Origin of the sequence: Calothrix sp. FACHB-168 (assembly GCF_963889195.1) — a bacterium.
GTDB lineage: Bacteria > Cyanobacteriota > Cyanobacteriia > Cyanobacteriales > Nostocaceae > Aulosira > Aulosira anomala_A.
Genome location: NZ_CAWPNJ010000027.1, coordinates 57,672 through 115,342, shown reverse-complemented (window position 1 = coordinate 115,342; position 57,671 = coordinate 57,672). Strand labels below are relative to the sequence as shown.

The following is a 57,671-nucleotide window of genomic DNA, read 5'->3' as shown; positions in this document are numbered from 1 at the left end:
TCAATAAAGGTAGTATACCTTTTGGACTTCAAACGGTAAACAAGTTAACGGTAATATTTCTAATTTCCTTTAATTAACGTGTAACCGTAGACTGACTTTTCATGAAAATTTTTGAAAATGTTGGTATTACAAGGTGTAAGAGTATAAAAACTTAAAACCTAATCTTTTTTTCACCTTGTGAAAAGTAAAAAACGTAGAAGGAAGGTAGTTAATTTTAGTTTTACCAGATTGTTACGTATTGATTTATCACAGGTTCATTTTGATTTACTGACGTTAATAATTAAGTGAGGAGTAAACATGAAGAAAATGCTAGTTTACGTTACTATATCTACTCTAGCTGCTGCACTTTTAATTCCTGCCAACTATGCAAGTGCCAATGAAGAAGATGGTAATGTTCCTCATGTTGATGGTAACTATCAATTTCCTAAGACTCGCTGGTCGCGTGTTAGACATACTTTGCGAGTACACGTTCCCAAAAATAGCAAGAGTGTTTCGCAGTTAAAAATTGAAGTTCCAAATACTATCAGGTGGAGTGATAATACTAATGATGTTGTTATAAACGAAGATAATGGCAGAAAAATTAACACTAATGTTTCTGTAAATGGCAAAACTATACTACTAGCTTTTGCTGAACCAATTGTTCCTAATACTAAGCTAAAGATTGATATCAAGAATGTCAAACAACCATTTCTTGGTAATGGCCCTGTCTACCGTTTATCTGCTAATCTTGTTGGCATTAATGCAGAAATACCTATAGGTGTAGCTAGATTTCGTGTAAATTTTTAAACTTAGCGCTATTCAATAAAAAAAGCCTCTGATATTTAACTTACACATAAGTTAAACGTCAGAAGCTTTTTTGATTTTTTAAATCCAATTGTCAAATATTATTAATCATCAATAATTTTCAATCATTGCATTTAATAACCATATTTTAAATTTTACTTAATATAACAAGATTTCATCTCTATTTCATCAATACCTTTCACAATTATAGATATAGAGGTAATTAATCGATTAACAAAACAAGGAGAATATTGATGAAAAAGCTGATTTACACCATTGCCTTTACCTTAGTTATTGCATCTTCAGTTCCTACTGCTTGGGCGAAAAATCCAAATGATGCTAAATTTTCCCATTTAGGAAATAGTACTGCTGTTCCTAATAATGCCCGTACCTTAGATGCTACTCATAAGTTTGATGTTCATGTCCAAGGTAAAGCACTTTCAGAATTGGCGATTGATTTACCAGAGGGGGTAAGTATTGATAAAGGAATTGAAGTCGAAAATAAATTAGGTCAAAAAATTCCGACAACGGTTTCCATTAACAACAGAAAAGCTACAGTAGCTTTTTCGGAACCAGTAGCCCCTGGTACAAGCATATCAATTCGTATGAAAGGAGTTAATACTCAAACATATGAACCAGGCTATGGTGCAACTTGGCAGTACCAAGTCTATGCCAAGAAAGTTGGATTCACGCAAGAAATCCCACTTGGTCTAGCCCGGATTCAGACTTACGGTGGCTAGGCTGAGTAACTGCTGTTAATTTTAGCTGTGGCTGTTAACTAAATTAATCGATAGCTGTAGGGTGGGATGGTGGATCTTGCTTACCCTACATCATCTTGCCGGAGTTAGTTATGAAAAAGTCAATTTATGCGGGTGCAGCATTTTTTCTAATAGTAACTTCTTCATTTTCATCTGCTTGGGGAAGCGAAAACAAGGGCAATTTCAAAGTCTCTTATATTGGTAATGGCGTAGCATTTCCTAGCACTGTTGGGTTTCCGGGTGCAACGCATGAGTTTCAGGTTCATGTTCAGGGACAATCTCTATCAGAACTGGCTATTGATTCACCCGATGGTGTAAGCATTAACAAGGGAATTGAGATTCAAAATCAATCTGGCAAGAAAATTGATGCTCAAGTTTCTGTAAATAACCAAACAGTTACAGTGATTTTCTCCCAACCTGTGGAACCGCAGACAACGCTCTTAGTTAAGCTGCAAGGTGTTAATACATCATTTCGTAACCACGTCTGGCTGTACCGAGTGTACGGCAAAATGCCTAATCTAACTGCACAAATTCCTCTTGGTACAGCTCGAATTCAAACTTACGGTCGTTAATTACTGAAATTTGGCTTACCAAGGTTATTTCATTCAATTAGTAGCATAAATTGCTTATTGTTTGAGGATTTTAGCTATGAAGATACTTGTCATCCGAACTGCATCTATTTTGGCAATTCCCTTGGGAATAGCTTTACTTCACCTATCGTTTTCTGCTGCTTATGCAAATACAGATACTTCAAAAACAGGAGCTTGTGAAAACATTCCCCCAGCAAGACCCACTGGCGGAGCTAGTTTAGCAAGACTACAAGCTTTACAAGAATGCTATAAAGGGCTTCCGCAAGGCACAGTACAACAATCCAGTAAAACAGAAGCCTGTGCAAATATCTCACCAGCACAACCTACTGGCGGAGCAACTTCAGCAAGACTCCAAGCCTTGCAACGATGCTATAAGGAAATTTCGCCGCAAACCACCACTCTATCTAAATAGATAGTATGTGAGCCTGTAAATTTATTGTCTCGGCATGTCTTGCTAGAAGACATACTATCAGCAGGCTCCTAGTTTGGGTCTGTTTTTCTTTAATAGCGGTAAATGAACAATAGCCCTACTCCAGCGTTCGCCGCCGTTCATGCGCTGGCATTCGCTTCAATACACAATTAGCTTTACAGCTCAATCCTTTATTTAATTCCTATGTACTTGCTGCTACCTCTCTAACCACAGTTTTAAAGCTAATACCGATCTATGTTGCTCTAATACGCAATTATTTTGATACCCACTAGCTGAGTCCACTAGAGTTAGCCATTTCTCTATAATTTAGTGTTTTGATGTTTGTTTGGATTGAATTGGGAAACTTGTTTATCAAGTGGTTTTTATTCGTTGAATTTATTTTATTAAGTAACTTGTAATTTCATCCTAATTTCATCATACTATGCTTTTATTATCCTTGATAATTGAGTTGACAAGTATCTAATATAATGCTCAATCTACTTACTAATTTTTTTATTCAAATATTTTAAATTTCATCTTAATTTCATCCTCCTCTGAGAATCTAGTTATAGGGGTATACCCTATAAATACTTATTACTTTGGTGTGAAGAGCAAACAGTCATGTCTAAGTTATTTTGGAAATGCCTACTAATTAGTCCTGGAGTTTTATTAGCCAACTTAGCTTTTTCAGGAGCAACAATAGCGGCTGAAATTCCTGTTTCAACTGAAATTAAACAAGAAGCAAACTCTCTTCCAAAAGATTCTTCTTTAAGCCAAATTCAACAGTACAGTGGTGAGACTGGCCAAGTCACATCCGTTTCGCAGTTTTCTGATGTACAACCAACAGACTGGGCATTCCAAGCTTTACAATCACTAGTTGAACGTTACGGTTGTATTGCTGGTTATCCCAATGCGACTTACCGAGGTAATCGTGCTTTAACTCGTTATGAATTTGCTGCTGGTTTGAATGCTTGTTTAGATAGAGTTAATGAACTGATTGCTACAGCAACTGCTGACTTAGTAACAAAAGAGGATTTGGCTACCCTACAGCGTCTGCAAGAAGAATTTTCTGCGGAACTAGCTACCCTGCGTGGTCGCGTAGATGCTTTAGAAGTACGCACTGCTGAGTTGGAAGCCAATCAGTTCTCGACTACCACCAAGTTAATTGGGGAAGCAATTTTTAACGTATCTAATGTTTTTGGTAGCGATCAAAGGGCAGTTCCTTCTGGTGTAGATTCAAGTACTGCTCCCGACCTAGATTCTAATACTATTCTAACTGACCGGGTTCGTCTGAGATTGGAATCAAGTTTTGTTGGTACAGACCTATTGCAAATCCGCTTGCAATCCCGGAACGTCACTCCCTATGACACAAATGTGACGGGTACTAACATGACCCGCTTCGGTTTTGACGGAAATCAGAACAATGAGACTGTCATCGATAAAATTAACTATGCTTTCAACCTGAGTAATGCAGTGCGGGTAAAAATTGATGCAGCAGGCGGTAACATCTACGACAACATCAACAACTTCAACCCTGATCTTGCCAGTGATGGTAGGGGCGCTTTGTCTCGCTATGGTCGATTTAGCCCTATCTATCGCACTGGTTTCGGTGGTGCAGGTGCAACCATAACTTTCAATCCTACAGGAGCTTTCACTGCATCTGCGGCTTACATAGCTCGCACAGCTAGCAATCCTGGTTCAAATGGAGGTCTGACAAATGGTGCCTATACAGCCCTTGGTCAGGTAGCTTTCAGGCCTAGTGATGCATTTAATATTGGTCTTACCTACGCTCACAGCTATCAAAATAGTTTATCCAGTGTAAACATGTTTGAGGGTACAGGTAGTGTATACGCAGGTAATCCCTTCAATGGAGTTGCTACTACTGCCAACCATTACGGTATAGAAGCTACCTTCAAACCCAGTTCCAAGTTAACTATTGGTGGTTGGTATGGTTACAGCAACGCTGAAGCCAGGGCAAGTGGTACGGGTGTGAATCAAGGTGATGAAGCATCAATGAATTACTGGGCTGCAACCGTAGCCTTCAAAGACTTTGGCAAAGAAGGCAACTTGCTTGGTCTGATTTTTGGTCAACCACCTAAAGTAAGTGATAATGATGCATTCACTTCCGCCGCAAGAACTACTAGGCGTGAAGATAACGACACCTCTTACCACCTAGAAGCTCTGTACCGCCTACAGATCAACGATAATATTTCCGTCACTCCTGGTTTATTGGTCATCTTCAATCCAGAGCATAATAATAACAACGACACAATTTACGTTGGTACACTGCGTACCACTTTTGCTTTCTAAAACAGTTAACAGATAATGGTTAAAATTTATTAGCTATTCTCGGAAGAATCTTAGCTCGCCTGCGGGCGGGCTTTTATTTGGAAACATGAGCAATGTATTGAGATTTATAATTGATGTGAATAAGGGTTGTTGTGTCTATGGTGATATATCAAAACTAATGTTTATTTTTTAGTACCTGAACAAGTCAAAACCCTAGCTTTTGATTGATGTATTGTAGTTGGGTTTAAGTGCAATTAGAGATTTTATGAGCTGACTTAATATTTCATCTTGATTTCATCATTACCTGTCAGAATAAAAAATAACTCAGTAGACGTATTGCAATTAGTTAGATTTGTTAACTTCTCTAACTGAGTATCACTCACACCAATTGAGCAATCATATCTACTGAGTTTTTCTACTGCCAAAGCCGTAGCATCTCTTTATGATCTTAGATAGCTTGCTTGTATATATTATTTAATAACTCAGAATTTCATCCTAATTTCATAAACTTCTGTCAATCTGTTTGTAAGGGATAACCCTGTTATTAACTATGCTGATTTCACAAAACTGCCACGAACCTCTAACTTTTCAATTTGATATGCGTGTGTTGCTGGTCGAAGATGAGTCAGATTTGGGTGCTGCTATTAAGCGAACGCTGAAGCAGCAAAAGTATTTAGTTGACTGGGTAATGGATGGTAATGAAGCATGGGCATATTTAGAAAATAGTTCGGCACAATATACAGTGGCGATTTTAGATTGGATGCTCCCAGGATTTACTGGTTTAGAATTGTGTAAAAAGCTGCGTTTAAAAGGAAATTCTTTGCCTGTCTTGATGCTCACAGCTAGAGATAGCATGGAAGATAAAGTTGCTGGCTTAGATGCGGGTGCTGATGATTACTTGGTGAAGCCTTTTGGAATGGCAGAATTACTGGCAAGGTTACGGGCATTGCAGCGGCGTCATCCCCACTTACAACCTCAACAACTAACCGTTGGTAACTTTACTTTAGATTACAGCAATAGTACAGTTGTCGGTCAAAACACGACGGGCGAAAAACAGGAAATTTCTTTAACTAATAAAGAATTCCAACTGGTGGAATATTTTATGAAGCACCCCAATCAAATTGTTACCACGGAACAGATTCGCAATCAGCTTTGGGAAGTGAGTGCAGAACCTGCTAGCAATGTGGTGGCGGCGCAAGTACGTTTGTTGCGTCGCAAACTAGCCTGCTTCGACTGCGCCAACCCGATTGAAACTTTGCACGGTATGGGATATCGTCTGAATCTGACTAATGAATCAAAATAAACTGTTTCGAGGAACTCGTGTTCGTTTAGCTCTGTGGTATGCCCTCGTCATGGGTTCAATTTTAAGCGTTTGTGCTTTCGGTGTCTACAGAGCTGTTTTCCATGCCCATGTGGTAGCCTTAGACAGTGAAATTGAGTCTGTAGCCGGAACACTCCATGACAGTATTGAATTTAAGCTCAGGCAACCTGGGAGTTTGGAACCTGTTGTACAGCAGCTATTCCCAAATATAAATATATGTAGAGTTGGAGCTGGCTGTACTCAACAGCAGTCAGATACTAAACGCCATTTTCTTGGTGTAGTTAATAAAGATCACTACTATGTGCGTTTTTTTGATATTTCAGGACGCTTGATTGCTACTACTGGCAATTATCCAGAAGGACTGTCTACTGTCTTCAGGAATGAAAAATGGTTATTTCTCAAAGACAGCAAAGGCAATGATTATCACCAAAATTCTTTAATGCTACACACCCAAGATCATCGGGATTGGGGCTATATGCAAGTGGGGCGAAGTCTTGAAGAATTTAATCGTTATCTGGATAGTGTGAAATTAAGTTTAGGTTTGGGATTGCCGATCGCAATGGGTATGGTTGCAGTTGCTAGTTGGTGGCTATCAGGATTAGCCATGCAGCCAATTTATCAATCTTATCGACAAATTCAACAGTTTACAGCAGATGCAGCACACGAATTGCGAACGCCTTTAGCTGCAACAGGCGCAACGGTGGAATCAGCGCTTTTAATGTCGCAACTGGATGAAGAAGAAACGCGGGACATTCTGCGAACTATTCACCGTCAGAATCAGCGACTTATTACTTTGGTTGTAGATTTATTATTATTGGCTCGTTTAGATAGGCAACATCTGCCAGTACAACTAGAACAATGTTGTCTAAATGATATTGTCAGCGATTTAGTCGAGGAATTTGAAGCGATGGCAATCGCGGCAGGTGTAATGCTGCAATCTAGCATCAAGGTAAATAAGCCAGTAAATATTGTCGGTGATAGTGACCAGCTTTATCGTTTGGTTTCTAATTTAATTGTCAATGCAATTCAGTATACACCCAAAGGAGGGGAGGTTACTGTTTGCCTGGGTTGTAGTGACCATCATGCTGTGATTCGGGTTCATGATACGGGTATTGGTATCCCAGAGAAGGAACTGACTCGAATTTACGATCGCTTTTATCGGGTGAATAGCGATCGCTCTCGTAGCACTGGCGGTTCTGGATTAGGATTGGCGATCGCTTCTGCAATTGTTCTGGCACACCACGGTAGTTTGAATGTGCAAAGCGAATTAGGTAAAGGTAGTACTTTTACCATCGAACTACCGTTTAATGTTATCCACCTAAACAGCGATCGCTCTTTTTCGCCATTTAAATGGCTGTTTCGCCGCTTACGCCAATCTAAATAGAAGATTTCGTATTTAACCTATAGGTTTTCTATCTTTTGTTACTACCCCTGCTTTTAGAGTGTAGTCATTTTTTGCTGTGTGGTGTGAATTACAGGAGTTTAAATAATATATGTCAAAGTATCGTTATCTAGTAATTGCGGGTATTAGTTGTGTATTTACCTTAAGTGATTTTGCTGTTAGTTCAGCTCAACCTGTACGTGCTTTGACTCAGCCTCAGAGTAGTCAAACAGAAAAAGTTCCTTCTCAAGCTGACTCATCACCAACTGCTCAGTCTGCATCTCTTACTCCGACTTTACTCGATAACCTCAACCCTAATCCAAATTCTCTCCAGTTTCCTACCAAACCAGAAGATGTCAAAATTCAGGAAACTCAGCCGATTACTCTGCAACAAGCTTTGGAACTGGCACAGCGGAATAATCGGGAGCTACAAGTATCAATACTGACTTCAGAACGAAGTCGTGCAGCTCTGCGTGAAGCACAAGCTACTTTGTATCCCAATGTTAGTTTAAATACTGACATTTCTCGTCAACAATCTGCTAGCGGTCAGCTTTCTGCTGGACTGCGTTCTAGAAGTGGGATACCTTCTACAGAACAAGCTCCAAGTACAAACTTTTCTGGAGCAGCACAACTGAGTTATAACATTTACACCTCTGGCTCCAGGTCGGCTCGCATCAGAGCAGCTGAGGAACAATTACGTTTTGATGAGTTGGATGTAGAGCGTTTGTCACAGGAAATTCGGCTGAATGTTGCTACTGAATATTACAATTTACAACAAACAGACGAACAAGTACGGATTAATCGTGCTGCTGTAGAAAATGCCCAACGAAGTTTAAAGGATGCTCAAGCATTAGAAAGGGCTGGAGCTGGTACGAGATTTGATGTTCTTCGTTCTCAGGTAAACTTAGCAAATGCTCAACAAGAGCTAGTTAATGCTATTAGTCAACAGCAAATTGCTGCAAGGCGGTTGGCGACACGGTTGAGCTTACCAGAATCTGTGAATATCAGTGCAGCAGACTCCGTAATATTGGCGGGCTTGTGGAATCAGACACAGGAAGAAAGTATTGTGCTTGCTTTTCAAAATCGTGCAGAACTTCAACAACAGTTAGTACAACGCAATATTAGTGAACAACAGCGACGTTTGGCGCTTTCTGAGGTTCGTCCCCAAGTTAGTTTGGTTGCTAGTTACAACTTGTTGGACGCTTTTAATGATAGTATTGGCATTACAGATGGCTATTCATTAGGAGTTAGAGCCAACTGGAATTTATTTGATGGTGGAGCAGCTAAGGCTAGGGCTGCTCAACAGAAAGTCAACATTGCTATTGCCGAAACTCGTTTTGCAGAGCAACGCAATCAGATTCGCTTTCAGGTGGAACAGGCTTATACTAATTTGCAATCTAATTTAAGTAATGTTCAGACTGCTACCGTTGCTCTAGAACAGGCTCAAGAGGCTTTACGTTTAGCAAGGCTGAGGTTTCAAGCTGGTGTAGGTACTCAAACAGATGTTATTGTTTCTGAAACTGAGCTTACAAGGGCTGAGGGTAATCGCGTTACGGCTATTTTGGATTACAATCGTGCTCTAGCTAATTTGCAACGTGCTGTTAGTGCTAATTTCTCTACAGCTACATCACAACCGTAAGGTCTTACGTAGACAACAGACAGTTAATTTAACTCTTTCCAACTATTGCCTTGATTCTGCGATTGAAAGACAGTATTGTTCTCATTCACTGCATAAAGCATTTGCGGATTGTTGGGAGCATCGGTGGGTGGCCGCCGAGATACGTGCAAAATGGGACACGTTGTAAAGTTTTGTAAAGAAATCAGGTTGAAACCATTGATTTTAGGTTCAGTCGAGCCAGAAATTTTGGAAGCGATCGCTCGATAGCTCTGTGTAGCGAATAGTGTGTTGAATATTTTTGTGTCCCAGATAAGCCTGAATAGCTCTAGTGTCGTGACCATGAGAAGCCAGATAAAACCCGCAGGCATGACGTAACATATGCGGATGTACCGATAAAGCTAAACCAGCAAGCGTGCCAGCACGACTAATAATATTAAAAGCTGTGGCAGCAGCCATCGGAGTACCACGCTCAGAAACAAACAAGTAAGGGGAGTCAGGATATTCTCGTTGTAGTTGTCGTAGCCACCTCAACTCTTTTGCACGTAAAGGATGGGTTGAACTGATACCATGCTTGAGTCGATTAATATGAATTGTGCCACTAGAAAAATCTACTTGTGACCATCGCAGGGCTACCAATTCTGATACACGTAGACCGTGACGATAAGCCAGTAAAATTAAAGTCGAATCTCTGTGACCATGCCGCCCTGTTGATGAGGCTGCTTTAATCATGGCTTCAACTTCATTGGGTAGCAGATATTCTCGTGTGCGTTTCTCTAGGTTTGTGACTTTTTTGGGTGGAGCAGTATGAGTCATAAAAATCAACTTGCCCATAAAAGGTAATTGGGTACTTTAACATTGGGTACGACACAATCAACTCCCCACACATTCCATGTTAAAAACTTGCCCATAAACAGTTCTTTTTGGTAATGTTTCTCTACATAAAATCCAACGCTTGTGGCTGATTGGTGATATATACCTTTTGAAGTGTTAAATCGCACAAACACATACTGATGGTGACATCGATAGAACGTACCGCTTACCCTCGATTTAAGCGTCAATTAACTGCCAAAGAACTCACCGAGATTTACACACCCAACAAGAGTGAAATTGCTTTTGCTTACGCAACAACTAAAGGTGAAAGTAATATTCTTAACTTAGTATGCCTATTAAAATCATTTCAGCGACTAGGTTACTTTCCTTCTCTAGTAGATATTCCTCTGAAAATAGTTAATCATATTCGCAGCAATTTAAAATTGACAGGTGATACTGTTTTGGGCTATGAAAATCGCAAAACCATGTATCGACACCGGACTGCTATCCGCGAATATCTCCAGGTAAATCAATTCAATCAAACTGGGCTACATATAGCTATAAAAGCAGTGAATGAATCGGCAAAAGTCATGGATAACCCTGCTGATTTAATGAATGTAGCCATTGCTGAATTAGTTAAAAATAGATATGAATTACCAGGATTCAACACATTAAATAGATTAGTCCGTCGAGTGAGAAATATCGTAAACCAAGGATTATTTTCCCTGGTACTGAGTCGCATCTCGTCAGATTACCAAGAACGCTTGCTGGACTTGTTAGAGCGTCATCCACTTGAGTATCAAACCTCCTTTAATAGCCTGAAGCAATTACCTAAAAGCCCTACACGTAACAACATCAATGACTTTATTGTACATTTAATCTGGCTGGATTCTTTGGGTGATGTTAAGCCAATCCTCAAGGATATTACCACGGCGAAAATTCACCATTTTGCTGCCGAAGCACGGGTGTTAGATGCCCATGAAATCAAAGATTTCAGTTTAGCCAAACGGATTACTTTGATTTTATGTTTAATTTATGCGGCGCAAGTGACAGCACGAGATAGTTTGGTTGAGATGTTTTTAAAACAAATGCGCTCAATCAATAACGATGCTACTAAAGAACTAGAACTCATCAAAAAGAGGATTCAAGAAACACAAGAGAAATTAGTTGGTGTGTTGACTAATGTCATTCATGTGTTTATGGAGGAAAATCAATCTCTTCATGAACCAGTATCCTCTCACCCAGAAATTGAAGCATCCGATAGTTATTCATCTAATTCCCCTCTTCAGATACAGGAATTAAATCTCTCTACTGAGTTAACAACAAATCAGGAAATATCCCTGTTTCATAAATTAAATAAGGTATTCACTCAAGATGGAGGAGCAGAGCAACTGCTTTCGGAATGTGAGGCGATGAATGCTTATAGGGGTAATAATCATCTTCCTCTAATTTGGAAATTTTATAAAAATCACCGGCGGACATTTTTCCGCTTAGTAAAAGCGTTAGAGTTTAAATCAACTACTAACGAACAAAGTGTTATCAAAGCATTACAATTTGTCCTAGATAATTCTCATCGTCGAGGAGAATTTCTTAAAGCAAGTATTGAACTAGATTTTATTTCAGAACAGTGGCGAAAATTAGTTGTATTCAAGCAAGGAGAGAAAACCAAATTCGTTCGGCGGCACTTCGAGGCTTGTATTTTTTACTACCTAGCAGCCGAATTAAGGTCAGGAGATATCTGTGTTGTTGGTAGTGAAGATTACGCCGACTACCGCGAACAATTACTGCCTTGGTCAGAGTGTTTGCCGTTAGTTGACCAATACTGTGAGAATTTAGGCTTTCCTAATAACGCTTTTGAGTTTACTAAGACATTGAAATTCTGGTTGACGGACACGGCGGCGGCTGTGGATGCAGGTTATCCCAATAACCACCAATTTATTATTAATGATGAAGGCGAACCCATTCTCAAAAAGTATCAGCGTAACGAGTTGAGTGTTGCTGCCAAAGCTTTAATAGAAAAAATAGAAGAACAATTTCCAGAAAGAAATTTAATCGATATCCTCAGAAATGTTGACTACTGGACAAATTTTACCCGTCACTTTGGGCCGCTGTCAGGTTCAGATCCTAAAATTGAACGTGCGACGGAACGTTATCTTTTAACGACGTTTACTTACGGTTGCAATTTGGGGCCTACTCAAGCGGCGAGACATATGCGAGGTATCGTCACCGCGAAGGAACTGGCATTTGTCAACCGTCGCCATGTGACTGTGGATAAGCTCAATGCAGCATTGGTGGATATTATTAACCGCTATAATGCTTTAAATCTGCCGTCAGTTTGGGGCGATGGTAAAAGTGCGGCGGCAGATGGAACGAAGTATGAACTCTACGAAGAGAATTTACTGTCTGAGTATCATATTCGCTATGGGGGCTACGGAGGAATAGCTTACCACCACGTCTCTGATACCTATGTGGCTTTATTTAGCCAGTTTATTTCTTGTGGGACTTGGGAAGCTGTTCATATCATCGAGGGGTTGTTAAAAAACTCTTCCGATATTCAACCCGATACAATTCATGCTGATACCCACGGTCAATCAACACCTGTGTTTGCATTAGCACATATGCTGGGAATTAAGTTAATGCCTCGGATTCGTAATTGGAAAGATTTAAATTTTTATCGTCCTGATAAAGAGACTGTTTATCAGCATATTGATTCTTTGTTCTCTCTTACTGTTGATTGGAAACGGATAGAAACCCATTGGCAAGATATTTTACAGGTGGTTTTATCAATCCAAACAGGTAAGGTATCGAGTGCAATCTTATTGCGTAAATTGGGAAATTATAGCCGTAAGAACAGATTATATCAGGCTTTTCAGGAATTAGGGCAAGTAGTGAGAACTGTTTTCTTGCTGCAATACATATCGGATATGCAGCTGAGAAAAGAAATTACTGCTGTGACAAATATTGTGGAGGCTTATCATAAATTCTCGAAGTGGTTTTTCTTTGGCGGCTTTGGGGTTGTGATGAAGAATGACCCAATTGAACAGGAGAAGGTGATTAAGTATAAGGATTTGGTAGCAAATGCTGTTTTGTTCCAAAATGTTGTAGATTTAACTGATATATTGCGTGATTTACAGAAACAGGGTTATTTGATTAGTCGTGAGGATGTGGCGGTTGTAAGTCCTTATATTACGGCTCATGTTAAGCGGTTTGGTGATTACCTAATTGATATGGAGACTGTGCCACCCTCACTGGATGAGGTTGAAAGTTTAGTGCTTGCTTAAGCGGCTGGAATCTTTGTAAATCCCAGGTTTTTTGTTGAATTCTTAACAAAACTTTACAACGTGTCCCATTTTGCACGTATCTCGGCGGCCACCCTCGGTAGTTTCACGACTACTCCATTAGTTTCAGTCCAAAGTTTCTCCCACGTTTTACCACCATCGTTGCTACGATAAACACTCAGTGCTGACTTGGGGTAGAGCTGGCGAGGCTGTCATGAAGTGAAAACTAAACTTTCACCCTTGATTTGGTTGCATATCAATCCTTACGGTACTTTCAAGCTGAATATGAATGAGCGTTTGCTGATTGAAGAATCGGCATAATTTACAAACTATTATCAGCGATAATAGTTTGTAAATTATGTTCAATAGCGTATTTAAAGGAAAATTATTAATTAATGAGCTTATCTACTTTACCTATAGAATTTGAATTAGCATCTGCCAAAATCTTATCTGCTCATTATCCACACTCTCGCTTTAAATTAACAGCAGAAATTGAAAAAGGTTTTTTGAAAATTGATTTTCAAGGCTACTTTACCGAAAGTTATAATTCTAAAAATCGTCCTAATTCTAATCCTATTAGTGAAGTTTATCGAAATAATAAGGTTGATTTTCGGCTATTTTGGTCTGGTGAACATTTAGCGTTATCGGGCTGGTGGAGAACTGCAATTCTATCACTTGAGTACACTCCCATGCGGCAAGAGTGGTTGAATGAAGATGGGGAGGAAATTTCTCGTCCCTATCCAGATGGTGATGAGTTTGAGACAATTGCTGCTTTTTTATATCCAATTTTACAACAGTATTTTCCTATTTGAAGATTACGTTTACAAATAAGAGCAGAGTTAAAATGATAGTTACTAAAATAAATCAGCTAATAATTACTTCCACAATCGAAACTTACTTCTCTGTTAAAGAGTTAATTTACTTAATAGAAGCGCGAATAGTGGAATTAGATAAAAATCTCGGATTAACCACTGAGGATATTTTTGATACTGTCTGTCTGGAATATCACTTAAATGCTGATTTTCTAGAAAAAGAGCTAAGTTGTAAATGTCCATTTGCATTAACTGGCTTTTTAAGTGAGTTAGAACAGACAGAAATTTCTGATTATGTAACACTTGATTAATTAATCTACTCAGACTTGATAAATTGGCTGTAATAGGATTAAATAGCGGATATTTATGTTTTCAAAATACTGTTAATACAGAATACATTCCATTGCAGGAAACTGTTTTCAATTCCATGTACCCATATAGGCATCCAAATTACCCCTACTTATGAAATTCAGCCATTACGTCTCACTTTGTTGAAACGCTAACTCCAACGAAAACGGTAGGCAGCCAGGATTGGCAGCTGCCCACTCGTTAGCTTCTGCAATTAGAGTTTTGTTACTTGAATCGAGATAAAATTGCATTTTTGCAGTCTGCTCCAGTCTTTCACGTTCCTTGCCCCCAATTAAGCATCGCGCAATTAGGCAGTATTCTCTAGTTACACGCTTGGCGTGGGATGCTGCTTGGAGTCGCAACTTAGTCAGTTGCTTCAGTTCTAACAAAGCGAGAGTTGTTACTGAGTCGTCTGAAGCTGTACTTTGCTCACTAACTTCAGCTTCATGTGAGGTTTCAGGCGGCACAATTGCAGGTGTAGGTGCAATACTAACAGAATTAATTGATAAGTTTTTGTTATTATAATTTTCAACCGCGCTGAGGTTAGAAAGGTATTTAAAATCCTTATCTGAATTACTTTGATTAACGTTTTTAGCTAATTGTATAACATTTGAAGAAACTGATGAATTATCGTAATTATTAACAGATGAAGTTAACGACAAATCTTCTGGTTGTAATAAATTCAATTCTTCAGAATTAATATTAATTTCCTCAGATTCATCTTGTACCTGTAGTACAAAAAATTCTCCTTCAGACTCAGCAACTTCTTCAAAACTTGCGGCTGCCAACTGCCCTGTAGGGGCATCGGCAGCCGGAGGTAAACAGTTACAAAAAACCTTCATATAGTGAAAATGACCGTCATTTTGCTTTTGGTAAGGGTTTTCAGCACTCTGTTTTCTGGATGAGTTTTCAAAGCTATCAAATTGCCCGTCATTGCTTGATTGATAAGGGTTTGAGCTATTTTCTGCCCACGGATCTAAGATGTAGCGCGTAGGATGCCACAAATGCAAATGCTTTTGTAGTGTCTCTTGTGAGATAGTTTTGTGAAAGCGGCGCTTGTATTCAGCACGTATTGCTTTACCCCGTTCAGTAGCCCCTGCTGGCAACCCACTATCCCACTCTATTGCCCTTACTACTATCTGGATGCGTTGTTGGGCTTGTTGGCTGCGTTCCCAGTTCTGTTGCTTACGACGGTCAAATGGGATTACGTTGTCTTTGGGTTTATCAATGCTCTTAATGCCTGCTATGGCTTCTGCAAAGGTGTTGGCGAATGTACCCAACAACCTTTCGGGATAACTAATGTAGGCGCTGTACCATTTGTTGCGAATTGTGGATTCTACCCAATGCCGCACTCTAGCTTCGATTTCGTGTTGGTGTCGGCAATATTGGCTGTAGCCGGGGGCGTTAATTGCGGTGGAGAGGCAAAATTCGACTAATTTATCACTCTCTAAGTCTAAAAAGACGATTCCGTACCCTACAAAGATTTGTAGGAGGGTGTTTGTTTGTCCTTTTCCCGTCCAGCCTGTGGTGATGATTTCTTCCCAGTTGGCACGCCACTGTACAACGTCAGCAGACTCTTGCTTGCGATATCTCTCCCGTGAAATTTGTTTTTTGGCTTTGTTCGCTACCCGTTTTAGTTTAGTTAAATCTTGCCGACTGGCCGCGCGATCGCAATGATCGAGGAAGATAGAAACTGAGTCGCTAATTGGTTGTAGGTCATCATCAAGTAAAAATGACCCGCTACCTGGTTGCATGGGGCAACGGATGGCTTTGTAGTTGGTTATTTGTTTGGCACTATATGGTTTGGTGTTGGGGAAGATTTCTAAATGTCCTTGGCGTAGGATAAAGCCTGCATTTCTCAAGGTAATTTCTAGGGCGCAGGCTAGGGCAAAGGTGGGCAGGGGGGATGCAAAGGTTAGGATCAGGTGATAGCCACCACTAAAGCTGGACTGGAGGATGATGATATCGACTATGCCGATGTCCTCTAGTGCCGCTTTGATGCGATTTATGGATTCAATGTTATGGTAGTCACCAAAAAAGTCTAAATCGATTGTGGCGTAACGAGTTGTGTCGTTAAAGCGCAGACCTACTAGTTTCGACTTGTCTTGGTGCAGGTTCCACAGTTGGGAGGGTTGGAGGTAATAGTCGATGGTACGCCATGCTGGTTTTGTACCTTCTACTAAAGAAGGGGCAACTATCGCCCCAAATGGATGCCAAAAGCGCTCTACGTAGCGTTTGCCCAAGGATTCTGCGGGCAGGTGGGGTTTGATTTTCTTTTTTGAAGGCTGTGAAAGGCTTAATTGGGGCTTGTTATCAACATCAGCCCCGAAATTTTCTTGGAACATGAGTGACTGTCCTGATGATTTTTGTGCGTCAGGTAGTCTCGCTGTTGGTCAAAATGTGTTAGCCTAAATTTGAAATTTTTTATTTTGAAGCGGTTGGTTATCCGCTTGTTGGAGGCGACTAGTAATCGTCTCATGGTTGAAAGCAAACAAAGGTTTATACTTGTTTAGGCTTAGACATACGTAGGCTTAGGCTAAGATTTAGTCCAACACGCTTCACCAACAACAATGCGACTACCCAACTTTTTTTTGGTAATTATTTAAATGAGGCAGTTCGAGCGAAGTTGTCACTAAATCGACATTCTTAGTTTTGGGATAACAATGCAAAGCTAGTAACACCCACAAGTGTCACCCCACATTGGCTCTTGTTAGTACAACTGGTGAAGATGAAATTACTCATACTCCACCACCGAGTTAAAAAACAAAAAACAGTCAAATATCTTGATACGAGTTCAGCACTCAAAAAAGTTAACTCGTACTGCAATCAGTATTGAGATGCTAATCTATTAGGTAACGTTGAATTGTCGGATAAATTCCCTGCTAGATTAACTGCTGATAGCTACCTATGCAGCACGAATATTATCGTTTTTTCTATTTGTAGATACTTCCATTGCTTTCATTTGGGTCTTATAATCTTCCCACGTTTTTTCAAATACGTCAGACTCATACATCCGCAATAAAACCTCTTCTTTATCAGTTAAATTTGGGAGTTTTAACAACTCCGCCAAAGACACTTGAACTGGGAAAACATCACTAAACTTTTGCATTAAGTGAAATATTCTCTTCCTCTGTGATGCAGATGGTTCATCCTGCAATTCTGCATCAATTTGTCGCGGACGGAGATTCACAATTTCTAGGCTCATATTCACTAAATTCCTCAATCCAAACACAACAAACTCATTAGTTATACCAATAACCCGTCCCACAATTTCCAACTCGGGCCGCAGTCTCTTTTTGAATTGATATACTTGGTCAAGCTGGAAACGCCGAAACGGATTGCGATCGCCATTTCGCATCCAAGCAATACCATCGCCTATACTACCTATCTCATCTGCTTCCAGAAGGTCTATTACCTGGTAACAGATATCTTGATTGCAAACAAACTTGTACGCTGCATCAATACTCCGGTTAAATTCCATCTCCAGTGCAACAACTGCCTTAAATTTTTCCATTTCTCGTAATTGAGAAATCAACTCAAAAACTTTTTTACCCTTGTGATAACTGCCAACACTTATATTTAGATTCTCAGAAACCTCCTGAATCACTCGCTTGCCTTTCCCTAATTGAGAGTTACTCTCAGTTAACGAATGATTCAAATTTGAATCATTCGATTGATTCAAACGACGGGCGCTTTGGCGCTGTCTTTCTTTCGCTTGGGGACGAAGTACGCTCTCCCAGTACTGCCCCTCGTGAAATTTTTGGTAATGAGTCTTTCCGCCTTCGCGGTGGAGATTAAAGTCAAGCACTAGTTTTAAATCTTCTTCAGGCGAACCAGACTCGACAAATTCCACTTTCACAGCAGAAATTCCTAACTGGCGGGCTATCTGCAAGCGACACTTGCCTGCCAATACAAGATTTGCACCAGTGCGTGTAGATACCTTTAAAGATTCAAGAATCCCTTTTTCCGAGATACTTTTTTCCAAAGCAGGACGATCCTCATTCTCACCATATATTTCTATCAGCTTCGGATGAACAATCAACTCCGCAGGAGAAATATATACAATTGCCCGATTATGCACAAGAGACATATTTATACTCCGGGTCACAAATTGTCTAAAAAGATAAGTTCAATCTTGAAAAACCTAAGCAGAAACCGGAAAAATCTTAACCAGCAAAACTTGTAGCACTTTCATCCCTTGGAAAAAGTGACAATTTTAAAAAATAATTAAATCTTGTAAATAGCAAAGGATTAACTACCAGAAAAACTCAAGGAAGAGAATTTTCTCGCGCAGTAAACTATTATTCCCAACCCATTGAAAACCAATACGACTGAAGAGATATTTAACGCACTGGCATTTGGAAAAAAGCATCTATCTAAAGATAGATTTGTAAAACTGGGTAAATTCATGATATGATGGCTCTAGATAACTTAATTGACAAAACAAAGTTCCGTCCTGTTTTAGTAACAGGTGGGCTTGTTTTTTCCTCAAAGCCCTGTTGGTAGCAGGGCTTTGAGTGAATCTTTAGGAGAAATGAACGCTACAAAAAGAGTATATCAGGCTTCATTCAATTTGGCAAAATTGTAGGTTTAAGCGGGGTAAATACTAAAATGCCTCATATTCAAATATTAAATCCTATTGAAAAGCAAGTATTAGAGGATATAGCAGTCACCGGCAGCTATGAAATGATCAAGAGAGCAAATATTCTGCTAGAGCTTAATCGTGGGGAAAATCATAAAAATATAGTAAAAAAACTTGGTATAGCGAAGCAAACAGTAACAAACTGGAAGAAAAAGTGGACATCTTGTACCATAACATCGGAAACCTTGGAAGATGCGATCGCAAAGGTAAATGATGTATTAGGTGTAAACGCAGGCAGACCTAAGAAGTGCAAGAGCGCAGAGGCGAGCAAAATTGTCGAAATCAGCGAATGGAGCAAGAACCGAAAACCCAGTCGTTCAAAGCACCATTACCATATGCAAGTTGCTGAAGAAGCAAAGAGCAGGGGGTTGCCAGCACTATCGCCAAGAAGTATAGGTCGGATCTTGGAAGCGCAACCCTAATAGCATCAAGCTCAAATCAAGCTAACGGGCAATCCTATCTTTTCATTATGCCAGAATAACAACCAAGTCGCCGAAACTGTCAAGTTAAAAGGTTTGCCCGAATTGTCGCCAACAACAATTGGTCGCCTCCTATAAGCAAAAGGAGCAGTAAGAAAAATTGATAATTCCCTTAAACCATTCCAACCACTGGGATGGTTTAATTTTTGCATCTCTCATAATTCAGCCAAAATACATAACGTAGTACAGTCAAGTGTTGGGTAACAAGCGAATAGCACAATTACAGCAGTATATTTAGCAACATTGCGAATGTGTTGGTTTAATGGAAGATTTATCGTGCCAAAGTGAGTGTAGTCGGGCAAATCGAGAGAGAATAGATTTGATATCGAAAACGCCCATTTTCGCGCCCAATGCTATGTCTGATACTCCATATTCCCCCAGACGGGCATCCCCAAAAGCAAGCGATGACACTCCTATTGATGATGCGGTAGAGTCATTAAAAAAATCTCTAAGAGCCCCAATTGAGCGGTATTTTGCGGCAACGGAGGAGGAACGGGATGTCATTGCTTTGATGCTCGCCAATATTCGCGCACCTAGTACGCGGCGCGAATACCAGAAAGATTTGCGGAAATTTTTTGTGGCGATGACTGGTATTGAGCCGAATGTTGATAGCGTGTTGGAGTTTTTGCACCTGACCGAGAAACGGGCGGTGGCGGTGGTGTTGAAATATAAGGCCAAGCTACTGGCTATTGGGTTGAAGGAAGCAACGGTTAACCGTCGCCTCAGCAGCATTAAATCGTTGGTGAAGTTTGCCCGCAAGTTGGGTGTATGCAGCTACACGCTAGAAGATGTAGAGTTGGAAAAGGTAAAGACATATCGAGATACTAGGGGGGTGGATGCCCAAAGCATCAACAGTGCAATTCAGTTAATTGAGCGCTCAACTGTTCACGGTCAAAGAGATTATGCGCTGTTGCGGCTGTTGTGGGAAAATTTACTGCGACGCAATGAGGTGAGTCAATTAAATATTCAAGACTTCGACCCACCAAATAGCAGGTTGCGGATTTTGGGAAAAGGGCAAGGTACAAATGATGAATGGGTAAAGCTGTCAGTAGCAACAGTTAATGCTATCTGTGATTGGTTGCAAGTCAGGGGTAATTTTACCCCTCAATCACCCTTATTTATCGCCCTTGATAACCGCAGCAAAGGGCATCGTCTGACTGGGGATGGCATCCGCAAAATTGTTGTCAATTATTTTGATGCAGCTGGTGTAAAAAAGTTAATGTCACCCCACCGCATCCGCCACAGTGGGATTACAACTCTTTTAGAAGCAACATGCGGGGATGTGCGAAAGACGCAAAAAGTCAGCCGTCATGCCAAGCTGGATGTATTAATCCAGTATGACGATAACCGCAAACAAGGTCAGTCAGAGATGACAAATTTGTTGGCAGATATGATTGACTAGGTGGATGCCTAAGCCAGGAAGTTACCTCCCTGACTCGGCTACAAAAGCGATAACATTCAACAATGGCTGGCATACTCAGATAACGGGACGAGTGCGATGGCGATCGCATTCATGCGCTCCAAAATGATAGTGTCAAGGTAATTATCAAGATGGATGACGCGCTCACTCGGTCGCGGAGAGTCCCGGTTTACCTAGACATTACCTAGACATGAGCCAAACAGGGAAAAACAAGAAACTGGCATCTTTTAACTGTGACCAAAAGATGTGGGAGCAGTTTATCGCCCGTTGCCGGGAGAAAGGCACGACGGCAACAGCCACGCTGATCCAATTTATCGAACTCTACCTAGATGATATAGATAACCTTGATGCAATTGGTGGCGATAATTTAGATAAACGCTTGGACTCTAAGATTAAGGCAAGTGTTGAGGAGTACTTGGTTGCTAGTAACAATAGTCACCCCAACCCGACCAATGAAACGATATTAGCTATTTGCTCACGACTTGATAAGCTGGAGTCACAGTTTTCAAGTGAATCTAATAGCAACGAAACCACAGCAATCCATAATCTCGCCGATTTAGAAGAAAAAATTGAGGGGATAACAGCCCGAATGACACAGTTTACTGAGGCGATTATTAAAATTCAAAATCATCTCAACAACCAACCGAGGCGGGGCAATAAATCGTACAACAACAATTCATCCTTCAAAGGGCATACTCCCCGAGTCCAACCGTTGACGGAAGAAGGTTTAGCTTCAAGACTTGGTGTAAGCGTAGAAACTATACGCGAGCAGCGAAATAAGCTGCACCCACCGCTTTTTGTGGCATGGTGCAAGGGGAAGGATAAATCGGGTATGGGATGGGAATTTAACGAAAATACGGGTTCATATCATTCGGTAAGTTAGTATTTTTATTAATTTTAAATACGCCTACACACTTGTTGATTTTTGGCATAACACCAGCTTAATTTCTCTCACGAGTGCTAGAATTTTTTTTGTTCAAAATAGCAGCTTTAAATATTAATATTATTGAAAGCGTAATAAATATTCTTTTTTACTTAGGAGATAGTTAGGCGATCGCTTTCTGCCTCACCACTTCTCAATCACATTTAGTCCTGATTATATTGTTGGTATAAAAGCTGTCTGTACTATACTCGTCAAAGTTCTAAACAGGTTTCTGTGCCACAAATACTACCTTAAGAGTACTTAATCGATTAGAATTACCTCATGTTGTTGCTCTCTCAAGTATTTTCATGAGTACCAGCCGCTATCCCCAGAATTGGAAAGAAATCGCCACCTCTATCAAAGAATCTTTTGATTGGCGCTGTACTAGATGCAATCGCGTTTGCCTGCGTCCTGGACAAAAGCCACCAGGTCAGTTTTAGGACTGCGATAGCCCAAAGGGCTGACTCCCTCCGGGAGTATCGCATGGTCGTTGATGAGAGTGGGAGCGGCAAGACAGATGAGCGCGATGGCGTACCCGCCCGCGTTTTTGCGATCGCAAAAACGCCTTTGCCACTGTTGTTGGTAATCTTCAGCCTATTTTAGCCCAAGTCCCTACCTTTCTTGAACGGGCTGTTATGAGTGCTGACCCAGAAGAAGAGGATGTTTTAACTTAGTACTTTTACTATTTTCAAATCTTCTCAAAAGGAACCGTTCAAAGCTTCATTTTCCCGTGGCATATTGACGTCTTGAGCCTTAAAAATGATTTTAAAAGCAATATCTCTCGCTGACTGCTTCAACACTTGCAGATAAGCAACAGCATCATCACGTCGGCGGAATCTTTTTACAACAATATTTTCTTGATTGGGAATACCACGGACAATACACCACGGTTTTAATTGCTCAGAATAAGTCATATTCTACCCCTTAAAAATGCTGTAAAATAACCATGCTATGTGCTTTAAAATCGCCAAATTTTACCTTAAACGAGGAGGTATACTCAAAGACAGGTCAAATTGATATTGACAATTAAAATTATGTGTGTATTAGATTGATTAGAGAGATATATAGCATTACGACTAGAATGAAAGTGTAGTGAGTCTGAAAACCTTGCAGGGCAAAGCTTTTGTTTTAAAAACCTTTCAGTAATCAAACCGGATTGCTATATGTAGAATAGAAATGTTATTGATATCAAGGCGAATGAGTCAGACATAGCAATTGCCAAATTTGTTCGGGAACTTCTTCAAAATGTTCCAGCAAAAAGTCCATGAATGCCAAATGTCGTAAATCATTAGGCTGAGGATAGCGTCTAAATTTACCTTGCTTAAACCAACCTCGGACTGTAGAATCAGAACGACAGCATATTAAGGCAATTTGTTCATAACTCACATCCCATTTGGCATAAAATTCTTCTGGTTTCATACCAAATTCCCAATGACTGTAGAGTGAAATTAGATGAATTTCTCTTGCCCCTAAAATCCGGGGATTAGACATTAATACACCTCAAATAGTTAAAAGCTTGAACTCATTTATTACATCAAGTATTTGTCAGCCACAGGGTTTATAGACACACAAACAAAACCCGATTCAGTGGATTTTCAAGTCTTGATTCACTCTAAATCTGCGTAAGCAGATATAGTTAAAATAGTTCCGTTATTTATAATCGCTAGAATACCGATTCAGGAATAGCCAGAAGTGGTGGATAGGGTAGGGATGGTGCTTCTCTTCAAAAACGAAACGCCCTCTAACCACATTTTTGCACGAGCTATACGGGAGGAGGGCAGTTTAGTTTTTGACAAATATTTTCAAAATAGCTTTACTGCGAATTCAACTTCAGCTATGCTGCTTTTGGAGGGAAGATTCCCCCCAAAACGTACCGCCCGTACTCGGCAAGTTGGGATAGTTCACCAGCTATTTGATGTTTTAATATCTATAACAACTGGAATAGGGCTGAGAAACTTTTGGGCAGCAGCAACCATACAATTGTGTAATATGTGGCTAACTTGGTCAACTTCAGTCTCTGGACATTCCAGTACAATTTCATCATGTCTTACACAGATGAGTTTTGTTCTAAATTTAGCTAATGGATTTGAAAGTTTTACCATAGCTAATTTGTTGATGTCGGCATTTAAACCTTGTACTGGATGGTTAAATAGCTCTGATAGTCGGGGCTTGTTTACCCATCTCCGTCGTCTGTTTGCTAGTGTACGACTTTCCTTAATGCCTTGGATGTATTTACGTTTGATGTCCTCATGCCACCTAGCTATTCCAGGATAAGCTTCAAAGAATTTTTTCCTGAAAGCTTTTGCTTGTTCTAATGTCATTGCTACTCCATATTTGACTTGGGCGTAAATTTGGAGTTTGGCAGCGCCCATACCGAAAATCAATCCAAAGTTTATTGCTTTTGCTAGTCTGCGGTCTTCCTCAGTCACTTCATTGATATGTTTTCCAGTTACTAGAGATGCTGTTAATCGATGTAAGTCAGCCCCCTGGCGATAGACTTGGCACATCTTTGTATCACCACTAAGCCGAGCCATAATTCGTAGTTCTATTTGGGAGTAATCGGCTTTGATAATTTTATAGCCAGGGGCAGCAATGAAACAGCTACGAGCTGCTTCATCACGGGGAATATTTTGTAGAGGTGGTTTGCGGCAAGAAAATCTACCGGATTTTGCCCCTAATTGATAATAGTTGGGATGAATTCTCCCAGTTTTGGGGTGGATATGCTGGGGTAGTTTCTCGGTAAAAGTGCCGATAATTTTGGATAGACGGCGGTAATCTAGCAATGCTTGAATTATGGGATACTGTGCAGCTAAAGAAACTAATTTACTTTGATTAGTTGAGTTGATTTTAATACCAATAGCTTGTAGAGCAGCCAAAACTTGCTGAGGTGAATTTGGGTTTACTGCATCTGTCAGTTCTGGCAGCAATGACATCTGAGAGCTAGCAATACGGAGTTGCTTGAGTTGGTTTAAAGCATCTGTTTTTTCAGCTTCTAGTTTTGCACCCAGTATCTGCCATCGAGACAAGTCAAATAGCATCCCGTTAAGTTCCATTTGAGCTACAACAGGCATACACTGAAATTCCAATCGGGCAATTTTGAGTAACTTTGCCTGCTTTAACTTCTTGAGGAGAATTGGGTAAAGGTCAAGCAATATGGCAGCATCTACGGCAGCATAGTGCAATTGAATTTTAGTAAGAGGTTTACACCAATCGCTAATTTGTTGAGTTTTATCTAGTTGAAGGTGTAGTAGCTTTTTAACTATATTTTGTAAGGATGAGCTTGTTTTTAATCCTGCGGTTATAACTTTATAAGCAAGTTGGGTATCAAAGAATTGACTCTTTGGTTGAAGTCCTGCGAGTGTGAGAAATTGCCAGTCGAACTTGGCATTATGAGCAATTTTGACAGCAGAGTTACTAAGGAGTTGTTTTAAAAGTGAGCGATCGCTTTTGGGAATAGCTGGTAAATCAATTAGCAGTACTTGATGGTTTGGTGCAGCTATTTGAATCAGTCTAATAGAATCAGCTAGAGGGTCAAGTCCTGTTGTTTCACAATCTATGGCTAAAACTTCTGCCTGAAACAGAGGTTGGAGAGCAGAATTAAGAGTTGAAACATTGGAAACAAGAGTATATTGTGGGGTATAAATACTAATATTATTTGTATTTATTAAGTCTGTAGCCATAATAAATGAAATTTGAATTTATCACCTAGAAGCGATAGCTTGTATATCTAGCAACTTCAAATTAGTTTTATACAAAGATTTGAAAACCTATTAAAGAGAGGTAATACTATCGATATTCCTCTCTTTCTATGATTAACTGACTTTACACTTACCTGTTTTTGCAATGCTAGAATGCTGAATATTCTCTCGAACAGATGTCAAAGCAGTAGGAGCCAATTCTCTAATAATGGGTGTGACAATTTCTGGTGCCAGTTCTAAACGATGCTTAATCTGTGCTTGCAACCAAGCTAAAGGAACACATTTATTGTTGACTTTTTGTTTGATAATTAAGTCAGGATTGGATTTTGAAGCTTTTTTTATGGCAGTAGCAATTTTTCTGGCTGTCCGTAAATCAATTTTATCTACATCAATGCTAACAAAGTTATCTGGTTGAGGTTCTGGTTTTGATGTAATAGGGTTAGTTGATTGATTGTGATTTTCCAAGTTGAGATATTTCTTAATATCACTAGATTCAAGGTGTGATTGTTCAGATGTTGTGTTGTTAGTATGGTATTCAATGTTGAGTGTAAATTTCTGCCATAGATTGACTATTCCCACAACGAAATCAACGAGTATCACAATGGTATATAAGGCTGTAATTCCAATGATGAGATGATTTAAAATTTCTTGAATTTCTTGAGTATTCATGATGACTAGCTTGAAAATTTATGTTCATAATTAAAGAAGCGAACGCTTCCATTTAAGGCACATAATCAGAACAAGCTAATTTGCACAGTTGAATTTGATGAAGGTTTAGGAGTTGGAGTGCTTTGGATTGAGTCTAAGTTAGATTTGGCATTGACATTACGCTTACCCCATCCCTCTTGTGCTGCGTGTTTAACTATGCTGCGTCGAATTGACCTGCTAAGATAGTTGAATTCATTTTTTACCTGATTAAAATGAATGACGCGATTATTGCTGGCATTGCTCGTATCACCATCACCTATAAATTCATAAAAACTCTTGCAACCTTTTGGTAATTTATCGTATTTGGTTAAAACTTCATTACCTACCCAAAGATAAAGGTCAGCGTAATCCCTATGTAAAGGTGCTTCGTAAGTTGCAGGCATCATGTAGGTAAGAACTTCTGTGGCTGTGCTGGAAACACCAACCTGATCCTGTTCGTATTCAGTGAAGATAAGTTCCAATCGATCCTGAATACAAGCAAACTTGAGCCATTGGGGAATCGTATCACTCCAAGGACTGCGATGAATTACCAATGGCCCTGCAAGGTAGCGAACATGGTGTAGGGAAAATTCAGCTATTTCTAAAAGACTTGCTAATAATTCTTTTGGTGTATTTAAACTTGCCAGAATTTGCAGCATTTTTCGGGTGTTGTCTGGCAGTTTGGTAGTATTAGCATTACTAATTTCTGCCATTATTTCTGGTGAAATTAAATTCATTTGCTCCATTTTTCATCTCGATATAAGCGCATCACCAAAAATAGCCAATCGGCTAAAAAATTAATGTCCAATAGGTGAAGGCTGATATTAGATAAATCTTTTTATGCTGGCATTGATACAGCTTTTTTAGGTAATATCAATGGAGAACGAACCCACAATTAACCAAAATCTTGATACTGATGACATTAGTAATTATCAGTCTGGCAGTGGCTATCAATCTGAAGGTTACGGTGTTGAGCAATTAAGTTCTGGAGATAGTAGTAATCCCTTGCAAGCAGACCAATTTAGGGATGGTTATCAAGAGAATATTTTTGAAATCAATCTTGGGGATACACCTTACACTGAATCGGCTGCTAATCCCAATCCTCAATTACCAGGATATGGCTCTGGCTCCGGTTACAAGTCTAAGAAAAGTCAACAGTCAGCATCCCCAGAGCTAGAGTTATAAGTCATATTTTCACTCTCTTCCTACACCCCATAAGCAACAAGTAATTGGGTTTTTATTCAATAAATCACTTTGCTTATTGGGGTGTAGCTGCTGTCATTTTTAAACCTGGAATTATGAAGATACCAAAAGCATGGATATCTCTTCTGGTTGTCATAACTTGTATTATTTATAGCATCGCCGCACAAGCTACAATTAACACAATTGGTGATGGCAATTTACCGACTCGAATTGTAGAAGTTGCAAATCCTCAGTCTCGACTACCTGCTACTAAAGTTTTGCTCCCAGACTGGAGCCGCATTTCTCTGGCCCAGCTACCAGGTATCAGTCAATCCGGTGCAATTGATGGCAGTCCCTACAGTCAAACACTAGGTTATGACCTGAGTCGCACTTGGAATGTGGGTATGACTCCTGACCAATATTTGAAGTTAGGAGATATCAGTGAAGCATTGCAGGCAGAGGAGTTTTCTTTGCAGGCGATCGCTCTCCGCACAGTACCAGAGGCAAACACAGACATTAACAGTATAGATTCAAACAAAATTGCCTTGAGTGAATTTCCCCTGATTGGGGAACAGACATTGAGCCATTTGGCTCAGGTTGTTCCAGAATTAGCTAAGACACAAGTAAACAATATTACACCTGTTGCAACCTTACTAAAATCTCACTTAATTGCTGCATCTAATTTAACACTAGCTCAGGTACTAACACAGTATGAAGTTGGGCAAATGAAGCTCTTAGAAATCGACTTGTCAGAGTTTTCTATTTCTTCAATTCCTAACTTAGATGCAGTACAGCTACAACAATTTACAGGTTGGATGAATAGCAATGTTTCGGATATTCCTGGTTTGGGACAAGTACCTTTAGGATTAATGCCTAATCCCATCAGTGAAATTGGTAGCTTGGTAATGCGGATTGATGTAGTTCATGGGCCAGCAGAAAACCGCCGTAACAATACGATTTCTGGTTCCGATGTGCAAGGGTTTTCTGTGCCTTGTAGTGAAAAAGACTGCGCTTACTTAGAATTGGATGATTTGGAAAATGCAGGTCGTAGCGATCGCAGTAAGTTAGAAGGAAAGCAGTGGATTTCCGGTAAATACCAAGAAGTCGAGGGCGGGCGGGGTATCCTCAAAGCAGTGAACAATGGTCGGGAACCAACAGGAAGGCTACCGTTTGGTAAAGCTTTTAAGGTAGTGGTAATGGAGCCGGATGAAACTACTGATACGGTAGATACGGCTTTGTTCTTTCGGTTCTGTGCTTGGCGAATGGGTTGTACACCTTATTTTATCGGGCCTGTTCCTTTTTTCAGCTACAAGGTTAACTCCTTGATGTTTGTAGGCAATTTGAGTGAACAGAGGACAAATACTGCGTCTCTACCAACTGGAGCGACAAGAGAGCCTAAAGCTAAGACTACCAACCGTACTGGAGTAAGAGAGAAGATTAATCCATGCACGTTTAGTAATGGTAGTCAGTCGATAACAGGTCAATCATTCTCCGGTATTGATTTGCGATCGCTGGGAAATGCGATCGCGGAAATTGAGAGCGCTGGTAGTGGGGATTACAAAGCCATTGGCATACATACTTGTGCGGATGGGGGTTTAAATTGTGGTCGCGCTCTCGGTCGCTACCAGTTCATGAGTTATAACCCCTACGCAGTGCAATTAATTGCTGCCAAGCCTGGAGGTCAAGAGTTTCTCAGTCAATTGGAGCAAGGGCATCAACCAACAGAGGCTGAACTATTTGAGTTTTTTCCTCCAGCTGACCAAGATAGGGCGTTTATGGCTGATATGGCTAACAAAATTCAAGTAACACAAGAGCAAATCGATCCGGCTACAGGACAGCCATTTATGAGCGATCGCCTAATTGAACGAGTGGCTCAAAAGCATTTTGGTGGTGATTACAGCAAAGTTGATGGAAATGGCTCAGATGCCCTCGGTCGTCTCAGTCTCAAAGATTACGGCAAAACCGCTTTAGCTAGTTATCGCAACAGTAATAGCGATAATGGAACGCTGACCTGTTCTCCCAATGTAAATTCTAGCTACATCAGCACTGCTAAAAATACTGAAAATGGGAGGTAGAGTATGACAGATTTATCTAAAACTTCTATTACCTCACCCCATGAGATAAAAGAAATACTTGATACTGATACCAATTCAAAAATACACTTTGGGCAAACAGGGGAAGGAAAAGGAGTTTATTCTGACTCCGCCTCCCCTACTCAGTCTCAACCACTGAAGACAACTGCATATCAATTACCAGCACCTTCTATGAGGGTACGCTACTGGATTCATTGGTTTCGCATTGGTTTGGGCATCTTTTTGTTGCTGTCGATTCTCATGAGCTTAGGGGGCTGTAGCTTAAATGCAGCAACCGTTACTTGGAACAAAGCTGCTAATGTTGTGCCTGCTTCGGTAATTGAACAGGTGATTGTAGAAAATACAGAGTTGAATGCCAAAGTATCTGCTAAAAATATACTGGCTTGGAGTGTGCAAGGAAAAGACGGCAGGTTCGCAGTTTTCAACTTGAATACGCCTGATGTCTGTGGTGCTTTGGGATGTCTGTATACTGGTTACTGGCTCAGAAAGGACAAACCAATTACTCAGGTATTCTTGAGTTACTTGAATCCCAATCTGCCACCAGGTAAGCATTTGTTGTCAGTGGGAGAGAACCGAGGTCAGGCATTACCATGCATTAAGGTACTGCAAACCGAGCAAGAGCAGCTACGTCAATTGAATTTTTGTTTCAATGGCACTGGCTATCAACTTGCTGATAGTCAGCTTTTCACTAATAGTAAAAATTCTCGAAGTTGATAACTCGAAAACAGGGAAAAAACTCTGCCATAGTCTTCTTTGCTACGGCAGGGTATTTTCATGTGACATACTCTCATTGACGCTATAGTTGCATTGGACTATTCCTCATCATCCAGTTCATCGTCTTCCTCCTCAAAATCATCATCGTCTAACTCAGCTTCCAAATCGTCGGTTTCATCGAGGAAGTCGTCATCGTCAATAAGTTGAATTTTGCGAGGTGGCTTGGTCGCTGGTTTGGATTTACGAACGCTTTGAGTTTTGTTCCTATTCTTAGAGGGTGGTAATACTTCCACGTCTACAGATACCGATTCTCCTGGCAAAGCAGGTAGGGATTGAGGTTCATTAAAACCAGCGATCGCATCATGTTGTTGCCAAATTAGGGCTTTAGCTGTGGGCTGACCCAAATAAAATTGAGACAGATTTTCAACGGTGGGTTTGGTGTAATCTACAGTCTTACAACAGTCGTGTTTATTCTTACCTTCGCCCTCTTTGACAGCTTTGAACTCGACTGACAGCACACCTAAGCTACGCCACCTATCGCTTTTACCGCTAAATGGCACTTGGAAATAATCAGCAAAGGTTTTCTCCAAAGAACGGTAAAACTCCTCACGCACTGACTTAAAACTCCAGAGAGCTACATTCTTAAAGCGGACAACGACAGGAGTAGTATGCAGGGGTTGATTATCCTCATCCAGAAACACCAGTGCATGTTCTGAACACACATCCATTGTTCTCTTGTCAAGGTTATGCTTGTATTCATCATAAAGCCCAACGAAAGAACCACCCAAGTCTTCAACATCTGATTTATAACGGATATACTCTGGTACAAAAGCTAAAACTAGTAACCGTGCTTGAGTAATTAAGAGTCCAGTAACATCTTCAGTTAGGGTGACAATGGTTAGTTCGTCCTCCTGTGGCATATCAAGCCAGCCAGCCTTTTCTAGCTGGTCTTCTGGAATTAGAAGTCCGGCGGGTTTGTCATTAACGACAATGCCGTAAGGCAGTAACGGTCGTCTAACTTGGTTATAACTGTCGCTGAGAAGTTCTGGGTCAATATCGTCAATATCAAGGTCTGACAATTGAGTGTTAGGAGCTTTCTTATTGGCTGCTTGAGCTTTGGTATTAGCTTTGGGATTAGAAGCAGCAGTTTTGGCAGTAGATTGATTGGAGCGATTAGAGTTGTTTGAAACCCTAGATTTAACCATTGGACTACATAAATATGATTGCCCAACGCATGAGGCGTTAGCCTCAAAACTTATTTACCAATCGTTGTTTATGAGGCAATTACTCTCCACCACAGATTTAAACTACGCCATCAAATAAAGTATCTTGAATGCTAATTTACAAACTAGCGAAAATATATATGAGGATGAAAGGAGGTTAATCATGAAATTATCACCACTATATATACAGTGGGAGCAAGAGGCTCAAAAGTAAAGGTAACGTATAGTTGTAGAAAATTTATTAACAGTTCGATTTGGTACGCTGGATGAACAATTAGCCACAATTATTCAGCCTATTCTAGAGCTACCTTCACAAGAGTATGCTTCTTTACTGTTGCAGTTATCGAATCTCTCCCGTGAGGATTTATTGGCCAGGTTTAACCCTCTTCTGTCACTCTCCGAAAACATTTGCCTTTTGTAAAATCTAGAGCTTTTGTATAGCAAGCGATTGCGCGATTATTTTCTAATAACAAATACAAGACCTATTTTTTTCTAATAGTATAGCTTGTATTGATTGCCTCATGAGGCTTCTAGCGATCGCCCTCCCGGAAAGTGACAGAAGAGGGTTAACAGCAACCACTCATAAAGCTGTTATGTATCTGACACTCCTCTAGAAATAGAGTTTCTAACACCTCTAAAAAAATGTCCAAAAGGTCAATACTTTAGCTTTCACTTGGTAGCTAAAATTTCTGCTAAATGCCTACTTAACTGCTATGAACATTTACCAGAAAAATCTACCAGACAACCAGATCACTGCTAACTCAACATTAATTGAAGTCTCATCCTTTCAAGCACAAGAGGCTAGCATTGACTTTGGCAAGTTGTTTCAACAGTATAACAATCCCCAAGGTTGGATGATGTTAGGTGGAATGCTCTTCGTTTTACTGTTGTTGCAAATCAGTGGTACTGGTAAGGGAAAAATCACCACTGGTAAAGTCTCCGGTATCAGTGAGAAACTAGCAGCAACTAACCTAGCACTCAAGCAAATCAAGGAGCATAAACACAATAAAGTTACCCTGTGGTCTGGTACTCCTCGCTATTGGGTAAAAGGTAAATGGCGGGGGTTGCTGGCTAACATACAAACTATGCTTGGTGCTGCACCTACAGTTTGGTTTCCCAATGCCGAAAGGGGAACACTGGTAATAGGTGCGCCTGGGTCTGGTAAAACCTACTCAACCATAGACCGGATGCTGGAAAGTGCGATGCAGCAAGGTTTCCCGATTTTACTCTACGACAAGAAGGGCGACCAACTAAGACTTCATGCACCCTTAGCAGCCCGTTATGGCTATAAAGTACGAGTATTTGCCCCCGGTGAACCCTTTAGCGGTGTTATTAATCCTTTGGATTATATGCGTGATGCACGCGATGGGGTAATGGCAGGGGAAATTGGACAAGTGATTAACCGCAATGCTTCCAGTGGTGGTAAAAGTGATGAGTTCTTTGCTAAAGCCGGTGACTTGTTAGCTAAGGCACTTTTACAGTTAGTAAAGGGTTCACCTTACCCAGATATGGCGATGCTGTATGCTGTGTTGCGGTTGCCAAAACTGGTACAGCGTCTTGACCATGCAGTACAGTCAAAAAGGTTGGATGAATGGGTGGCGACTTCGTTTGTGCAATTTTTGAGTGCCAAGGATGCAGAAAAGACTATTTCGGGGATTTTGACCACAGCAGCAGGTACTTTCTCATCTTTCATCCAAGCTGATTTGCTGCGGGCATTTATTGGGAAATCGGACATTCCTACTAAGCTTGAAGGTAGAGAGATGGTGGTGTTCAAGCTAGATGATGAACGCCGCAGTGTGGTTGGGCCTCTGCTGGCGGCTGCAATGCACTTGATGATTGTCGGTAATTTAAGCCGTCCCCGTAAAGACCCGTTGATTATTTCTTTGGATGAATTGCCATCTATAAAACTAGACCGCTTACCGCAGTGGATTAATGAATATCGTTCCAATGGTGCTTGCTTTATTCTAGGTATCCAAAGTTTAGAGCAACTTTACGATATTTATGGGGATAAGATGGGAAGTGCGATCGCTTCTGCTTGTAGTACCCATGTTTTGTTCAATCCTGGTAACTACAAAACGGCTGAGGATTACTCAAAGCGTTACGGTGAGAAGGAAGTGCTGATTAAAAATCGTACCACAGGGCGATCGCTTGGCGGACAAATGAGCCGTTCAATTAGCTGGAGTGAGAATTTGCAAAAAATGCCCGTAATCAGTGCTGACGAAATTTTGAAATTTCCTCAAGGTAAGTGCGTAATTACCAGTCCTGGTTATAGTTCCGAGGGACAAGCTTCTATTCCTTATCCTTTAATTATTCCGGTGTCCAAAGCCGATGAAAAACGGGCGCATGATAGTGAGGCTCTTTGGGACACACAAGTTAAACCTGCTTTAGAAAGTCAGGTGACAATTCCTGATATTAAAACGCTAACACAAGCATTACATGAACGGATTGAGTCAGCAGCGCGGATGTTGCCATTACCAGAAGAAGATGTAGCACCTGCACAGGAGTCTAGTAGTAGCGAACCTGATGTTTTGGACAATTTTACTAGGCGAGTTTATCAAACACCAGGATTGCATTAAATTTTGACACAATATTGTTAGCAAAGCTCCTCGCGGAGCGAGGCACTCCTGTAATTCCCCTGTAATATCATGTTCGGTGAAAGACTTATCATTAAGACCGCAGAGGGAGGCTCTTAAAGCAGGGGGAAGTGCTTTCTTTCATGCTTAACGAGCGCCTGCTACGTACCCGGCTTGATATAAGTCCTGAATTACTTTAGGTAAATATGATTTTGCCAAACTTCTGTCATAAACTTTTTAAATTCTTCCATAATTAGCGGTAAATCACTATCAATTTCTTGGGTTTGTTGCCCATTTGTAATTGAACGAAAGAGACGACGACCTCTACTATCAAAACCAATTTTATCTGCAACTGCCATAAAGATTGAGTAATCTTCTGGTATTGGTAAATCCCCACCTTTGCGCTGAAGAATCAAAAAGCTGGTGATAATTCCTAATCCACATTCTACCTGAAAGTTTTCTGTAGGTAACTGAATGGAAGCAATTAGCAAAGCCATGTCTTCTAATAGCCATCGGCGAAAGTGTGCTTGGTTAGATGAAGACAGAATTCCATTAGATACCAAGATACAGACTATTTCACCAGGTTGCAATTGATTTAAACACTGTTCTACAAATAAGCACTCTTGTTCTACTTGGGTTTTCAACTTGGATGTAATCACGTAGTTTCCATCTCCGTGTTTTATCCATTTATAAGCCATCTCAAATCGGGCTAGTTCTGAATCGGAAGTGAGATTAATTTTGCAATAGGGAGGATTGGCAATGGCTACAGTAGGCAAGGAAATTGGCAGAGGAGGATTACTGACACAATTTTGAAATAGTTGTTGCCATTCAGTAATTTGAATTTCCATCAAAATAAACTTCCTTGCAACATATTTTCTGATTTAGTATTGTCGTATTTGATACCATTAATTAGCAACCTCTTATTTAGCTTCGTTTGACGTGTTGATGCGGGAGTTTCATACTTTAAATTTGGTCGGATAAAAGAAATACCCCTGCCAGTCAGCGTATCTCCGATGACTAAATCTCCACCCAAACTAGGAATAGGCAATGCCAAGTAGGGAGCATAAAGCATGAAGTTTAAACTTGCTATTTTTATTAGTAGTGAATCCCACTCCCAGCCTGTTAAACTGATGGCATAATTGGACATTTCCAATGCTAATCTTCCTGTACCAAGTGCTGGTTCATATATATGAAACGGTGCTATTGCAGCAGAACTGTCAACTGCTGCAATAGCCATTGTCCTGGCTGTCCAAGTAGGAGTAGGATAGAATTTAGCTCTTGATTGCCCGTAACGATTAGCAGCCAACAAATGACCCAAGTAATCGAAGGGACAAGAAATCAAAAGCTTCAGTTCCAATTCTTGAATAAGACGATTACTCGCACCGTTACATCCCTCTGGCTCATGAGGCAATTTAGCAATGCTGGGATGCCCTAGAGCATAAAGTAACCAATCAGTGAAATAGGGAATAAATCTGGAAGGACTGCCATACCCACCTTTAGGAATAGATTGCAGACAGCTTGAGAGCATCTGTAAAACTTGGGGATGTCCTAAGTCTAAAAACTCAGTTTGTGGTATTTCTTTAGGTAGTTCTCCAGTTTCCATTGTCCATCGCCATTGCTCCCACCTACCTTGATATTCATCATCTAATTTCAGTAGTTTTGATAATAGCCATCCATGTTCAAAAGTTGATTTGAGTACCATTGGTGTTATCTGTAATAAGCATTTGCCAATGGCAGAGGCATTAGCCTCTTAAATCTTGACTTCTGGAATAGCTTCTAAATTGACCATTGACGATAACTCAGGAATGACTATGTTTGATTGTGATTTGTTATCTGGAGATTGAGTTAGTAGTTTAATTAACCATTTTTCAGTCTGCATCTGATCCTTTTTATTCCAGCGTACATTTAATCTTTGGGCTGGTTTAACAGGATGTAATGCTAAAACTACGAGTTGTATTTGGTTAGGAGTAACTGAGTATTGTCTAGCCGTAGTCCACAACTTTACCCGGTCTTGCCAGCTTAAGTATGGATGGCGTATAGCCCATTCATAAAGCCTGGGAATACCTTGTTTAAATGCTATATTTGTTAATACTTGAATAAAGTGCTTGTCGTCATTAATTGCAAGAGGTGCAATAACTGGATTATCCACTAATAACTTTTTCCGAGATTTAAAAATTTCCGGTGCAAGTTCCTGTATTTGATCAACCCACTGAGCAATTTGAGGATAGGCATTTAATAAAGGTTCTACAGTCAGTCCTAAAAATAGTTGTTTCATCACCAAAGATAAATTATCTGCAACTATAGAGTCAAAGGCAGAGCGATTTGGATGATATTTTTGACTGGGTAATAGGAGTTGTTGCTGTGTTTTAGTAATTTGTTGAATATCGGCAAGATTAATTACTGGCATGGTGGAGAGAATATAACATCTCTCCAATGCAGCGGTAAGCTGCAAATTAATTACTTCGATTAATCATGCTTCAATACAGATATACAGCGTATTGTGGGTTGCTGGAAGTAGAAAATTTAGTTACAAAGCTATGCAACAATCTGGTATTACTGTTGATAGCTGAAAGTTAATGTAATTAGGCAAGATAGCCAGGGCAACCGTATGTTTAATAGGAGTAAGTTTTTTGATTGAGATTATTAGAGTTAGTGCTACACCAGAGCAAATTGAACAGATGCTACAAGAGTTAAAGTTTTATATTAAGGTAGCGGTAGATATTGAGCGTCGGATTCTGGCTGGGGGAGGTGAAATGCACTTTTACTGTGAACAGGCATTGCTAGAAGATGGTAGTAAGCAGAGCGATATTTGGGCCGCTAGTTTCAGACCTGATACACAACAGATAATCTATGAGTCTATGGTTAATCTCCGTCCCCGACAGAATCGTTCAATGGAAATTATCGACGTTAAAATTAGAGAACAGGTTGCCGCAATTATTATGGAGTTTCTGGTATGAATAGTGGCTTAACTTATGAGCAAGAAACCTTTATGCAAGATAGTATTCCTGTTAGATTGGAAAAATTGGCAACTAATTTAGCACGGATAAGTCAACTATTCAGTGATTATACGCATGAGAATGTGGTCAAAAGCCTGATTAGAGAGACTATGTATTTTCTTGAGTGGATAGCCCCAGATATAGATATTGACAATGCTTTTGAGTTAGCAAACTTAGGAAGGTTTCTCACACGCTGGCTATTTAACTGGGAACAAGCCTGGAATGAGACAGATGCTAAAAACCAGATTATTCAAGAACTTGGTATTTGGTCAGACAGTGTTTTGCAAATGTCAAAATTAACTGCTGTACAACAATCCTAACTGATAATGACTCAATCCCAACCTCCATTACCACAACCCAAACTAGAATCTGCTGGTATTACCTCTGACCAGTATTTTGAATTTACTCCAGAAAAACTAGAACTGAGCAACGGATATTTGGGTTATGGTGGACAAGACCAACTTGGGTTTCATTTGTCTGTTCTCACCAATATGGGATTATTGACAGCAGCTCGACATACAAATTTGTCGCTGTGGCTAGAAGCACTAAAAGGTGTGGTAAGGGAAAAACTACCGACTGTCAACACCCAACCAGAAGTAGCAGAAGCAATGCTCAATCGATTTAATCGAGCGTAGGCGTAGCCCGCCGCAGGCATCGCAGACTTGGAGGCAGTGATTGAGTATTTGGAACAATAAAATCTGGAATTTGAGCGATGTTTACGACGATGCTTGTGTCAAACATCAGGTGCAGCGATAGGCTATGTTTTGTCGGAGGCGATCGCATTTAACAACAGTAATCCCATCTGCTTCAATAAACCAGTATTACCATCAGGGCAACCATGTTGAATTAGACACTTGGCACAGCCAGTATCACAATTACAATCTCGTGCGATCGCTCTCGCAGCACCAGCAAGTTTTGGCAGATGCTTAAACACAGCTTCAGCCGCACCATTACCACCATCACTGGTATCATAGAAATAGCCTGTGTAATTGTTATTTTCCCCCCCTAACTCCTTCACTACCGTAAAATTCACCTGTTTTGGGTCAACTCTAGCCACCAGCTGTAACGCTCTCATAATTTGATGCCCAAAGGTGTGGATAGCAATCAAGGTACTGGAATATTCCCACAACTGTTGATAGCCCGGTGGAATTGGTTCTCCACTGCGGGTTAAATTGGTTCTAGTTTCCAAGGCATTGTGCTGGAGGTATTGCCGCGCATTTGAGCTAATTGCTACTTTGACCATTGGTGCTGAAAATTGAGTACGGAAAGGCTGCTCAAATTTTTCTTCTGATAGGGTTTTCACAATTACAGCTTTGCGTGTGAGTTTGCTACAAAGCGGACAACGACGTTCTTTAGGTAGCGGCTCTTTGTAGTTAAGACACCGCTTGTTCAAACAAGTCTGCTCATACATTTGGGTCATTAAACTGTAACCACTGGTAATGTGCTTAACTTCACCAAAACTAAGTTCCAGGGTTAAGTATTCCTGACAGTCATCAACATCACTGACTTGAGAAAACAGCAATGGTAACTTCACCGGATCTGTTAGCACTGTTAGGCTACTGGTTTCTGATTCTGTAACTGCAACTGTAAACAGTGAGCTATCTGCTGTCTGTTTTAATATTGCTTGCTTGCTGTTCAAGTCAAGGGAGATGCACTGATAAGTCAGCATTCGTCCATTGGTATCTTGTCGTTTGTAGATGGCTTGGGGATGGACTTCCCGGTGAGCAATATCTTCTGAGATTTCCTCTAGTTCTTCCCCAGATTCTGCATCTACTAGTTTGATGGTAGTTTGGGATAAGCCACCCCGAAAGTTAACATCTTTATGGGGATAGCCTTTTGCCCACAGTCCATTACGACCTTTATTTAGATGCCCTTGGGCTAACAGGAGTTTTGCTACCTCGTAAGCTGCTGTGCCAAAGTAGTGCTTGATTTTATTAGTAGGAATACCAGTTTCTGCGGCTGCACACATCAAATGTTTAGCAGCAAAGATGGGATATTCGTCATTAAAGAACACTTCCTCAGCTTCTGGCGATACCAGCATTTCTGGATGTTCTGCTACATAGCAGTCTATGGGATTGAGAGCATTGGGAAGCAGCACTGTTAGTCCAGGTTGTGAACGTCCGGCGCGGCCACTGCGTTGCTGGTATGCCATTTTGGAACCAGGCCAGCCACGCAAAATGCAACATTCTAATTCTGGTAGGTCAATTCCAGCTTCTAATGCTTCTGTGGCAATAATCCACTTGATCGTGCCAGACTGGAGTTGGTCAACTACTTCTGCCCGACGCTCGGAAGTGATACCACTGTAGAATGCGGCTACTTGGTTTGATTTGAGTAATTCTGTTAGTTCCCGCACGCTGCGACGGGAGTTACAAAAGGCGATACCTGATTTACCTTGATTGAGCAAAAATTGAATTATCCGAGCGGTATCACCAGTCAGATTGTAACTGGGCTGAGTGACAATTATTTGTCTAGATGGTGAAGCTGCTCCACTTTTGCGAATCCAAATCAGGGGTTTGGGGTTGAGTTTAGTTGGTTTTAAGCCGGAGATTTTCAGAGCCAGTTGTTTAGGATTACCACAAGTGGCACTCAGGAAGATAAATTGCAGTTTCTTGGAGTCACCACCGTAATGATCTACTGCTAGTTTAATGCGACGAATCAGCCAGGACATATTTGCGCCATAGCTACCGGAGAGGGTGTGAGCTTCGTCAATCAGTATGTAGCGTAATCGCTGATAAAAGTTTGCCCAATGCGCGGATTTCCAGGCTTGCTTGAGTTGAAAGTGGATTAATTCTGGTGTGACACCTAAAATATGCGGTTCACTCTTGAGGATTTGTTCTCGTTTTTCTGATTTGACATCTCCAGTGATCATTGCCAGTATAGGTCTGGATTGTGTTGGTATGGTAGAGAGTAGTTCAGAGATTTTGTGAAACTGGTCTAGTGCTAATGCTCGTAGTCCATAAAATGCTAATGCTCGATGTTCTTGATTTATACAACCTTCCAGAATGGCGGGGTATGTGCTGAGAGTTTTGCCACTGGCTGTGGGAGAGGTGAGGATTAAACTTTTACCTTGTCTAATTGCTTGTAAGGCTTGAAGTTGGTGAGAGTAAAGTTGGGTGATTCCTAATGAGTGAAGTGCTTTAATTAGTTTATTTGGTAGGTCATTAGGGATATTTTTCAGATTAGCTTCTTTGGCAGGGATAGTCTGTTGCCAGAGTAAATCTTCACCAATAAATTCAGTAATATCTGTTGGTTCAGTAAGATGGTTATTTGAGTTGGAATTTTCTGTAAGGGGTGTACGAGGTGGTGTCCAAAAGCTTTGTAGCAGGGCATTATAGTTGGGCGTGGTCATGGCAGTGTTTTTCGCTCATTGCCCTAAAAAATCCCCCATTGGGGGAGTGATACCGAGGTAGGGTAAGTCTTTATTGTCATTTTTACAACTCTGGGTTGTTTTAACCTGGGCATAAGAATATTCAGTACACAGTGTAATATACAAAACTTATCTCACGGTTGATGGTTAACAAATAAATTAGTCTGAACTCCGATTGACATTTTGTCTTACCAAGCGTAAGATTATCTTACCAAACGTAATATAGTGTGCTGCACTATGACCCCAGAAAATGTAAAGGTCAAGCTGATAGAAGTGTTTCAAGAAATGCAGACTGATTGCGGGTATCAAGGGCAACCAATTACGGGAACAACCTGTCCTTTCAATGATTTAGGGTGGTTTGACAGTTATCTATGTCTTGCTGCTATTACTATGCTGTCTACTGAACTGAATGTAGACATTCCAAACGATGTAAACATTTTTCTTTCAGAGGATGGCACGCAGCGACTCACTATCAACGAATCAGTTGATGTAGTTTGTGAAATCGTCAGTAAAGGGAATCAAAAGAGATGACTGAACTAAAAGACAAAAAAGCAATTATCGCTTCTCGCATTCGGGAAGCGCGTAAAATGGCTGGTCTCTCTCAGGCACAAGTAGCTAAAATTCTTGGACTGCATCGACCCTCTGTTTCGGAAATAGAGGCCGGGAACAGAAATGCTTCTGCTGAAGAGATAGCAAAACTTGCAGAAATTTTTGATGTAAGTGTGTCATGGCTATTTGCTGAGGGTGTGGATAAAGTCGATATTCATGACAATAAACTTCAGCTTGCTGCTCGGGAACTCCAAAAGCTGAAACCAGAAGATTTAGACCGACTGTTAATATTACTTGCTTCAATGCGAACAGGGAGAGACAACCTGTGATTAGTAATATTAGTTACTTTGATACCAAGTGTAGGAAAAAATCTGTGGCTAATCAGAAGCAAGAATTGGCTAAACAGGCCATGCGTAAATCAATCGAAATTCGGACAAAAGCTGGTTTAGACCTCAAAAGTCCAATTTGTATCTATAACTTATGCGACAAACTTAACGTTAAAGTTCGATTTGTTGACATCAGTATGGAAGGTATGTATCTAAAAGAAAATGAACCACAAATATTACTTTCCGCGTTACGTCCTTTTACTAGGCGTAACTTTACCTGCGGTCATGAACTCGGACATCACGTTTTTGGACACAGTTCAACCATTGATGAACTGATAAAGGATTCGGAAAAATCTAAACCTTTTTATCCTGACGAGTTTCTGGTTGACTCCTTTGCAGGTTTCTTACTCATGCCGACTTTGGGCGTAAGAAAAGCATTTACTTCTCGTGGCTGGGATATTTCTTCAGCAACACCAGTTCAGATTTTCACAATTGCCTGTAGTTTTGGTGTTGGGTACGAGACTCTGATCAATCACATGACTTATGCGCTAGAAATTATTAATCGCACCAAAGCTGAGTTACTTCTCAAATTTACACCCAAATCTATCCGCCAAGAAGTTATTGGTTTTTCATCAACAGAGCCGTTAATTATTGCTGATAAAGATTGGTCAATGACTACACTTGATGCTGAGGTTGGAAGTTATCTTCTTCTACCAAGCACAGCAGAAGCAACGAATGAAACTATTAATTTCCAAGAAAATCACCCACAAGGTCGTCTCTTTCGAGCTAACCGTCCTGGGATTGTGCGTGTCTACTGTCCTGATGCTGATTGGGCAGTTCTTGTGCGGATTTCTCGTTATCAGTTTGTTGGATTAAGTCAATATCGCCACCTTGAGGAGCAGGAAGATGAGTAATAGTAGGCCTCTCCTTATTGATGAAACAAACCTTTCTTATGCTTGGTGTCGTGCATTCCTGCACATTATCGATCATCCTGGCAATGAAATTTCACCACTAATAATAAGCTTAACAGGCTTTAATAAAGGTATTCCCAACGAAGATCAATCTATTCGAGATGCACTAGATAACTGCCTTAAAAATAACAGCGAACAAAGTATCCACACAGTTGCAAATACAATTTTCCCGGGTTCTTTATGGAGGCATTCTAAATATGACCGGAAAAAATTCTTTGAAACTTACATTGATACTTTACCAAGAATTAAGGCTCTTGCTAAGTCTAAAAATAGACGTGGACTTTATTTTGAAAGGTTAATTGCTTTTGGTTCAGAATCACATCATTTCAACCAACTAGAACACATTATTTCTGAGTACACATCGCGCTCAAATGTTAGAAAAAGTATGCTTCAAGCTTCAATTTTTGATCCTGCACAAGATCATGTTTGTGATCCATACCTTCCTTTTCCTTGTTTGCAACACGTCAGTTTTGTACCTAACAATGAAGACAAAACTCTTGTTATCAATGCTTTCTATGCCACTCAACAGCTTATTAATAAAGCCTACGGTAACTACTTGGGGCTATGCAGATTGGGACATTTTATGGCTCATGAAATGGGATTGATACTTGACCGGATGAACTGCTTTGTAGGTGTAGAAAAATTACAGAAAATTGGTACAAAAACAATTGGTAAGAAATCGCCAATTCTCACTCCAGTTATAGATGCTGCTAGAAATACAACTAGCAAGTGGCAAACATAAAAATAGATAAAATATATCTTTTGTTTGCGTAGATAAGCTTAACAAAAGCTTTTTACGGACAAGAGTCATTCACTAATTTAGGGAAACAGAGATGTTTCTTAAGAGAAATAAAATGGTAACAAAACGTCAGAAACAGTCCAGCGAAAATACTGGACAGGACAAACAATTAAGTCTTGATATTGGCAACAGTGGCGAAAAAGCAATCTCATCACCAGTCATTATTTCACATATTTCACCCATAAAGCCTACAGTTGTATTCAATACTTATTGGCAGTTCGCTGCGGAACGACAAAAGATTTTTTTCAAAAAACTAGAAAATGCACCAATGCCTTGGACTGATGATCCAATTCTTTCTACATACAAGTTTACAAACGCTTATCGTGCAAGTGATCGTACAAGCCAGTATTTAATACGCAATGTTATCTATCGGGATGATCTACCATCTTCAATCAATGAAGTATTCTTTAGAATTATCCTCTTCAAGATTTTTAACAAAATTGAAACTTGGGAGCTTCTAGAAAATAATATTGGTCACATTACTTATGCTGACTATTCATTTGAACGCTACGATAAAATTCTCACAGAAACCATGCAGTCAGGTCAGACCATCTATTCTGCGGCCTATATCATGCCATCGGGTGGTAAAACATTTGGATATACTACAAAACATCGCAATAATCTTAAGTTGATTGAGAAGATGATGGCGGATAATCTGCCACAGAAACTCGCAGAGTCACGAAATATGCACCAGGGTTTCGATTTACTACATAGTTATCCAACTATTGGCGATTTTTTAGCATATCAGTTTATAACTGATGTTAACTATAGCGAGATTACTAACTATAGCGAGATGGCATTTGTCGTTCCTGGTCCTGGTGCGCTTGATGGTATCCGCAAATGTTTTCTTGATTTAGGAGGCTTAAACGAACCAGAAATTATTAAATTTATGGCAGAGCGACAAGAATTAGAATTTGAGAGGTTAGGACTCAATTATCAGTCACTTTGGGGACGTAAACTGCAATTAATTGACTGCCAAAATCTATTTTGTGAGGTAGATAAATATTCTCGGATGAAACACCCTGAAATATCAGGAATATCAGGAAGAACTCGTATAAAGCAAAAGTATTCAGTTAACGTACAACCAATTAGTTATTGGTATCCACCAAAATGGAAAATTAACCAAACTATAGAAGAATATACAAAAATTCAAGCTTCTGGACGATCTAAATCTAATTACAATCTCAGGGTAAGGAGTGAATGATGGATTTTTATGCATATCAACAACAAGCACTGAAAACAGATCAAGTTCCTGCTAAAAATGGAGATGGAATAGTAGTTCCTCTGCTGGGTTTAGTAGGCGAGGCTGGCTCACTCCTGACTGAATATAAAAAACATCTTCGAGATAAAGATGCCCATAAACTTTTCAAAGATTGTGTTGCGGAAGAGTTAGGAGATTTACTTTGGTATGTTGCTAACGTAGCAAGTAAGTTTGATCTGGATTTAACAGAAATTGCACAAAGTAATTTGAATAAATGTCGTGACCGTTGGGGAAGAAGAGATTTAGCACAAACAGATGGTGAAAATACAGCATACCTATTTGATAATGACTTTCCAGAATACGAGCGTTTTCCACGAAAAATTGAAATAAATATTACTGAAGAAACCGAAGATAACTCAGTAAAAGTGAGAGCATTTATCAATGGTAAACAAATTGGAAATTACCTCACTGATAACTCATATTCCAGTGATGGCTACCGCTTTCATGATGTTTTTCATTTGTCGTATGTTGCCGTTTTAGGTTGGTCGCCAGTTATTCGGAGTAGCCTAAAACTTAAGCGAAAAAGCAATCCCCGCACCGACGAAGTTGAAGATGGCGGTCGGGCAGTAGCTATTGAAGAAGGCATATCAGCACTCGCGTTTAGCTATGCCAAAGATCACGGGTTTTTGGAAGGAATTTCAGAGATAGATGAACAACTATTGAAGATCATTAAAAATATGACTCTCGATTTAGAAGTTTCTATGTGTTCACTTGGTGATTGGGAGAAGGCAATTTGTATGGGCTATGAAGTCTGGCGACAAATAGAGAAAAATCGAGGGGGTATAGTCGTTATTGATATGGATGCAAGTTTTATAGGTTATCAAGCAAAATAAATCTAGAAACAGAGTGATAGGAAAAATATCATGTAAGAGGCTGAGGCTTTGGATTTAGAGATTAAAATAGAGTTAGTAAAGGTAGAGTTTACTTGATTAGGAGGTTCTATGATGACTTTACAAGAAATTATTAATTCTATTGAAAGTTTGCGTACAGAAGAACTGGACTATTTGTTTGAGTTTCTCCGTAAAAAAAAGGAGGAATCTAGAGGGGATAATTTTTGGGAGGGATTACAAAAATTTAGAAGCGTAATCCAAAGCGAGGGGATTATCTTTACTGATGATGATTTCGCTGATTTACGAGAGCGCAGTGTGGTCAGAGAAATTGAACTATGAGCTTGAAATACTTACTTGATACCAATATTCTCAAGAGAGCCAGCACGTCCTATTCCTAAAATGAGAAACGTAACTTATGAAAATTATGTTAGATACTAATATCATTATTAGTGAATTTGGATTTTAGATTTAAATCAAATATACAATCCAAAATCCAAAACTCTCAGTCAACTTTATGTTGATTAAGTTAACTTAAATAACCTGCTAACACTAAGAATTATTAGCAGTAAATCCTTACTTTCAGCACCTCTCTTGATAGACATCTCCAAATCCAGCATCATAGTTACTGCCTTAGCTAAAGCATTGATGCTTGTATTTGCTACCTCCTGACGCAAATAGTAAATGCGATTAGGATTGCTGATACTGCAAAGTTGAGCTAATTCACTATCTTTCTTAATCCCAGAAACGATCGCAGATTTAACCCACAGCCAAGTTCTAAACTGCGTTAGGAGAGTAGCAACAATTACCATTAATGGTTCCGATCGTGACAGTAAATCATCCAGCAGGTGCAAAACTTGATTGCTTTCTCCTTGGCGAATAGCAGATGCCAGTTGTAGGCTATTCTGAGTCTGACATGGCACTAACTCTTTTACTTCTGCAAGCTCAAGTTGTCTGCCCTTACCATAAATATACAGTTTGCGTAACTCTGTGGCTGCACGGGTCATGTCGTTACCAATTGCTTCTGCTAGATATTCCACTGCACCCTTTGACAGCACCAACTTGATTTTTTTAGCCTGAGTACTGATCGCCTGTTCAATTAAATCATTACGCCAAGCTGGTATCAATGGAAACTCAAACAACTTGGCATACTTGACAATATGTTTGTAAACCTTCAGCCGCTTATCTACAGTGGTGGCGACAAACACCAGAATTGTGAATTCAGGCACTTGAACAAGCTGCTGCAAAGTTTCCAGCTCAGTATCACCCCACTGCTTGAGGTGGCAATTTTCCACAATCACCAGTTTTTTACCATCAGTCAAGGAACGAGTGCGAGCTACACTGATAGCTTGGTCAAGGCGATCGGCTGGAAATCGGTGATAGCAAAGTGTGAGCCATTGAGCATCAATCTCTGCTTTGTATTGGTTTAGCTGTTCCTGAATAGCGTGTTGGTCGTCACCTGTCAGCAAGACAATCATGCTTTTACCCTCCCATTACTGCTCTTATTGGCAGTTTTAATTAACACAGTCATTGGTTGTTGACTTTGGGTAGCTCGTTGCAGCATTTTAGCGATCGCCTCTTTACTACTTTCAAACTTATTCAAGTAAGCTGGTGTAACCTCTAAAATTGCCTTTTCATCTTGCAATTTAACGAGATTTGCATGAGCCAACAGCTTTTGATTGCTGGGTTTAGCCGTATCCATCACCTGCTGCCAAATTTGAGCCAGGTTGGCGGTATTGGCTGCAACTGCTGGTAACAATTTGCCATCATGCCCTTTGTCATCTACAGGTTTAGCAGTTAGCGTCTTGGTTGCACTGACAGGCAATAAACTGGGTATCAGGTTCAGTAAGCAAACTTCTAGCCACACAGCAGCATTTACTGTGTACCGCAGATAGTTTTCTGCTTTTTGTAACTCTGCTAAGGACAAATTCAGCGTCTCGAAATTCCAGTGATTTGCTAAAACCTTGAGTTGAGCATAGCTAACACAACTAGTCAGCAGGGATTGCTCTTTGGGTGCAGATTTGATAATCAGTAAATCTCGATATGTTTGCAGTAAGTTGGAGAGAATCAATTTGGGCGTTTTACCAGAGTCCACTAGAAGTCTTGCTACTTGCAGCAAGTTAAAGGTGTTGTTGGTGGATATTGCCTGTAAAATTGACATTAATTCTGTTTCTGTCACACCACCAGCGATTTCCATGACATGATTGGCAGTGATATCTTCATCTAAAAGACTCACCTGACCCAGTAATTGCAGTGCATCCCGCAATCCACCATCGCTGAGTTTTGCGATCGCTGTCAGTGCCTCCTCATCAATAGAGATAGATTCTGCATCTGCTACAATACGGAGGTGCTGCACAATTGCCTGAACAGACAAAGTGCGGAAATTAAACACCTGACAACGGCTGACAATGGTAGGTAACACCTTGTGCAATTCTGTTGTGCAGAGGATGAAAACAACATGAGGTGGTGGTTCTTCAATAGACTTAAGTAAAGCATTGAAGGCGTTACCAGTTAGACAATGGCACTCATCGAGAATAAAAATCCGGTAACGTCCTGCAACAGGTGCTAAGGTACTGCGCTCAATTAAAGCACGGGCATCATCTACACCATTATTAGAAGCAGCATCAATTTCACTAACATCTAGGCTATTACTGGTTTCAATTGAACGGCAGGATTGACAAACACCACAAGGTTGGTCAGTTGGTTTTTTAGTGTTGAGGCAATTGAGGGATTTAGCAAATATTCGAGCAGTTGAGGTTTTACCTGTGCCTCTAGAACCTGTGAATAAATAAGCGGGTGCAATTTGCAGGTATTTGACAGCATTAGTCAGAGCAGTTTTGATGTAGGGCTGTCCAACTAATTCGGCTATTGTCTGGGGTCGATATTTTTGATGTAGGGCGACTGTAGACATAGGATTCATTAACCTTAATTTGTCGCCCTTACCCCTGTTAAGGGGGTGTAATTTTGAATCCAAAGTAGGCTGATTTGCTCAACCGTTTCCAGTAAGATTTACCAATACCAAAAGTTGAGTACACCTAATTATTTAAACGTTGAAACAGGTGGATAAATTTATTGAATTTATAACCGAGCTATAGCACTTTTAGAATTCATATCCTTGGCTCATAAAACGCTAATTTTATCTTTTTTAGCTGCCTCCTTAAGCAGTAGCGAATTCTGTTAAACCTCGTTTACTGGGATGATGGAAACCCAAAACAATATCGGCTTGGGGTATTCCGGCTGATAGCAAATCATCAACAACGCATAAATTAGTTGCATCTTCTTCCACCCAAACTTTGCCGTTTTTAATGCAGAGATAGATGATAATATACTGGATCTGCTTTTTGTCATCCCAGCCAAAACGAAACCAAAGATATTGATCTCTTGTTTCATCAAAAGCCAAGCGATCGCTTACTTCAACTCCCGCATCTTTTACAACTTGAGTCTTAGTAGTTTCGTAATACTCAGTCAATATTTTCTTGATAGCATTGCGATATTGGTCTAGCTTATCCATTGCCGAATTTCCTCCTTTTCTGTATTTACAACTATTAACAGCAGGTGATTTTCATTAATAACTGCTTGTTTGGTATTTTGGCGGCAAATAGTTGGATATTTACCGCCAAAATGCACAGTTTCTATTTGTCAAAATCGAGGATTTTCGTTTATATTGTCCAGTTTTGTCCAGAGTTGCTCAAATCCCCGTCTAAAATAAACACTACTCGTATCCAAAACAACCTACAAAACTTCAAGATTGCGGTTAACATTTATTAAGTATTTAGAGTGTACAGTGGCAATAAGAATTGACGCATTTCCATTTGCAGTTCTGGATTTAATCTATCTCCATAAGGAACCAACATGGCAGGATGATCTGATTGTTGCAAGTGCATTTTGATAGCGGAACTAGGAATTGCTTTGGCTGCTTCTACTAAATACTTGAGGTTAAACTGGATATTCAATGACATTTCTGATGGTAGATGAGCAGCAATAACCTGATCGCCTTTGCCAAACTCCCGTTCAATTGATAATCGTAACTGCTGCAAACTTCCATCAAACTGTAAATAAATACCTTTCTCTTTTTTATCTGTTAACACAGATAAGCGTTCCAGTGCTTTGACTAAGAATGCTTTTTCTAGGATTACTTCTCGGTCAAAGCTAAATCTTGCCAATAGCTGTTCGCAGTCAGGGTAAGTTCCTTCCAGACATTGACATCTGAGGATAATATCTTGCCAAGCAAAACCCAAGCGATTACTTTGGGCATCATACAACAGATTAATGAATTCGACAGAATCATCCAAGTTACGCACTAGTTCCTTGAGGACTTGACCAGGAAGAGTAAATTGGATTATTTCTTCAGATTCTACTTGTTTGCGGGGTTTTCTACCTATTCCTTGAGTTGAAAGTTCAGTGGTTGCGACTCGATGCCCATCAGTACCAATAAACTTTAACTTCTCCTGTGCAAGTTGGATATGAACTCCGGTCAAAATATATTTATTTTCATCAGTGCTGACAGCATAAATTACACCTTTCAAACCATCTTTGAAAACTGTTTTTGGCAGAGGAATAGGAGTAGCATCAATTGTAGAACTAGGTGGAAACTCTTCAGCACTAATGCCTCTAATTTCATATTTTCCATCAGCATCAGATAAACTGAGAGAGCAGATTTTTGTTTGCTTCTCCTCATCAATAAGCTGTATAATCTGAGTCTGACTACTGAGGCTAATATTACCATTAGGGCAATGCTTAACTATCTCAAATAGCATTTCCACTGGCGCAGTAATTTCACCTTTGAGTAAAACTTGGGCTTCAAAACTTGCCTGAATTGTTAATGCTAAATCAGTAACAGTTAAATGTATCTGTTGTGTTTCGATATCAGCAATGATTAGAGCATTAGCAAGAATCGGATGGGTAGGTTTAGCTGGGGTAGCACAACTAACTAAAGAGAGTGCATCGTGAAATTTAGTTTGTGAGCAGATTACCTCCATTCCTGATTCTATAAGTGGTTGAGAGTTTAACTCTGATTTGGCAGAACGTTTATTAGTACGCTTATTTAAGATAGGCTCAGTTGAAGTATCAGCATCAGGAGATGTAAATTTTTTCTTTTTACCTGTAGATATTTCTGGGATATTTGCTGATACCTCATTTTCGCCTTTAGGAGTAGCTACACTTGTTTTTTTGGTCTGATTGGCAGGCTTTACCCTTTGTTTCGATGCTGTTTGAGTCATGATAATTTATTTCTGGTTGCGTCATTGTTAGAAAGGTGACTGCGATAGCAGAAAATAAAGGATGTGAAGTTTTGAATCAGATACTTTTACTCTGTGATACATACGAAAGTTTACTGATATATCCCATTTAACCGCTCTCAGGTAAGCCTTTATTCTAATCGTAGCTTTCGGAGTATCAGGCTCCGCTCCTGAATTATTAAGTTCTACAAATGCCTCCAAAAGTTCTTTCCAATGCTTTTTAAACTGATAACTTTGCTTGTATTGCCAGATTCTTCTGTAGTGTTATCAACCAGCACAGAATCAGTTTCCAACAAAGAGTTTAGCAGTGATAGTTGATGTTCAACATCTGCCACATCGCGGTATATTCGAGACGGGTCTATTTTCATTCCTAAAGGTGTAGGAACGATTTTTAAATATTGGTTTAATGCCTCTAGATAATTTCTATTGGCAAATTGTCTTTGTGCTACATAAGGGCGCAAAATCTCCAGTAATTGGATAGCTCTTTTGATTTCTAGAGAATCAGAAGTACTATCAATTTGAGGTTGGCTTTCTCGGTAGCCTTTCATTTTCTTCTCAGCCACGAGATTGTGGAATTTAGAAACTGCTTGTTGAGCATTACCGAAAGAGTGAACTTTTTGCTGAGATTTGTAGCCTACCCTACCCCACTCAACAGTTAGATTGCTTTGCTCAACTTTTGCACTCCAGAATTTGTTACTGTTCTGAGCCGCATCTACAAATATTAAGTAAACTTCCATATTTTTGACCTGATTCAGAGTAGACTATTGCCATGTCAAATGAACATCTCAACAACAGATATTCATTTGATAAAAGCTTCAAATTATGACTAATTGGGCAATACCTAATTAGTAAAAATTCAATGTGGAGTAGTTTCTTTCATTTTGGCGTTCCTGCTTCTCCTGTCGGAGACGCTACGCGAACGGGTGGCCGTAGACATCGCTTCTCTTCTTAGGCTGTGCCAACGAGACGCTGTTCGCGATGGGCTACGCCCCGCTGGAAGCGATCACTCACCGCAGAGATCGCTTCTTGGTCTTACAAGAAGCGCATTTATCTAATTAGTACGGAATCTAGAAGTACGAAGACCTTTCTTAGACACCTGCACAGGACTGGAAGCTGGTCGCGCAATCTTTGACCAAGATTGCATCCGCTCAACAGCAGCAGCATCTTGAACAGCTAAAGGGGTGATATTTTGCTGGCAATTTTCTAAATCAGCCAGTGTGACCTGCTGAGGTCTTCCCTCATCGAAAGCCAGTAGAGCTGCTTCTGATGCCAGGGTTTCTAACTCAGCACCACTAAACTTGTCGGTGCTAGCAGCGATCGCCTCTAGATATTCCTGCGGAACTTCTATACCAAACCGTTCTAAGTGAATTTTGAGAATCTGGCAACGTTCCAACTCAGTAGGCAGGTCAACGAAGAAATTCTCATCAAACCGCCCTTTCCTCTTGAACTCAATAGGCAGCGCTGTTGGGTCATTACAGGTTGCCACCACAAACACCCCCGCCGTACACTCAGACATGAAAGTGAGTATATTCCCCAGAATCCTTTGTGAGACTCCAGAGGTGTCGCCGTTAGCTGAAAGTGCTTTCTCAACCTCATCGATCCACAAGATACAAGGTGCGATCGCTTCAGCAGTCTTGAGTGCGCGGCGGACATTGCCCTCAGATTCTCCCACCAGACTACCAAGCATTGAGGCAATGTCTAATTGCAGCAGTGGAAGATTGAGTATGGTTGCAATGTTTTTCGCCACTATCGATTTACCTGTCCCTGGTGGCCCTGCTAGTAGCACTCCTTTAGGTTGGGGTAGATTTAGCGATCGCGCTTCTTGAGAAAATAATCGGCGGCGGCGTTGCAACCAATCCCGCAATAAATCCAAACCACCAAAGGGTATAGTCGCCGGTTTACCTAATTCGATACTCATTTGAGCCAGTAGGCGGGTTTTGTATTCGACAACCAAGGGAATAATTGTAGTATCGATTACTATACCTTTAGAAGTTAATCGCTCCTTAACAGTGAGCCGGAGAAAGTCGCTGATTTCCTCTAGTGTCAAGCCTAATGCTGCTCTTGCCAAAGTTTCTTTATCTTCAGTGGTGAGAGATATGGTAAAAGTTACCTCTTGCTCACTGGCAGATTCTTGCAAGTACAGTAAATATGATTCTAAGTGGTCTTGAATTTGCTCAATGCTGGGCAAAGGAACTTCACAGCAAGGAATTAGTCTCAGCAGGGATTCGTGCAGTTGAATGTTTTGACCTAAAAGCACAATTCGCTTTTCAGTCGGTTTGAGGCGATGGTACAAATTTTTTACTCTAGTGAGGACTTCCCAACTCAATTGCAGGGAGTTTTTACCCACAAAAGGGTGAACATCTCCCAGGATAAAAACCCCATTACCGCCGAAATTGTTGATGTACTCGAACACATATATTAAAGGGTCTATGTGAGGCGGCTTTTTATACGTTTCGACTGATTTGAACACCAGTCCACCGTCGTCAGCAATCAGACATTGCTCTAAGGCGGAAACTCCCAAATTCCAGAAGTATACAGGACTGTTAAGTTTGTCCATCACTTCAGTAGTTAACCACTGAATGATAGTGGCTTCTTCGGGGGACAGAACATCTATTGCCACGATGGGTATTTGAGAATCAATGGTGGTAATCAAGTTTGATAGTTTCATTGTTGCGAATTTTGGTCGGGTACAGGAGAAAGTTTTTCGTGAGTGGTAACAAGATGCACGACTACTTCGTAAACTTCGGCATCGCCGTTAAACACTTCAGCAACTCCAGAAGAATTTGGATGAGCAATGGCAGAAATTAGGGCATTGACTAAAGCGCACAATCCCTCTGCATTTCCTTTGATAATTACTGGTTCCCGCGCTCTTTTTGAGGGGTAAATATGGAGCATCGGATAATCTTCAGGTAATTCGCTCATAGAAAAATTGTGCGGGGGGATTTTCCTCGTCCCCCCATCGAATGTTTATTGGTGGAATGACACAAAGACAAGGAAGAATTATTAAAGTCCCCTATCTTCTTTGTCTTTCCACTTTCCCTTGTCATCATTTATTGGCGTTGCATAAATGCGGGATGATTTATCTCACGCTCCAGACGCAGAGAGAATAAGGAGTTTTAAATTTCAATACGTAAAATTTCATCCCATAATTCAGCAATGCCCATTTATTGGTACAACTGTTGTTGATGAGTAATCGAACTACGAAGCTGTTGCTGAAATTCTGGTTTGTAAGTGCGATCGCCTTGCACTATACCTAAAGCTTCCTCAAAGGGTTGGGTTGCTTCTAGGCACGACAATCCCTCAAATCCCTCGGCTTCTATTTTCACTTCACCTGTAGCAGTGTCAAAATGTATCAATATTTCCCGTTCCATAAATTATCTCCGAACTTGTTGAGTTTGCTGGTGTGCTGAAAATGCAAGGCGCAGAGTATGTACCTGACCGTTGGTTTCTTCTGTGATGGTGCATTCTCCTAGATGTTCTTGTAACTGGGCTGCTTTAGCGCGAACCATCTTCTTGCCATAGGCTTGTATTAGGGTGTGAGAAAAGAAGTTTTCTCCTAGTCGGGGTACAGTTTCATAGGCATCATGGATGAGTTGATACACCCCTGCCTCTTGATCCCACCTAAACCCGATATCTGCGCGGACACTTAAACTACGGCCAGGGACAACAATCTCAGCACTTTTCCCCTGGGAGTCGTCGTAATAACCTCTCAGCGATTGTGGTTTTTCATAAACTTGGACAGTAAGCTGCAAATCTTGTAGAGCTTGTACTAAACATTCACGGTTAGTTAGTTTTGTGGTGACAGTTGAAAAGTGCGACATTTCCTACCTCTAAATACTGTGGACTGGTAAATTAATGGGAACAGTGGTGATAGACAAGGAAGCAAAAAGTTCCTACCTATCACTTCCCCTTTTAAGTGCGTAGCAAGCTTGGGAAGTGTGGGCGTATTGTCTTCCTCTTCAACGCCACTTGACGCCAGTCGCCTCAAGTCGGGAAACCCGCCCACCGCAGTGGCTCCCCCACACCTCGGTTTCAATCAACGACGATACAGACACGTTCTCGATTGTTTTTTCTAGCGAAGTTTGAGAGACATCGCTGTAGCTTTGGTTAAGCCCATACCCTCATCACTTGCTAATCGTTGGAGATGGCGTTGTTCATCCAAAAGCTTGGAGCAAATTTCATCCATTCTTTCCTGCAACTGAGAACGCCCTTGTGAATCCAGCTTTTTGGCATCCACAGAAGCGTTTTCGAGAACATTTTCTAGATGAGTCATCATTTGTCCAAGGCTGCTACCTGCTTCAAAACTGGCGTTAGCCAAAAGCACTTGGACTTTTTTGAAATGGCGTTCCATCTTCTTCTTGAAGTTGACTGGCTTGCGTCCTGGTTCCCAATTGCTCAAATCTTCGAGCAACTGGGCTGCTAGTTGTTCACCGAGAGCGATCGCTGATTCCCTCAGTGTTTGTTCTAAATTTCTGTCATACTGTTCGATAAACCGAGTTATTTGCCCTAAGCATTCAGCTTGTTTCTCGGACAATTGTTCACTGATGGCGGGAATAATGACAGGACGACCAATTACTACTTGTAAATAGTCCTCTAGTTCCTCTAAACAGGGAAAAGCTTTGGCTAAGTTCTGCTTAACTTCTTGTTGTTGTTCTACAGATAACTGCCAAGCATTGAGTGAGAGAAATTTGTCAATACGTTCTTGATAATCTGTGTACCCCTTTTCATACTCTTCTTTTAGTTGAGTGCGTAAAACAGGTGCAATCTTATCTCGAATTTCGATTAGTTGATTCCAGACCAAGGGCGCTAAGTCTATAGGACAAATCCAATCACCATTGTCATAATTCATCCATTCTTGAACTGAAGTAATTTCTTGCCTTAATTGGTTTGCTGCTTCGTCCAAAGCTTTGAAAACTTTGATGCCCTTTAAACCAACTTCTGAGCTTGTGACCTTTACTAAGTCAGATTCTTGTTCATCTTGAGAATATTTGAGAACATCTGTCCATTTTGGAGCATTACTCTTAGTTGTCTTCTTTAACTGAATCTTGAAACGGATGCGAGTTTTATTCAGCTTAGAGAAGTTATATCTTTCAACAACAGCGTCTTTCAGAAAGGTTTCGCTTGAATTAGTAATCACTGAGTTTACCACATTCACTAGGAACAATAAGATTTATTCACTTCAGTAAAATAAAGCGTAAGCTTTACCTTTTCACCACTCATTTGGGCTATAATTTTATTCATACAAATCATTTAAATGCTTACTAAATATAGATAACTTTGTAGTAAGGGCTTAAGCCCTGCTTTCATGCAACTTAAATGCTCATTAGCTTATTTAATTTGTGATTTTCACAAGGCACAGAACCCCGATTTATTAGATAAATAGGGGTTCTCATTGTTGACGAATGATTAATCTGAATTTGGCATTGAGCCGAGATTCACGCTAAAACGGAAATAGAAGCTGAAAAAGCTTATCCTATATAAATTTCAGCTTTTTAACTCTCCCATTTTACCCAAACATAAGAAGGCTACAAGCAGACATAGGTTAGTACAGAGTTAGTAATTAGTCCAGTCAGAACTTAAATACCAACTTATGACCCTAAGCTGGTAAAACAAAAAACAGAGCCTCAAAAACAGCCGACCGTGCTAGTTCCAACTCATTCAATAGTTTTTGATACAATGCTGCATCCTATATAATCACCGATGCCTTGCCATTGACGGGGAGAACAATCAGTTTATGGCTTTCCTGTAAGTGTTCAATGAAGTGGTTGGCATTGCGCTGAAAGTTTCAAAGGGGCTAAATCTCCCTTGCATCAAGCATAACTGTTACCTCCACATGAAATATTCATGGAATTTCCTGCTATTACTTCAGACTAAGAAATCCAATAATTTTTTAGGTTGAATTTAGCTTGCTATGATAAATATGAAAAGATAGTTCAATAAAACTTGATGGATTCTCTTGCCACCCTCACGAACGCTACTATCGCTGCTGGCTTCCATGCTCTTTCTGAACCATTGCGGCTTCAAGTCTTGGAACTGCTGCGAGAGCAAGAACTGTGTGTGTGTGACTTATGCGAGACTTTAGAGGTTACTCAGTCAAAACTGTCTTTCCATTTGAAAACTCTCAAAGAAGCTGGGTTAGTCCGTTCGCGTCAAGAGGGACGCTGGATTTACTACAGCCTTAATTTGGTTCAATTTGTAGTATTAGAGCAATATTTATCTGATTATCGCCGCCTAGCTCAAATATTGCCTGCCCGCTCCTGCCAAAATACTTAGTAATATATCAATTTTTTTTGATGAATATTTATATCTAGCAGTTGACACTACCCTAATATATCAAGTTTATTTGAAATGAGAGAGATAAACTTAGTTACAGCACAGGGGGGAGGTCAATGAAAGAAAAAGTTAAGAAATTGGCTCTCGCGCTCTTAACGCTGGCTCTAGCAAGTAGTTGTGGGGAGCAATGCGATTTTGTTAGATCGGACTTTAATTCTCAGTTAAAGAGCTAGATTCTCAATAAAAACAGTTTTAGGGGTGCGATCGCACCCCTAAATAGGTGATTTAGCACCTAAATTTTAAGCACCTCACAAAATCGCATTGCTCCCGTAGTTGTGCAGCTTCTTCAACTTCTAGCACTCAAAGTCAACAGTCCCCAAACGCTATTGAAGTTAGTAACACTTCAAAGGCTAGGACGACAATTAAAATTGATGGTTCTAGTACCGTATATCCAATTACCCAAGCGATCGCCAAAGAGTATCAAGCTGACCCAAAGAATAAGGTGCAGTTTGCAGTTAACATTTCCGGTACTACTGGCGGGTTTGAAAAATTTTGTGCCGGAGAAACCGACATTAGTAACGCTTCACGACCGATTTTGAAGGTCGAGATGGAAGTTTGCAAAAAAAATGGTGTGGTGTATATGGAGTTTCCCATTGCTTTTGATGCACTTACCGTTGCCGTTAATCCGCAAAACAACTGGGCAAAAGACATCACAGTAGCAGAATTGAAAAAGATTTGGTCACCGGAGGCCCAAGGGAAAATTACCCGATGGAACCAAGTACGTGCATCTTGGCCAGATCGTCCAATGAATTTGTATGGTGCTGGTCAAAAGTCTGGTACTTTTGACTACTTTACAGAAGCGACTGTAGGTAAAACTAGAGCAAGTCGTGATGACTACACAGCAAGTGAAGATGATGAGGTATTGGTCAATGACATAATCAAAGACCCAAATGCTCTAGGTTATTTTGGTTATTCCTATTACGAAAAATACCAAAATAAGTTAAAAGCGTTGGCAATTGACAACGGCAAAGGTGC

Annotated in this window: 52 protein-coding genes and 2 pseudogenes (1 of these 54 only partly in view); 31 read left to right on the top strand and 23 right to left on the bottom strand. The window is 40.3% G+C overall.

From position 1 onward, the window contains the following. Positions 1 to 297: 297 nt before the first annotated feature. The 8 genes and pseudogenes from AACW45_RS17280 to AACW45_RS17245 all read left to right on the top strand — a co-directional run. A complete protein-coding gene (locus AACW45_RS17280; RefSeq protein WP_190633743.1) occupies positions 298 to 786 on the top strand; it encodes a DUF2808 domain-containing protein in 489 nt (162 codons plus the stop codon). 251 nt (positions 787 to 1,037) lie between these two features. After that, complete coding sequence (locus AACW45_RS17275; RefSeq protein WP_190633742.1) at positions 1,038 to 1,523, top strand: DUF2808 domain-containing protein; 486 nt, start codon at positions 1,038 to 1,040, stop codon at positions 1,521 to 1,523. Between the two features lie 110 nt (positions 1,524 to 1,633). After that, on the top strand, positions 1,634 to 2,113 hold the full coding sequence (locus AACW45_RS17270; protein ID WP_190633741.1) for a DUF2808 domain-containing protein: 480 nt from the start codon (positions 1,634 to 1,636) through the stop codon (positions 2,111 to 2,113). Between the two features lie 76 nt (positions 2,114 to 2,189). Then, complete coding sequence (locus AACW45_RS17265) at positions 2,190 to 2,543, top strand: hypothetical protein (protein WP_190633740.1); 354 nt, start codon at positions 2,190 to 2,192, stop codon at positions 2,541 to 2,543. A gap of 618 nt (positions 2,544 to 3,161) precedes the next feature. Further along, the gene (locus AACW45_RS17260; RefSeq protein ID WP_190633739.1) at positions 3,162 to 4,850 is read left to right on the top strand and encodes an iron uptake porin; all 1,689 of its coding nucleotides are present in this window, start codon (positions 3,162 to 3,164) and stop codon (positions 4,848 to 4,850) included. A gap of 529 nt (positions 4,851 to 5,379) precedes the next feature. Continuing rightward, a complete protein-coding gene (gene rppA, locus AACW45_RS17255) occupies positions 5,380 to 6,132 on the top strand; it encodes a two-component system response regulator RppA (RefSeq protein ID WP_190633738.1) in 753 nt (250 codons plus the stop codon). Further along, entirely contained in the window at positions 6,119 to 7,534 is a 1,416-nt protein-coding gene (rppB, locus tag AACW45_RS17250; RefSeq protein ID WP_190633737.1) for a two-component system sensor histidine kinase RppB, read from the top strand. Before rppA ends, rppB begins: the two co-directional genes overlap by 14 nt. A 301-nt stretch (positions 7,535 to 7,835) precedes the next feature. Continuing rightward, positions 7,836 to 9,170, top strand: a pseudogene (locus tag AACW45_RS17245) (TolC family protein); the annotation flags it as partial. 207 nt (positions 9,171 to 9,377) lie between these two features. On the opposite strand, the gene AACW45_RS17240 reads toward AACW45_RS17245, so the two are convergent. Next, positions 9,378 to 9,962: a tyrosine-type recombinase/integrase gene (locus AACW45_RS17240; protein ID WP_199331167.1), complete on the bottom strand. Its 585-nt coding sequence runs from the start codon at positions 9,960 to 9,962 to the stop codon at positions 9,378 to 9,380. Between the two features lie 200 nt (positions 9,963 to 10,162). Here AACW45_RS17240 and AACW45_RS17235 point away from each other — a divergent pair, with 200 nt between their 5' ends. From AACW45_RS17235 to AACW45_RS17225, 3 genes are all read left to right on the top strand, one after another. Further along, positions 10,163 to 13,240 carry a Tn3 family transposase gene (locus AACW45_RS17235; protein WP_190633754.1) on the top strand — a complete coding sequence of 1,026 codons (3,078 nt, stop codon included), beginning with the start codon at positions 10,163 to 10,165 and terminating at the stop codon, positions 13,238 to 13,240. Positions 13,241 to 13,632: 392 nt separating this feature from the next. After that, on the top strand, positions 13,633 to 14,049 hold the full coding sequence (locus tag AACW45_RS17230; protein ID WP_190633734.1) for a hypothetical protein: 417 nt from the start codon (positions 13,633 to 13,635) through the stop codon (positions 14,047 to 14,049). Positions 14,050 to 14,081: 32 nt separating this feature from the next. After that, positions 14,082 to 14,360, top strand: coding sequence for a hypothetical protein (locus AACW45_RS17225; RefSeq protein ID WP_190633733.1), 279 nt, complete (start codon positions 14,082 to 14,084; stop codon positions 14,358 to 14,360). A 165-nt stretch (positions 14,361 to 14,525) separates the two neighbouring features. Here AACW45_RS17225 and AACW45_RS17220 read toward each other — a convergent pair whose 3' ends face one another. Continuing rightward, positions 14,526 to 16,742, bottom strand: coding sequence for a hypothetical protein (locus AACW45_RS17220; RefSeq protein ID WP_190633732.1), 2,217 nt, complete (start codon positions 16,740 to 16,742; stop codon positions 14,526 to 14,528). 560 nt (positions 16,743 to 17,302) lie between these two features. Continuing rightward, positions 17,303 to 18,487 (bottom strand): hypothetical protein, encoded by a 1,185-nt coding sequence (locus AACW45_RS17215; protein ID WP_190633731.1) that lies wholly within the window; start codon positions 18,485 to 18,487, stop codon positions 17,303 to 17,305. A gap of 521 nt (positions 18,488 to 19,008) precedes the next feature. On the opposite strand from AACW45_RS17215, the gene AACW45_RS17210 reads away from it, so the two are divergent. From AACW45_RS17210 to AACW45_RS17195, 4 genes are all read left to right on the top strand, one after another. Then, entirely contained in the window at positions 19,009 to 19,461 is a 453-nt protein-coding gene (locus AACW45_RS17210; RefSeq protein ID WP_190633730.1) for a helix-turn-helix domain-containing protein, read from the top strand. Between the two features lie 412 nt (positions 19,462 to 19,873). After that, positions 19,874 to 20,920, top strand: coding sequence for a tyrosine-type recombinase/integrase (locus tag AACW45_RS17205; RefSeq protein ID WP_242045702.1), 1,047 nt, complete (start codon positions 19,874 to 19,876; stop codon positions 20,918 to 20,920). A 208-nt stretch (positions 20,921 to 21,128) separates the two neighbouring features. Further along, positions 21,129 to 21,821 carry a hypothetical protein gene (locus AACW45_RS17200; protein ID WP_190633728.1) on the top strand — a complete coding sequence of 231 codons (693 nt, stop codon included), beginning with the start codon at positions 21,129 to 21,131 and terminating at the stop codon, positions 21,819 to 21,821. Positions 21,822 to 22,168: 347 nt separating this feature from the next. Beyond that, positions 22,169 to 22,300: a hypothetical protein gene (locus tag AACW45_RS17195; protein ID WP_277880410.1), complete on the top strand. Its 132-nt coding sequence runs from the start codon at positions 22,169 to 22,171 to the stop codon at positions 22,298 to 22,300. Positions 22,301 to 22,558: 258 nt separating this feature from the next. Here AACW45_RS17195 and AACW45_RS17190 read toward each other — a convergent pair whose 3' ends face one another. The 5 genes from AACW45_RS17190 to AACW45_RS17170 all read right to left on the bottom strand — a co-directional run bounded on the left by AACW45_RS17190 (position 22,559) and on the right by AACW45_RS17170 (position 26,991). Then, positions 22,559 to 22,774 carry a hypothetical protein gene (locus tag AACW45_RS17190; RefSeq protein ID WP_190633727.1) on the bottom strand — a complete coding sequence of 72 codons (216 nt, stop codon included), beginning with the start codon at positions 22,772 to 22,774 and terminating at the stop codon, positions 22,559 to 22,561. A gap of 274 nt (positions 22,775 to 23,048) precedes the next feature. Next, positions 23,049 to 23,351: a hypothetical protein gene (locus AACW45_RS17185; protein ID WP_094345574.1), complete on the bottom strand. Its 303-nt coding sequence runs from the start codon at positions 23,349 to 23,351 to the stop codon at positions 23,049 to 23,051. A 410-nt stretch (positions 23,352 to 23,761) separates the two neighbouring features. Then, a complete protein-coding gene (locus AACW45_RS17180) occupies positions 23,762 to 25,540 on the bottom strand; it encodes a bifunctional 3'-5' exonuclease/DNA polymerase (protein WP_190633726.1) in 1,779 nt (592 codons plus the stop codon). A gap of 132 nt (positions 25,541 to 25,672) precedes the next feature. Further along, complete coding sequence (locus AACW45_RS17175) at positions 25,673 to 26,227, bottom strand: hypothetical protein (RefSeq protein WP_190633725.1); 555 nt, start codon at positions 26,225 to 26,227, stop codon at positions 25,673 to 25,675. A 65-nt stretch (positions 26,228 to 26,292) separates the two neighbouring features. Next, positions 26,293 to 26,991, bottom strand: a complete 699-nt coding sequence (locus AACW45_RS17170) for a hypothetical protein (protein WP_190633724.1) — start codon at positions 26,989 to 26,991, stop codon at positions 26,293 to 26,295. A gap of 130 nt (positions 26,992 to 27,121) precedes the next feature. On the opposite strand from AACW45_RS17170, the gene AACW45_RS17165 reads away from it, so the two are divergent. The 3 genes from AACW45_RS17165 to AACW45_RS17155 all read left to right on the top strand — a co-directional run bounded on the left by AACW45_RS17165 (position 27,122) and on the right by AACW45_RS17155 (position 30,234). Then, positions 27,122 to 27,430, top strand: a complete 309-nt coding sequence (locus AACW45_RS17165; protein ID WP_190633723.1) for a hypothetical protein — start codon at positions 27,122 to 27,124, stop codon at positions 27,428 to 27,430. Between the two features lie 113 nt (positions 27,431 to 27,543). Then, positions 27,544 to 29,502, top strand: a complete 1,959-nt coding sequence (locus AACW45_RS17160) for a M23 family peptidase (protein ID WP_190633722.1) — start codon at positions 27,544 to 27,546, stop codon at positions 29,500 to 29,502. Between the two features lie 3 nt (positions 29,503 to 29,505). After that, positions 29,506 to 30,234, top strand: a complete 729-nt coding sequence (locus AACW45_RS17155; protein WP_190633721.1) for a hypothetical protein — start codon at positions 29,506 to 29,508, stop codon at positions 30,232 to 30,234. 98 nt (positions 30,235 to 30,332) lie between these two features. Here the strand turns inward: AACW45_RS17155 and AACW45_RS17150 are convergent, their stop codons facing one another. Then, entirely contained in the window at positions 30,333 to 31,439 is a 1,107-nt protein-coding gene (locus tag AACW45_RS17150) for a DUF5895 domain-containing protein (protein WP_190633720.1), read from the bottom strand. Between the two features lie 731 nt (positions 31,440 to 32,170). Between AACW45_RS17150 and AACW45_RS17145 the strand changes: the two genes are divergently transcribed. Then, entirely contained in the window at positions 32,171 to 34,033 is a 1,863-nt protein-coding gene (locus tag AACW45_RS17145) for a type IV secretory system conjugative DNA transfer family protein (RefSeq protein ID WP_190633719.1), read from the top strand. A gap of 188 nt (positions 34,034 to 34,221) precedes the next feature. Here AACW45_RS17145 and AACW45_RS17140 read toward each other — a convergent pair whose 3' ends face one another. From AACW45_RS17140 to AACW45_RS17130, 3 genes are read right to left on the bottom strand one after another with little or no spacing between them, the layout of a single operon-like run. Then, positions 34,222 to 34,878, bottom strand: coding sequence for an N-6 DNA methylase (locus AACW45_RS17140; protein ID WP_190633718.1), 657 nt, complete (start codon positions 34,876 to 34,878; stop codon positions 34,222 to 34,224). Then, complete coding sequence (locus AACW45_RS17135) at positions 34,878 to 35,732, bottom strand: hypothetical protein (RefSeq protein ID WP_190633717.1); 855 nt, start codon at positions 35,730 to 35,732, stop codon at positions 34,878 to 34,880. The genes AACW45_RS17140 and AACW45_RS17135 overlap by 1 nt, the downstream gene beginning before the upstream one ends. 48 nt (positions 35,733 to 35,780) lie before the next feature. Then, positions 35,781 to 36,437, bottom strand: coding sequence for a hypothetical protein (locus AACW45_RS17130; protein WP_190633716.1), 657 nt, complete (start codon positions 36,435 to 36,437; stop codon positions 35,781 to 35,783). Between the two features lie 223 nt (positions 36,438 to 36,660). Between AACW45_RS17130 and AACW45_RS17125 the strand changes: the two genes are divergently transcribed. From AACW45_RS17125 to AACW45_RS17115, 3 genes are read left to right on the top strand one after another with little or no spacing between them, the layout of a single operon-like run. Further along, a complete protein-coding gene (locus AACW45_RS17125) occupies positions 36,661 to 36,987 on the top strand; it encodes a DUF5674 family protein (RefSeq protein ID WP_190633715.1) in 327 nt (108 codons plus the stop codon). Then, positions 36,984 to 37,346 carry a hypothetical protein gene (locus AACW45_RS17120; protein ID WP_190633714.1) on the top strand — a complete coding sequence of 121 codons (363 nt, stop codon included), beginning with the start codon at positions 36,984 to 36,986 and terminating at the stop codon, positions 37,344 to 37,346. The genes AACW45_RS17125 and AACW45_RS17120 overlap by 4 nt, the downstream gene beginning before the upstream one ends. Positions 37,347 to 37,352: 6 nt before the next feature. Beyond that, complete coding sequence (locus AACW45_RS17115) at positions 37,353 to 37,661, top strand: hypothetical protein (protein ID WP_190633713.1); 309 nt, start codon at positions 37,353 to 37,355, stop codon at positions 37,659 to 37,661. A gap of 122 nt (positions 37,662 to 37,783) precedes the next feature. Here AACW45_RS17115 and AACW45_RS17110 read toward each other — a convergent pair whose 3' ends face one another. Further along, positions 37,784 to 40,375 carry a DEAD/DEAH box helicase gene (locus AACW45_RS17110; RefSeq protein ID WP_190633712.1) on the bottom strand — a complete coding sequence of 864 codons (2,592 nt, stop codon included), beginning with the start codon at positions 40,373 to 40,375 and terminating at the stop codon, positions 37,784 to 37,786. Between the two features lie 255 nt (positions 40,376 to 40,630). Between AACW45_RS17110 and AACW45_RS17105 the strand changes: the two genes are divergently transcribed. The 7 genes from AACW45_RS17105 (at position 40,631) to AACW45_RS17075 (ending at position 45,468) form a co-directional block, all read left to right on the top strand. Beyond that, positions 40,631 to 40,924 (top strand): hypothetical protein, encoded by a 294-nt coding sequence (locus tag AACW45_RS17105; RefSeq protein WP_162398227.1) that lies wholly within the window; start codon positions 40,631 to 40,633, stop codon positions 40,922 to 40,924. After that, on the top strand, positions 40,921 to 41,271 hold the full coding sequence (locus AACW45_RS17100) for a helix-turn-helix domain-containing protein (protein WP_162398228.1): 351 nt from the start codon (positions 40,921 to 40,923) through the stop codon (positions 41,269 to 41,271). Before AACW45_RS17105 ends, AACW45_RS17100 begins: the two co-directional genes overlap by 4 nt. A 44-nt stretch (positions 41,272 to 41,315) precedes the next feature. Further along, entirely contained in the window at positions 41,316 to 42,182 is an 867-nt protein-coding gene (locus AACW45_RS17095) for an ImmA/IrrE family metallo-endopeptidase (RefSeq protein ID WP_199331165.1), read from the top strand. Further along, positions 42,175 to 42,981, top strand: coding sequence for a thymidylate synthase (locus AACW45_RS17090; protein WP_190633711.1), 807 nt, complete (start codon positions 42,175 to 42,177; stop codon positions 42,979 to 42,981). The genes AACW45_RS17095 and AACW45_RS17090 overlap by 8 nt, the downstream gene beginning before the upstream one ends. Positions 42,982 to 43,093: 112 nt before the next feature. After that, complete coding sequence (locus AACW45_RS17085; protein ID WP_190633710.1) at positions 43,094 to 44,242, top strand: nucleotide kinase domain-containing protein; 1,149 nt, start codon at positions 43,094 to 43,096, stop codon at positions 44,240 to 44,242. Next, complete coding sequence (locus tag AACW45_RS17080; protein ID WP_190633709.1) at positions 44,242 to 45,132, top strand: nucleoside triphosphate pyrophosphohydrolase family protein; 891 nt, start codon at positions 44,242 to 44,244, stop codon at positions 45,130 to 45,132. Before AACW45_RS17085 ends, AACW45_RS17080 begins: the two co-directional genes overlap by 1 nt. A 111-nt stretch (positions 45,133 to 45,243) precedes the next feature. Next, entirely contained in the window at positions 45,244 to 45,468 is a 225-nt protein-coding gene (locus tag AACW45_RS17075; protein WP_190633708.1) for a hypothetical protein, read from the top strand. Between the two features lie 182 nt (positions 45,469 to 45,650). On the opposite strand, the gene holA is transcribed toward AACW45_RS17075, so the two are convergent. The 10 genes from holA to AACW45_RS17025 all read right to left on the bottom strand — a co-directional run bounded on the left by holA (position 45,651) and on the right by AACW45_RS17025 (position 55,500). Further along, positions 45,651 to 46,604, bottom strand: a complete 954-nt coding sequence (gene holA / locus AACW45_RS17070; protein ID WP_190633707.1) for a DNA polymerase III subunit delta — start codon at positions 46,602 to 46,604, stop codon at positions 45,651 to 45,653. Continuing rightward, positions 46,601 to 48,037, bottom strand: coding sequence for a DNA polymerase III subunit gamma/tau (dnaX, locus tag AACW45_RS17065; protein ID WP_190633706.1), 1,437 nt, complete (start codon positions 48,035 to 48,037; stop codon positions 46,601 to 46,603). The genes holA and dnaX overlap by 4 nt, the downstream gene beginning before the upstream one ends. Positions 48,038 to 48,283: 246 nt before the next feature. Next, complete coding sequence (locus tag AACW45_RS17060; RefSeq protein ID WP_099066952.1) at positions 48,284 to 48,637, bottom strand: XisI protein; 354 nt, start codon at positions 48,635 to 48,637, stop codon at positions 48,284 to 48,286. Positions 48,638 to 48,890: 253 nt separating this feature from the next. Next, positions 48,891 to 50,345 (bottom strand): DNA polymerase III subunit beta, encoded by a 1,455-nt coding sequence (gene dnaN / locus AACW45_RS17055; protein ID WP_190633705.1) that lies wholly within the window; start codon positions 50,343 to 50,345, stop codon positions 48,891 to 48,893. A 203-nt stretch (positions 50,346 to 50,548) separates the two neighbouring features. Beyond that, positions 50,549 to 51,100 (bottom strand): WGR domain-containing protein, encoded by a 552-nt coding sequence (locus tag AACW45_RS17050; protein ID WP_190633704.1) that lies wholly within the window; start codon positions 51,098 to 51,100, stop codon positions 50,549 to 50,551. Positions 51,101 to 51,414: 314 nt separating this feature from the next. Beyond that, on the bottom strand, positions 51,415 to 53,031 hold the full coding sequence (locus tag AACW45_RS17045) for an AAA family ATPase (RefSeq protein ID WP_190633703.1): 1,617 nt from the start codon (positions 53,029 to 53,031) through the stop codon (positions 51,415 to 51,417). Further along, positions 53,028 to 53,285: a hypothetical protein gene (locus tag AACW45_RS17040; RefSeq protein ID WP_190633702.1), complete on the bottom strand. Its 258-nt coding sequence runs from the start codon at positions 53,283 to 53,285 to the stop codon at positions 53,028 to 53,030. Before AACW45_RS17040 ends, AACW45_RS17045 begins: the two co-directional genes overlap by 4 nt. Before the next feature lie 242 nt (positions 53,286 to 53,527). After that, on the bottom strand, positions 53,528 to 53,734 hold the full coding sequence (locus AACW45_RS17035; protein ID WP_190633701.1) for a DUF2997 domain-containing protein: 207 nt from the start codon (positions 53,732 to 53,734) through the stop codon (positions 53,528 to 53,530). A gap of 3 nt (positions 53,735 to 53,737) precedes the next feature. Then, complete coding sequence (locus AACW45_RS17030) at positions 53,738 to 54,184, bottom strand: DUF1257 domain-containing protein (protein ID WP_099066957.1); 447 nt, start codon at positions 54,182 to 54,184, stop codon at positions 53,738 to 53,740. Positions 54,185 to 54,435: 251 nt separating this feature from the next. Then, the gene (locus AACW45_RS17025; RefSeq protein WP_373462091.1) at positions 54,436 to 55,500 is read right to left on the bottom strand and encodes a hypothetical protein; all 1,065 of its coding nucleotides are present in this window, start codon (positions 55,498 to 55,500) and stop codon (positions 54,436 to 54,438) included. Positions 55,501 to 56,309: 809 nt separating this feature from the next. On the opposite strand from AACW45_RS17025, the gene AACW45_RS17020 reads away from it, so the two are divergent. Beyond that, a complete protein-coding gene (locus AACW45_RS17020) occupies positions 56,310 to 56,636 on the top strand; it encodes an ArsR/SmtB family transcription factor (protein WP_190633699.1) in 327 nt (108 codons plus the stop codon). Between the two features lie 334 nt (positions 56,637 to 56,970). Continuing rightward, positions 56,971 to 57,671 (top strand): annotated as a pseudogene (locus AACW45_RS17015) (PstS family phosphate ABC transporter substrate-binding protein); its annotated part runs 301 nt beyond the window's last position; the annotation flags it as partial.

Coding starts and splice junctions, on each gene's coding strand:
- AACW45_RS17225 (WP_190633733.1), top strand. CDS start 14,082: ATGATAGTTACTAAAATAAATCAGCTAATAATTACTTCCACAATCGAA.
- AACW45_RS17090 (WP_190633711.1), top strand. CDS start 42,175: ATGAGTAATAGTAGGCCTCTCCTTATTGATGAAACAAACCTTTCTTAT.
- AACW45_RS17140 (WP_190633718.1), bottom strand. CDS start 34,878: ATGGAAATTCAAATTACTGAATGGCAACAACTATTTCAAAATTGTGTC.
- AACW45_RS17045 (WP_190633703.1), bottom strand. CDS start 53,031: ATGAAACTATCAAACTTGATTACCACCATTGATTCTCAAATACCCATC.
- AACW45_RS17050 (WP_190633704.1), bottom strand. CDS start 51,100: ATGGAAGTTTACTTAATATTTGTAGATGCGGCTCAGAACAGTAACAAA.
- AACW45_RS17210 (WP_190633730.1), top strand. CDS start 19,009: ATGCCTCATATTCAAATATTAAATCCTATTGAAAAGCAAGTATTAGAG.
- AACW45_RS17115 (WP_190633713.1), top strand. CDS start 37,353: ATGACTCAATCCCAACCTCCATTACCACAACCCAAACTAGAATCTGCT.
- AACW45_RS17275 (WP_190633742.1), top strand. CDS start 1,038: ATGAAAAAGCTGATTTACACCATTGCCTTTACCTTAGTTATTGCATCT.
- AACW45_RS17110 (WP_190633712.1), bottom strand. CDS start 40,375: ATGACCACGCCCAACTATAATGCCCTGCTACAAAGCTTTTGGACACCA.
- AACW45_RS17185 (WP_094345574.1), bottom strand. CDS start 23,351: ATGTCTAATCCCCGGATTTTAGGGGCAAGAGAAATTCATCTAATTTCA.
- AACW45_RS17175 (WP_190633725.1), bottom strand. CDS start 26,227: ATGAATACTCAAGAAATTCAAGAAATTTTAAATCATCTCATCATTGGA.
- AACW45_RS17265 (WP_190633740.1), top strand. CDS start 2,190: ATGAAGATACTTGTCATCCGAACTGCATCTATTTTGGCAATTCCCTTG.
- AACW45_RS17180 (WP_190633726.1), bottom strand. CDS start 25,540: ATGGCTACAGACTTAATAAATACAAATAATATTAGTATTTATACCCCA.
- holA (WP_190633707.1), bottom strand. CDS start 46,604: ATGATTGTCTTGCTGACAGGTGACGACCAACACGCTATTCAGGAACAG.
- AACW45_RS17280 (WP_190633743.1), top strand. CDS start 298: ATGAAGAAAATGCTAGTTTACGTTACTATATCTACTCTAGCTGCTGCA.
- AACW45_RS17190 (WP_190633727.1), bottom strand. CDS start 22,774: ATGACTTATTCTGAGCAATTAAAACCGTGGTGTATTGTCCGTGGTATT.
- AACW45_RS17035 (WP_190633701.1), bottom strand. CDS start 53,734: ATGGAACGGGAAATATTGATACATTTTGACACTGCTACAGGTGAAGTG.
- AACW45_RS17120 (WP_190633714.1), top strand. CDS start 36,984: ATGAATAGTGGCTTAACTTATGAGCAAGAAACCTTTATGCAAGATAGT.
- AACW45_RS17270 (WP_190633741.1), top strand. CDS start 1,634: ATGAAAAAGTCAATTTATGCGGGTGCAGCATTTTTTCTAATAGTAACT.
- AACW45_RS17145 (WP_190633719.1), top strand. CDS start 32,171: ATGAACATTTACCAGAAAAATCTACCAGACAACCAGATCACTGCTAAC.
- AACW45_RS17170 (WP_190633724.1), bottom strand. CDS start 26,991: ATGGAGCAAATGAATTTAATTTCACCAGAAATAATGGCAGAAATTAGT.
- rppA (WP_190633738.1), top strand. CDS start 5,380: ATGCTGATTTCACAAAACTGCCACGAACCTCTAACTTTTCAATTTGAT.
- AACW45_RS17130 (WP_190633716.1), bottom strand. CDS start 36,437: ATGCCAGTAATTAATCTTGCCGATATTCAACAAATTACTAAAACACAG.
- AACW45_RS17230 (WP_190633734.1), top strand. CDS start 13,633: ATGAGCTTATCTACTTTACCTATAGAATTTGAATTAGCATCTGCCAAA.
- AACW45_RS17200 (WP_190633728.1), top strand. CDS start 21,129: ATGAGCCAAACAGGGAAAAACAAGAAACTGGCATCTTTTAACTGTGAC.
- AACW45_RS17220 (WP_190633732.1), bottom strand. CDS start 16,742: ATGTTCCAAGAAAATTTCGGGGCTGATGTTGATAACAAGCCCCAATTA.
- rppB (WP_190633737.1), top strand. CDS start 6,119: ATGAATCAAAATAAACTGTTTCGAGGAACTCGTGTTCGTTTAGCTCTG.
- AACW45_RS17075 (WP_190633708.1), top strand. CDS start 45,244: ATGACTTTACAAGAAATTATTAATTCTATTGAAAGTTTGCGTACAGAA.
- AACW45_RS17030 (WP_099066957.1), bottom strand. CDS start 54,184: ATGTCGCACTTTTCAACTGTCACCACAAAACTAACTAACCGTGAATGT.
- AACW45_RS17020 (WP_190633699.1), top strand. CDS start 56,310: ATGGATTCTCTTGCCACCCTCACGAACGCTACTATCGCTGCTGGCTTC.
- dnaN (WP_190633705.1), bottom strand. CDS start 50,345: ATGACTCAAACAGCATCGAAACAAAGGGTAAAGCCTGCCAATCAGACC.
- AACW45_RS17260 (WP_190633739.1), top strand. CDS start 3,162: ATGTCTAAGTTATTTTGGAAATGCCTACTAATTAGTCCTGGAGTTTTA.
- AACW45_RS17160 (WP_190633722.1), top strand. CDS start 27,544: ATGAAGATACCAAAAGCATGGATATCTCTTCTGGTTGTCATAACTTGT.
- AACW45_RS17105 (WP_162398227.1), top strand. CDS start 40,631: ATGACCCCAGAAAATGTAAAGGTCAAGCTGATAGAAGTGTTTCAAGAA.
- AACW45_RS17205 (WP_242045702.1), top strand. CDS start 19,874: ATGTCTGATACTCCATATTCCCCCAGACGGGCATCCCCAAAAGCAAGC.
- AACW45_RS17165 (WP_190633723.1), top strand. CDS start 27,122: ATGGAGAACGAACCCACAATTAACCAAAATCTTGATACTGATGACATT.
- AACW45_RS17085 (WP_190633710.1), top strand. CDS start 43,094: ATGGTAACAAAACGTCAGAAACAGTCCAGCGAAAATACTGGACAGGAC.
- AACW45_RS17040 (WP_190633702.1), bottom strand. CDS start 53,285: ATGAGCGAATTACCTGAAGATTATCCGATGCTCCATATTTACCCCTCA.
- AACW45_RS17240 (WP_199331167.1), bottom strand. CDS start 9,962: ATGACTCATACTGCTCCACCCAAAAAAGTCACAAACCTAGAGAAACGC.
- AACW45_RS17080 (WP_190633709.1), top strand. CDS start 44,242: ATGGATTTTTATGCATATCAACAACAAGCACTGAAAACAGATCAAGTT.
- AACW45_RS17215 (WP_190633731.1), bottom strand. CDS start 18,487: ATGTCTCTTGTGCATAATCGGGCAATTGTATATATTTCTCCTGCGGAG.
- AACW45_RS17195 (WP_277880410.1), top strand. CDS start 22,169: ATGAGTACCAGCCGCTATCCCCAGAATTGGAAAGAAATCGCCACCTCT.
- AACW45_RS17155 (WP_190633721.1), top strand. CDS start 29,506: ATGACAGATTTATCTAAAACTTCTATTACCTCACCCCATGAGATAAAA.
- AACW45_RS17135 (WP_190633717.1), bottom strand. CDS start 35,732: ATGGTACTCAAATCAACTTTTGAACATGGATGGCTATTATCAAAACTA.
- AACW45_RS17150 (WP_190633720.1), bottom strand. CDS start 31,439: ATGGTTAAATCTAGGGTTTCAAACAACTCTAATCGCTCCAATCAATCT.
- dnaX (WP_190633706.1), bottom strand. CDS start 48,037: ATGTCTACAGTCGCCCTACATCAAAAATATCGACCCCAGACAATAGCC.
- AACW45_RS17060 (WP_099066952.1), bottom strand. CDS start 48,637: ATGGATAAGCTAGACCAATATCGCAATGCTATCAAGAAAATATTGACT.
- AACW45_RS17100 (WP_162398228.1), top strand. CDS start 40,921: ATGACTGAACTAAAAGACAAAAAAGCAATTATCGCTTCTCGCATTCGG.